Origin of the sequence: Salinicola sp. MH3R3-1, from assembly GCF_001937155.1 — a bacterium.
Lineage (GTDB): Bacteria > Pseudomonadota > Gammaproteobacteria > Pseudomonadales > Halomonadaceae > Salinicola > Salinicola halophyticus.
This window is the reverse complement of record NZ_MSDP01000016.1, coordinates 1-57,671: the sequence shown is the minus strand read 5'-3', so window position 1 is coordinate 57,671 and position 57,671 is coordinate 1. Positions and strand designations below refer to the sequence as shown.

Below are 57,671 nucleotides of genomic sequence, written 5' to 3'. Positions count from 1 at the left end.
GCCGGTCTCGGAAGGCGGGCGTCGGCTTACGTGCATGGTACCGTGCCCGGCGCCTGATGCGATCAGAAGGAAAGGCTGACGTGCAACGCTTCACACCCGGATTGACGAGGGGGGCGATGGTCACTGGCGAACGCACCCCGTCCCATGGGACCTGCGCAGCCAGACACGCGGATATCGATCCGCCAACGCAAGGAGACGACGCCTGATCTTGAGGCTCCGTGGATGGCGCCACCATTCCGCGACGCGCTCGAGCCGTAGTGTCGTCAGACGCCGCATGATCAAGCCGGCTTATTAGACCAGCGCCCCACCGCACCGAGGTCAGTCGCCATGCACGTCGATCACGATCTTGCCAAACGGCCTGCGGTCCAGATGATCCAGCGCCTGAGGCAGCTCGGCAAAGGTATAGCGCGCCTCGATGACCGGCTCGAGCCGGGCTTGATCCACCGCCCGCACGAAGCGCTCGAGCGCTCGCCGGCTACCGGTGCCAATACCGTGAATCGTGACGTCCTTGAGCATCAGCGGCATGGCTGGGGAGGCGATATCGAATCCGGCCAACGCCCCGATCTGGCATACGTGCCCACCCACGGCAGCCAGTTGGACGGAGACGCCGAGATTATCGCCACCAACCACGTCGAGCACATGATCCACGCCCTCGTCATCGGTCAGCGCGTATACCGCTTCCATCCAGTCATCGCGGGAACGATCCACCCAATGATCGGCTCCCAGCGCCAACGCCCGTTCACCTTTCTCCGGTTGGGTGGCAACGATCACCTCTGCCCCGCTCATCTTCGCGATGAGCAGACCGAATAGCGCCACGCCGCCGGTACCCGGAATCAGCACCCGATCGCCAGCCTTGACGCCGGCTCTCTCGACGAGCGCAAACCAGGCCGTCAGCCCGGCGCAGGGCAAGGTACTGGCCTGGGCATCATCCAGAGTGCGCGGCGCATGAACCAGCCAGGCGGCAGGCATGGTCACGTATTCGCTCAGAACGCCGGGGTAGAATCCGCCCAAAGTACGATAGGCCGGTGTTCGCGCATTACCCGGTCGACGCCCATCGATCCAGTCGGGCGTGAACACGGAGATGACCCGATCTCCCTCGGCAAACCCCTTCACTTGCTCCCCCCGTTCGACGATGGTGCCAGCCATGTCGGAACCGGGCGTGAAGGGGTAAGCCAGCGATAGTCCCCTGCCACTCTCGATCACCATCTTGTCGCGGTGGTTGAGCGAGACGGCCCCCACCCTGACCAGCACCTCATCCACCGCGGGGCGTGGCTTCTCACAGGTGGCCAGTGTCAGTCTTTCACGACCGATCGCGTCCATCTCCCAACGCCGTATCGCTCTCATCATGTTGGCTCTCCATCGAAGGGTGCCGACGGTCGTCGACAGCGTGGCGAGACTATCCCACGACGGCGAGCGCACTATAATACGCATCAATCGACACGCAGTGATGAATGAGAGACAGCAATATGAACGGAAACAGGATATGAACGGGAAGGAGATTGCCGAACTCATCGCGTTCATGGAGGTTGCCAGATCGCAGAGTTTCCGCCGTGCTGCGTCACGCTTAGGAATGTCACCCTCGGCGGTGAGTCACACCATTCGCTCACTGGAGACGCGGCTGGGGGTCAGAGTGTTGAGTCGCACCACCCGCAGCGTATCTCTCACCCAAGCGGGTGAACGTCTACTGCAACGTGTGGAGCCGGCGATTAGCGACATCCGCCAGGCCGTGCGTGAATCGGCGGCGTTTCAGGCCTCACCACAAGGCACGGTCAGGATCAATTTGCCGCGCATTGCAGCCCAGCTCGTACTAGTGCCACGACTTCACGCCTTTCTGGAGCGCTATCCTCGTATCAACGTGGACCTCGTCATCGACGACACGCTGACCGATATCGTCTCGCAAGGCTTCGATGCGGGCATTCGCTCGGGCGAGCGCTTGCAACAGGATATGGTCGCCAGACAATTGACGCCTGCACTGAACATGGCCGTGGTGGGTGCACCAAGCTACTTTGCTCGACGCTCGCCACCGGAAGTACCGGCCGATCTCCACAAGCACATCTGCATCAACTACCGTTGGAGCGACTCGAACGCCTTGTACGCCTGGACTTTTCAGGAGGGCGATAGACGTTTCGATCTACAGGTTCGCTACGCCTTGACCCTCAATGACACCAGCCTGATCGTCGCGGCAGTTCTGGAAGGCACCGGACTCGCCTATCTGCCACAGAATCATCTGCAAACCCATTTCGACAGCGGTGAGCTGGTGCGCGTCCTCCCCTCATGGACGCCGTCGATCCCAGGGTTCTACCTCTACTATCCACACCGCGAACACATGCCCAGCGCGTTGAGAGCCTTCGTCGATTTCATGACCGAGCCGCCAATCAAAGACTCTCACAGCTAAAATAACAAAAGCGCGAGCGTGCATTATGGCGGAAATACCGGTGGAAACGTGCCCTTCCAACTTCCCTTCTCAGAGAATGAATCCTGGAGAATTTCATGTCTGTGACAATCAGCTCGCTCGTTGATCGCCCGAACTTTATCGATGCTTGCGCGGCCTGGACCTACGGCCAGTGAGGTGTCGGTTCGACGCGCACACCCGTAAGCACTCTGGAGCGCTTCAGGCGATCGGCCCGGGATCAGGAAATCCCGCTCACGTTCGTGGCACACATCGCTGACCGGCCAATCGGCATGGCGAGCCTATTCGAAGACGACTGCGAGCTTCGACCTGATCTCAGGCCTTGGCTTGCCGCCGTCTTCGTTCATCCCGATCATCACGGCAACGGCGTCGCCGGTCTGTTGATCCAGGCGGTAGAACACGCGGCACAGCAATTAGGCGAACACACGATCTATTTGACGACGAAAGACAGCCAAAACCTCTACACCCGACACGGATGGCAGCACACTGGCATCGTTCAGTATCCGCACGACGATCTTTACCTCATGCACAAGCCGCTGATCTGACAATCGGGGCGATCATTCTTCGCCTAATGCTGGGCCACGAGCGATGATCGAAGGCATCGCATCGGCACGTTATCCGAGCAACAAATCCAAGTCGCCGTCGCCGAATAGAACCCCGCTATCGAGCCGCGAGCTCCTTCCGAACGATCTCCGCGCCAGCACTCAGAGCGCTGAGCTTGCCTTGGGCTACCCGTCGAGACAAGGGCGTCATGCCGCAGTTGGTGCAGGGATAGAGCTTGTCGGCATCGACGAACTTGAGCGCCTTGCGCAGCGTCTCGGCAACCTCCTCCGGCGTTTCGATGGTGTTGGTGGCCACGTCGATCGCCCCGACCATCACTTTCTTGCCGCGGATCAGTTCGATCAGCTCCATCGGCACGTGGGAGTTCTGGCACTCCAGCGAGACGATATCGATGTTCGACGCTTGCAGCTTGGGGAAGATTTCCTCGTACTGCCGCCACTCCGACCCCAACGTCTTTTTCCAGTCGGTGTTGGCTTTGATGCCGTAGCCGTAGCAGATATGCACGGCGGTTTCGCACTCGACCCCTTCGATGGCTTTTTCCAGGGCGGCGATGCCCCAGTCGTTCACCTCGTCGAAGAAGACGTTGAAGGCCGGCTCGTCGAACTGAATGATGTCCACGCCGGCGGCGGCCAGGTCGCGGGCTTCCTGGTTGAGGATCTTGGCGAACTCCCAGGCCAGCTTTTCGCGGCTCTTGTAATGGCCATCGTAGAGCGTATCGACCATGGTCATCGGGCCGGGCAGCGCCCACTTGATCGGCTGGTCAGTCTGCTGGCGCAGGAATTTGGCATCCTCCACGAAAACCGGCTTCTCGCGCGCCACCGGACCGACCACCGAAGGAACGCTGGCGTCATAGCGGTCGCGGATCTTGACGATCTCGCGCTTTTCGAAATCGACACCGCTCAAGTGCTCGATAAAGGTGGTGACAAAGTGCTGACGGGTCTGCTCGCCATCGCTGACGATGTCGATACCGGCCCGCTGCTGATCGTGCAGGGAGACACGAAGCGCATCCTGCTTGCCCTCGGCCAGCTCCTCGTCCTGCAGTTTCCACGGCGACCAGAGCGTCTCGGGCTGGGCCAGCCAGGCGGGCTTGGGCAGGCTACCGGCCGTCGACGTGGGCAACAAAGTCTTCATACAAAATGACCTTAATAACGGGTTGATCAAAGGATGTCGTTGTAACGGGTTGACCAAAAAGAGTCGTTGGAACGGGTCGATCAAAGGGAGTAGTTGGCCGACCACTGCTCGAGCACGTGGCGGTAGGGCTTGATGAAGTGCCGCTCGGTGAACTTGCCCTGCTCGACGGCCAACTGGCCGCGCTCTTCACGGTCGTAGACGATACGCGTCAGCGAGTAGTCCTGATGCTTCAGGCTGGGCTGGTAGATCTTGCCTGCCAACGAATTGGCGTTGTAGATCTCGGGGCGATAGATCTTCTGGAACGTTTCCATGGTGCTGATGGCGCTGATCAGTTCGAGATCGGTGTAATCGGCCAGCAGATCGCCGGAGAAATAGAACGCCAGCGGCGCGACGGCATGCGGCGGCATGAAGTAGCGCACCTGCAGGCCCATCTTGCCGAAGTAGAAATCCGTCAGCGAGGACTCGTCGTTTTCATATTCCACGCCCAGCACCGGGTGGCGATTGTCGGTCTGGCGATAGACCTTGCTGCTGGAGACGCTGAGACAGATGACCGGCGCCTTGCTAAAGGAAGCCCGGTAGGCGTCGGAGTCGACGAAGCGCTTGAACAGCTTGCCGTGCAGATCGCCAAACCCTTCCGGGATGCCGAATTCGGCTCGATCCTGGTTGTGCTCCGAGAGCCACACGCTGAAGTCGTAGTCGCGCACGTAGGAAGAAAAGTTGTTCCCCGCCATGCCCGGAATGCGCTTGCCGGTCTGCTTGTCGATGATCGTCGTCTTCAGCATCTCGATCGCGGGAAAGGTGTCGTCCTCGTCCTCGGCCCCCACGCTCAGCTCGCCGGTGATGATGTCGAGCTCGACGGCGTAGCGATCCGCCTTGGGGTTGTCCCAGTGCGCCAGGGCATTGAAACGGTTATCGATCATCGTCAGGGTATTGCACAGGTTTTCCTCGCGACGCTCCCCTCTTGCCAGGTTGGCGAAGTTGGTGGTCGTACGCGTGTTCTCGGCCGGACGGTAATGCTCGTCGAACCGCACGCTCTTGATATCGAATGTGAAATCGTGACTCATCGCGAACAGGCACCCTGGTAATAGAGAGCGCTGGCACCGTCAGAAGGCCCAGCGCCCATCAATGCAATATCTGGCGTATCGACCGACAGGCCCGTGGCGGCTGTCAGCGAAGCGGATGCGCTCTTTATGCCAGAGCCTGTGGATGCATGAAAAGCGATATGATTTCACCCGAACATGAGTCAGGCTCATGATGTGATTGGAAGCCAGGGTCGGCGTGCCGTCTATCGCTACTCGCGAACGTGATCGATCAGGGCGCGAAGCTTAGACGTGACGGCGCGGCGGCTCGGATAGTAGAGATAGAAGCCGGCGAAAGGCGGCAGCCACTCATCCAGGATCGTGATCAGTTCACCGCGCTCGATATAGGGTCGAAACGTCTCTTCCATCCCGAATGTGATGCCGCCGCCAGCAAGCGATGTCCGGATCATCAACAGCATGTCGTTGGTGGTCACCTGCGGCTCGACCGACACGTCGAATGCCCTGCCGTCGTCTTCGAACTCCCATCGATACGGCGCCGTTTCGGGTAGCGGACGCCAACCGATGCAGCGGTGATAGGTCAACTCCTGCGGGTACATCGGCCGACCGTGGCGAGCCAGATAGTTCGGCGAAGCGACGGCGACCTGACGCTGTTCCCCGGTCAGCGGGACGGCAACCATATCCTGCTCGATCACCTCCCCGAGTCTGATTCCCGCGTCGAACCCGCCCGCGACGATATCGAACTCCTCGTCGGTCACCGTCACATCCAGCGTGACGTGGGGATACTCCTCGACAAAATCAGCGATCAGCGGCCCCGACAGAAACCGCTCCGCAATCGACGTCGCCGTGACCTTCAGCATGCCGTGGGGCGATTCAGGCGAATCCAGCGTGGCCTCCAGCACGGCCGTGATTTCCGCCATCGGAGTGGAAACCGCCTGCAGTAACCGCTCGCCCTCTTGCGTCAGCCGAACACTACGCGTGGTCCGGTTGAAGAGCGGCCTCTCCAACGCGCTTTCGAGGCGCCGGACACCCTGGCTTACCGCGGAGCGCGTCACACCCAGCCGGTCGGCGGCAGCGCGGAAGTTTCCCGCTTCTGCCACAGCGATGAACATTGTCAGGAGACTGAGATTATTGTTCATTGGTAAACCTAGCTAACCGATGTGTCCAGCGTTCAGCATATTCTGTTCAACAGTCTCGCACCCTATCTTGTTGCTCACCGGAGCCGAACGAGAGTTCGCTCCAGAGTTCGGTTCAAAGCTCATTCCAGAGCTCATTACAGAACGCATTCCAGAGACAACAGGAGAGAAGACCATGAGCATCAAAGGCAAAATCGTCTTGATCACGGGTGCCAGCAGCGGAATCGGTGAGGGTATCGCCCGAGAACTGGCCGCCGCCGGGACCAACGTTCTACTGGGTGCGCGCCGCATCGACAAACTCGAGCAGATCGCGGCGGATATTAGCGAGAACGGCGGTACCGTGGAAGTGCGCGCACTGGACGTCACGGATCGACACGCCATGGCCGCGTTCGCCCAAACTGCGCTGGATCATTGGGGGCGTATCGACGTGCTGGTGAACAACGCCGGCATCATGCCGCTCTCGCCGCTTTCCGCTGGCAAGTTCGACGAATGGGAGCGCATGGTCGACGTCAACATCAAGGGCGTGCTGTGGGGAATCGGCGCCGTGCTGCCGGTAATGGAGCGTCAGGCTGAGGGGCAAATTATTAACATCGGTTCCATCGGCGCGCTACAAACCGTACCCACCGGCGCGGTCTACTGCGGCACCAAGTTCGCGATCCGCGCGATCTCAGATGGATTGCGCCAGGAGAGTTCGAATATTCGCGTGACCTGCGTCAATCCCGGCGTCGTCGCCAGCGACCTCGCTTCGACTATCACGCACGACGAGACAGCTGCCTTCATGGACGCGTACCGCGCCGTTGCCCTGCAGCCCAGTGACATCGCCCGTGCCGTACGCCAACTCATCGAAGCGCCGGCTAGCGTCGATACCACCGAGATCACGATTCGCCCGACGGCGTTGCCTAACTAGCTACTTTGATACGAGACGAAATTTTACAATTGTGATGATACGAAAGCTTACAGAAATATGCTCTGGCGAAGTGGCCGCTTATGCAGGCTTTCGCTCACACGTTTTGCAAAAAACGAACTTCTGGTAGAGGATCTTGTTCAGCGTTTTGCAAGATCCTTAGCAGCTCACTGTCTTGAGATTGCTCTTTTTCAATAATATTTTTTGCTAACTTAACGCAAGCTGAACGCACAAACGAAACACTAATAGACTCACGACTAGCTGAATCAAACTTACTATATTCTGCACTATCAAAGATAATCGGCAACGTTTCTATTAACAAATTCACATTCTCGCTGGATAAATATTGCTTTGCATACATTTCGTTAGCTGCAAAGAGCATAGCAGACAAACCTATCATCCTAATTGGCAGGATCGTATAGACAAATCGGGAGATTAAAGCATCAATAGTGGGAGAGCACTGCAAATCTCTCCAGACTAAAATAGCGTAAGAAGCATGTGCCAATGTATTGGCATCGTTCGACTGCAGCCCTTTTTTAATCAATTTTTCTACGGGCTCGACAAACGCTTGATTTGAAGCAGCAAAAAACGGAAACGCGCCTAATACTTCTGGCTCATTTAGGTCAAAATAAAATGCATTTAGTTTTTCAAAGCTTTCATCTGACAACTCACTGAGGGCCAGCGATGGAACAACGGAACGAGATAACGCCTCGCCTATCAACTTTACGACCTGATCCTGTCTGTGTCTCAAAATACCAAAAATATCATTTTTTTCTTCTCTCCGCCTCCAGGCAACTAATTTCTCAAAATATTTAACAGCTTGATAACTTGTTGGGTACTGCCGAGCACCTTCTCCTTTTGCTGCGTTAACCAGATCAGCCAAAAATTCTTCTCTAGTCAACATTCCTCCATCATCTTCAAACAAATGATGCCTAACAATGTTTTCCACATCAGAACATTCTGGCGCTGGAAGTTTGAGAAAAACATATTTGAGTAACCCTACATCCGGAAAAACACCTAGGGGGCATTCCCCCCATAACCTCTCTGCAATTTTATTTCTTTCGGCATTGGTGAGAAAATCTTTTTCTACCAAGGGAATAAGCCGAAGAAGTGCAGGCGCGCTTAAAGGAGAGCAATAGGATATGCAATCTATTATTTCGTCCACCCGACGATCAAGAGCAGAGTTTTTTACTCTTTTCCCTGGAAAATTCACAACAGGATTTGCCCATCTATCGCCTTCATCGATACTTATTTCGGATTGAAGCGGAAAGGATAGCGCGTCCAATAAAATTTCATGCTGTTCGTTTTCAGGCACGCTTTTGAGAGAAAATTTTGCAAGATTGTCAATTGGATCAAAAAGCCAAACATGATGAAAAGCATTTTTTTTCGCGAGAGATACAGACAAACAAAATATTGATTTTGCCTGATCTATAGACGCCCGAACAGACAAACGAGCCAAAACCTCAATAAAGACTCGAAGGCGATCAACATTGAAAACATTAGAGCCGTTACTTTTTTTTGCTTTTTCCCCGCTAAAAAAATCAATAGCTCGCGAGCACTGCTCTATTAAGAGTTGCACATCATATTCTGGAATACATGCCACCTTCATTCTAGAGAAGACTTTCTTTAACACATCAGAACTATCGCTATTAGCAGAGCGGATGGCTAAAGAGAAACGTTGAAAATTTTCAACTTCATCCAGCTCGGCCAACCTTGCCGCCTGCTCGGCGAAGAAATTAGCACCGCTCCATTTCAAAGGCATGCCAACAGCGCTAGAGATTTTATCTAACAGAACTAACGGATGGGTTTCATTATCGACCCTTGTCCCGTTAGTCTTATTCTTATACCGTCCAGGTTCAAACGATGGCTCTACCAATTGCATTTGCTGCTGTCTATCTAAATCTTTTGAAACACGCTCTCTAATCTCTTCAATGTGATCCCAAGGATCACACTTAGAATCCTGGTAGATAGATGGAAATGGTTTCAAGTCACTTTTAAATGAAGATATATCAATACCGCGCATGATCCAATGCGCCCAAGCTAACCTCGAAACAATATAGATAGAACTGTATTCATTCCTATAACTAAAAAGAAGCTCTTTATATGCCTCAGCCACGAGCGACTCACCTTCATCAAATCGCCCAAGCTCTGCAAATAGCGAAGCTTTTCTCAACTTCCATATAGGAGTGATAGCGGTAAGTTTCTCCGAGAGATTTTCTAGTGCCTGATAATCAAAACCATCTCTCGCCAAGATAGCATCATGATAAAAAAGCTCATTATTACTATGACTCCAATACTGCTCCCCCTTCATCAAAATAGCTCTAACATCAGCAAAATCGAAGTCGCTTTTAGAACTATCCAGCCAGCGGGTGTTCGCAAGCAAAATAGCTGCCAATTCTAATTGTTGCTTTTTCGTCAACCCGCATGCTAAATCTGGATCACATACAGCAAATAACTCATTAACTAACCACTGAGGAATAATCTCGTAAACTACACTATGCCTCCAAGCAATTTCATACAACAACCTTGACTTAACACCCTCGCTTAGGTGAGAAAAACTTCTCTTATTTATGGCAATCTTAAATATTTGATTTTTCACCTGAGATCGTTGCAATCGCGGACAAACTAACCAGTCGGGGTAGGATAGCCTCTCTTTTTCTAAAGCTAAAACATCAGCCTCGGTTATTCTAAAACTATCATCACCATCTTCATCCGATTTTTGTTTCTTTCTACCTCTTGCAGCTCTATCGTGCAATTCTTCAGGACACCATTCCCAAACCTTTTTAGGCTCTAGATTTTTTAAGCATTCAAAGAATATTTGTATTGCTTTTAGATGTCGGGCATCAGGTTCATCATAAGATGCAACCAAATTAGAAAAATCTATCGGAGCAACATTGATGGATTCCAAGTATTTCCGTTTCGCTGAACTCAGCTCTAAAGCTCCAACCAAATAAATACGCCTAGAGTGAATTGCCAGGTTATCTCTAACCCACCCTGCCCATTGTAGGAAATTAGGATCATCACCTGAAAATCCAATCAAACAAAGTTCGTTTTCAATAAAAACCTGACGTGAAAAATTTACAAACGCAGCATGCGCAACTGGATATTTCCGATAATCTTCTTCTGTAAAAACGAGATCGCTACTTACATCGATCGTACCATGTAACTTAACTATCCTTGGCGACCTAGCGCTAGACAAATCTTCTTGCCTAGACACAATACTGTAAATCGGTTGATGAATCCTAGCAGAAGCACGCTCCAGCAACGTATCCCAATTAGTAGTCAAGACTTCTGACCACGGCAACTCTAATAATTTATTATATAAATCGCCAGGCTGCCAGGCCGAATCGTTTATTTTTTTCTTTATTAAGTCATGAAGTGCTTGCTTGCCAAAATAGGCGCAATATTCTTCTGCTAAGCGCAGTGGGTCCGAGCTATTCGAGTCTAGCTCTTTGGAGAGAATAGTGGAAAAATTATTCCACAACGGCATTTTTTTTGTTCGATCACCTGTTGACGCTGCACTACGTCCGAAGCCGGCACCTACCATGACGGCAGCTCCATGATAAGTACCATCCTCTTGCCAAAGTGCAGAAGCTAACTTTTTCAATGCAGCATAATCAGGAAGAGAGGAGACATCGCTCATAACCAAACCCCGTAAAAACAAAAGATTATTTTATATTACTTAATTATTATCCAAAATTGCAAAGCAATTTACCTACGTGGCTTGTGGACTTTTAGCACGAATCAAAACTCCAAAAAAACCCGCTCAATAGCGGGTTTTTGCTTACAGCTTTGTAGGAAAAAGCTTACAGGTTAAAAACTCACTCCCACTCAATCGTCGCGGGCGGCTTGCTACTAACGTCATACGTCACGCGCGATACGCCACTGATCTCGTTAATGATGCGGTTGGAGACTGTCTCCAGCAGCTCATACGGCAGGTGCGCCCAGCGAGCGGTCATGAAGTCGATGGTTTCGACGGCGCGAATGGCGATGACCCATTCGTAGCGGCGGCCGTCACCGACGACGCCAACCGACTTCACCGGCAGGAACACGGCGAACGCCTGGCTGGTCTTGTGGTACCAGTCGAAGTTGTGCAGCTCTTCGATGAAGATGGCGTCAGCTTCGCGCAGGATGTCGGCATACTCTTTTTTGACTTCGCCGAGGATGCGCACGCCGAGGCCCGGCCCGGGGAATGGGTGACGATAGACCATGTCGTACGGCAGGCCGAGTTCGAGGCCGAGCTTGCGCACTTCGTCCTTGAACAGTTCGCGCAGCGGTTCGACCAGCTTGAGCTTCATGGTCTCGGGCAGGCCGCCGACGTTGTGGTGCGACTTGATCACGTGGGCCTTGCCGGTCTTGCTGGCGGCGGATTCGATCACGTCCGGGTAGATGGTGCCCTGGGCGAGAAATTCGACGCCGTCGATCTTGGCGGCTTCACGGTCGAATACGTCGATAAAGGTGTTGCCGATGATCTTGCGCTTGGCTTCGGGGTCGTTCTCCCCTCTCAGCTTGCCCAGGAACTCTTCTTCCGCATCGACGCGGATCACCTTGACGCCCATGTGCTGGCCGAAGGTTTCCATCACCTGGTCGCCTTCCTGCTTGCGCAGCAGGCCGTTGTCGACGAAGACGCAGGTGAGCTGCGTGCCGATCGCCTTGTGCAGCAGCGCCGCAACCACGGAAGAATCCACCCCGCCGGAAAGGCCGAGCAGCACGTGGCGGTCTCCGACCTGTTCGCGAACGCGATCGGTCAGGTCTTCGATGATCTGCGCCGGGGTCCAGAGCTTTTCCGCCTTGCAGATATCCAGCACGAAGCGCTCGAGAATCCGCTGGCCCTGTGTGGTGTGGGTGACTTCCGGGTGGAACTGCACGCCGTAGAAGCGCTTTTCCGGCCAGGTCATGGCGGCGATCGGGCAGCTCGGCGTGGAGGCGGTGATGGTGAATTCCTCCGGCGCGCGGGCGACCTTGTCACCGTGGCTCATCCACACGTCGAGCAGGGCATCGCCACGTTTGCCGACATGATCCTTGATACCGCCGAGCAGGTCGTCTTCCGAGGCGACGCTGATCTGGGCGTAGCCGAACTCGCGCTTGTTGGAGCCTTCAGTGGCGCCGCCCAGCTGTTCGGCCATGGTCTGCATGCCGTAGCAGATGCCGAAGACCGGCAGGCCCATCTCGAACACGCATGCCGGCGCCCGCGGCGAGCCCAGCTCGGAGACCGATTCCGGCCCACCGGAGAGGATGATGCCGTTGGGATTGTATTCGCGGATCTCTTCTTCGGTGATATCGAAGGCGCGGATCTCGGAGAACACGCCGATCTCGCGCACGCGGCGCGCGATCAGCTGCGTGTACTGGGAGCCGAAGTCGAGGATCAGAATCTTGTGCGAATGGATGTCGGTCATGAAGGGGCCACCGCCGTAATGGTTTCAATTGCCGAGACAAAAGCACGGCCGGAAAAGAATGAAGAGGAAAGAGCGAAGAGGAAAGATGCACTTCCCACTCCTCCCTTCCCCCTTCCGACTAACGAGTCAATCAACCAGCGCGGTAGTTCGGCGCTTCCTTGGTAATCTGTACGTCATGCACGTGGGATTCGGTGATCCCGGCGCCAGTGATCTTGACGAACTCCGGCTGAGTGCGCATCTCGTCGATGTTATGGCAACCGGTGTAGCCCATGGAGGCGCGCAGGCCGCCCATCATCTGGTGAACGATGGCGCTCATCTGTCCTTTATAAGGCACGCGGCCTTCGATCCCTTCTGGCACCAGCTTCTCGACGCCTTCGTCCTTGCTCTGGAAGTAGCGATCCGAGGAGCCCTGGGTCTGGGACATCGCGCCCATGGAGCCCATGCCGCGATAGGCCTTGTAGGTCCGGCCCTGGAACAGTTCGACTTCGCCCGGTGACTCTTCGGTCCCGGCGAGCATGCTGCCGAGCATCACGGTGCTGGCGCCGGCGACGATCGCCTTGGCGATATCCCCGGAGTAGCGCACGCCGCCATCGGCGATCAGCGGAATGTCGAACGGCTTGAGCGCTTCGGCGACGTTGGCGACGGCGGTGATCTGCAGCACACCAACGCCGGTGACGACGCGGGTGGTGCAGATGGAACCGGGGCCGATACCGACCTTGACCGCGTCAGCGCCGGCTTCAGCCAGTGCGACGGCGGCGTCGCCGGTGGCGATGTTGCCGCCGATCACCTGCAGGTCCGGATAGTGTTCCTTGACCCAGCGAACGCGGTCGATGACGCCCTTGGAGTGGCCGTGGGCGGTATCGACGACCAGCACGTCGACGCCGGCTTCGACCAGCGCGGCGATACGATCCGGGGTTTCCGGGCCGGTACCGACGGCGGCGCCAACCAGCAGGCGGCCATCGGCGTCTTTCGCGGCCATCGGGTAGGTGCGGGCTTTTTCGATGTCACGCACGGTGACCAGGCCGCGCAGGTGGAAGTCCTTGTCGACGACCAGGATCTTCTCGATGCGGTTTTCCTGCAGCTTGGTCTTGATCACGTCGAGCGAGGTGCCTTCCGGCACGGTGACCAGCTTTTCACGCGGGGTCATGATCGCTTCGACGCTGTCGCTATAATCCGGCTGGAAGCGCATGTCGCGCCCGGTGACGAGCCCGACCAGAGTCTCGCCCTCGACGACCGGGAAACCGGAATAGCCGTACTCCTTGGCCATCTCCAGCAGATCCTGCAGCTTGGCGTTGGGACCCACGGTGACCGGGTCCTTGACGATAACGCTCTCGTGCTTCTTGACCTTGCGGACCTCGGCGGCCTGCTGGGTGATCGACATGCTCTTGTGGATGATGCCGATACCGCCTTCCTGCGCCATGGCAATCGCCAGACGCGCTTCGGTCACGGTATCCATGGCGGAAGAGAGCAGCGGGATGTTCAGGGTCAGATTGCGAGTCAGGCGGGATTTGAGGTCGACGTCTCTGGGCAGGACATCCGAGTAGCGGGGTACGAGTAATACGTCGTCGAACGTAAGAGCTTCTTGCGCTATACGTAGCATGGTCGGAAACCCAATTGGCAGGTGGTGGGGAGCCTGTGACAGCCTGCGGCACCGCGAGTGTCCTTGGAGACGGTCCTTGCAGTGTGGACCGGCATGGACCGGGGCCGCGAAAAGTTAATCGCGCATTATAGTCGTTTGGCCGTTGCCTCTCAATGGCAAGCAGGGGTTCGGGGTTCGATCAGCGCTGTATTCGACCGGCACCGTTTCTGACCAGCACCGTTTCTCACCTGCACCAGGGCCGCCGGCTTCATGTTAGGCTTTCGACCATTCATAACCGTTTCCTTCCGGGTCAGCCCATGCCTGCGTTCACCTCACCGTCGCCACAGGCGATCTCCGTCAGCGACCTCAATCGCCAGGCCCGCCAGATGCTGGAGCGCGGCTTCGGCGACTGCTGGGTCGAGGGCGAGATTTCCGGGCTGGCGCGCCCCGCCTCCGGACATATCTATTTCACGCTGAAAGACGCCAAGGCCCAGCTCAAGTGCGCGTTCTTCCGCAATCGGGCGAGCCTGTCGCGCACGCCGTTGAAAGATGGCGACCGGATCAAGGTTCGCGGACGGGTGTCGATCTTCGAACCGCGCGGCGATTATCAATTGATCGTCGATGCCGTGCAGCCCAGCGGCGAAGGCGAGCTGATGGCGGCCTACGAACGCCTCAAGCGCAAGCTGGAGGCAGAGGGCATGTTCGCCAACGCCCGGCCACTGCCCTACCCGCCCCGCCATCTGGCACTGATCACCTCGAACACCGGCGCGGCGATTCGTGACGTGCTCGCGGTGCTGCAGGCGCGCTGGCCGATGATTCGCGTCAGCGTTTTTCCATCCGTGGTTCAGGGCCGGGAAGCGCCGCCGGCGCTGATCCGCGCGCTGGCCTTGATCAATCGTCAGGCACGTTATGAATCAGCACAACAGGATGCCGAGCGCCCGGCGATCGATCCGTTCGATGCGATTCTGATCACCCGTGGCGGCGGCAGCCTGGAAGACCTGTGGGCGTTCAACGACGAGCATCTGGTGCGGGCGATCTTCCACTCGAAGCTGCCGGTGATGGCGGCCATCGGCCATGAGGTCGACGTGACCCTGGCGGAATTCGCCGCCGACGTGCGCGCCCCGACGCCTTCCGCTGCCGCCGAGCGGCTGGTGCCGGATCGCCGCGATCTCGAAGCGACGCTGAATCAGCAGCGCCAGCGCCTGATCCGCGCCTGGCAAGGGCGCGTCAATGCCGAATCTCAGCGCCTCGATCATCTACGCGCCCGGCTGCGCCATCCCGGCGAACGCCTCGCCCAGCAGCGCCAACACCTGGCGGGGCTGGATCGCCGCTTGCAACTGGCGATGCACCAGCGCTTGCAGCGGGATCGGCAACGGCTCGACGCCGCCACCCGGCGCTTCACCTTGCACGACCCCAGCCGAACGCTGCGCCAGTCCCGCGGGCGCGTAGATCAGCTTCGCCAGCGGCTTGCGGCCGCCCAGCAGCGTCGCCTGCACCAGGAGCGCCAAAACCTGCAGGGGATCGCCCGTGAGCTCAACGCCGTCAGCCCGCTGGCCGTGCTGGGCCGCGGCTACTCGATCCTGCAGGACGACAGTGGCCAGGTCGTCCGCGCCGCCAGCCAGACCCAACCCGGTCAGACACTGACCGCCCGCCTCGGCGAGGGCCGCCTGAAGCTGGAAGTGAAGCGTCGCTTGAAGCGCTGAAGCAGGCCAGAATCGGAAAATTACCGCTCGGGAATAAACCGGCGTTTAACCGCCAAATTTCGCGAAAAATTACCGCTCGGTAATCTCTTGGCGTATGATTGTCTGAGTAACGCTATTATTACCGTCCGGTAATTTCGGGAGGCTACAATGGCTCGAACGGAAGAATCCCCTTCGCTACCCCAAACCGTTCGCTCGACCGAAGCAATCGGTGAGATCGTTCAACAATTGCGCCGGGAACAGAAGCTGCTCCAAGCCGACTTGGCGGGGTTAGCGGGTACGGGTAACCGGTTTGTCGTCGACCTGGAGAAAGGCAAGCCGACCCTTCAGATGCAGAAGGTGCTCGATGTCCTCGATCTGATGGGGCTGGAAGTGTCCATTCGACGCAAAGGTAGCGCCGAATGAGCATGCGATCGCTGGATCTCTACGCGGCAGAGTCGCAAGTCGGCACTCTCTTTGACGAGCAACCGCTACGGTTTTGCTATGCCCAGAGCTGGATCGACGACGGTGGCCTGTCATTGGCGCCAGGGTTGCCAGCCGAGGTCCCGATGCACGCGGGCACTGCCGTCGAGTCGTTCTTCGAAAATCTATTGCCGGAAGGTCGACTACGCGAATTTCTGGAGCAGCAAAGGCACGCTACCACGCTCTTCGGGCTGCTGGATGCCGTGGGTGGCGATACCGCCAGCGGCTTCTCTCTGCAGCCATCAGGGGTGCGACCGGAAGCAGCCCGATATCGGCAGATCACCTGGGACGAATTGGCTCGCAGCCTTGCCGATGGAGAGCCCACACTGAGCAGCTTCGAAGGGACAGACGCGCGTCTATCCCTAGCCGGCGCCCAAAATAAACGCCTGTTGATGGTAAAAGAGGGTATCCCCTATCTACCCGAGGGCTCGTCCCCTTCCAGTCATATCCTCAAGCCGGACATCCGCACGTTCGATAGCGTCTGGGCCTCGGCGCTAAACGAAACGTTTTGCCAGTTGCTAGCCAAAGAACTGGGGTTGGGGGCCGCCGAGGCTGCCTATCAACCGGAAACGCAGGCTTGTCTCGTCACCCGCTACGACCGGGTATGGGATGGCAGCCGAGACGAGCTGCGCCGCCTGCACCAGCTGGATTTCTGCCAGCTCGCCGGGGTCCGATCAACCGTTAAATATGAGAGCGACGGCGGTCCCGGCCTCGCGGGTTGTCGAGAGCTGCTGAAGCGAGCCGATGCGCCCTTGGCCGACCATCAGCGCTTCATTCGCTGGATCTTCTTTAATCTGTTGATCGGCAACCACGATAGTCACGCCAAGAATCTTTCCGTGCTCTTTACGGCCGAAGGCCCCCGTCTGGCACCGTTTTACGACCTGATGAGCACGAATCTCTATTCCGGTCTGGCCCGGCGGTTTGCATTCAGTCTCGGTGGCGAGAATCGACCGGGCCAGATTGGCCGCCAACAGCTGGACGCCTGCGCCGGAGAACTTCAGCTACAGCCGCGCTATTTTCGCCAACAAGGTCTTACGCTGGCAGATGCCATGCCCGATGCCGTCGAGCGAGTCAGCAACCGACTGGCACTTATCGCCCGCCAAGGCACCGAGCAGACACTGATCGAGCGTCTCGGTCGACACATCACCAGTCAGGCAAGACGTTCCAAAACGAGATGGGCGTCATAAACGCCGACGACACGACATCGGATGAATCAGTAGTGCCCAGAAAGCCACCGCCGGAAGTCTTCGACGGTGGCTCTCTTCATTCCCACTTCCCCAATCATTTGCTCGAGCGGAACGATCAGCCTGCCGGATCCGGCATCGCGTTCGGCTTGAAGGTGCCGGGGTCGAGGTCATGACGCGACAGCAGCTTGTAGAAGTCGGTGCGGTTACGCCCGGCGATACGCGCCGCCTGGGTGACGTTGCCTTCGGTGATCTTGAGCACCTTGATCAGGTAGCTGCGTTCGAAACCCGCACGCGCCTCGCTGAAGGAGGGCAGCGCGTTCTCCTCGGCGACCAGCGCCTGAGAGACCAGCGCTTCGGGAATCATCGGTGTGCTGGTCAGGGCGACGCACTGTTCGACCACGTTGACGAGCTGGCGTACGTTGCCCGGCCAGCCGCTGGAGGCCAGCAGATTGAGCGCTTCCGGCGAGAAACCTTTGACGAACGGTTTATGCCGCGCCGAGACCTGCGCCACCATGTGCTTGGCCAGCAGCGGGATATCCTCGGCCCGATCGCGCAGCGGCGGCAGCTTGAGGTTGACCACGTTGAGGCGGTAATAGAGATCCTCACGGAAATCGCCTTCGTGCATGGCACGATCGAGATCGCGATGGGTGGCGGAGATGATCCGCACGTCGATGGGGAACGACTTGGTGCTGCCCAGCGGGCGAACCTGGCGCTCCTGCAATACGCGCAGCAGCTTGACCTGCAGCGGCAGCGGCATATCGCCGATCTCGTCGAGGAACAGCGTGCCGCCGTCGGCGGCAAGGAACAGCCCGTCGTGCTGAGTGACCGCGCCGGTGAAGGCGCCGCGAGCGTGGCCGAACAGTTCGCTTTCCAGCAGCTGTTCCGGTAGTGCGCCGCAGTTGATGGCGACGAAGGGCTTGTCGGCGCGCGGGCTGGCCTGATGCATGGCGTTGGCCAGCAGCTCCTTGCCGCTACCGCTGGGGCCGGTCAGCAGCACGCTGACATCCGAGGCGGCGACCATGTAGGCCTGCTCGAGAATGCGCTCCATTTGCGGGCTGCGGGTGATGATCTTCGAACGCCAAGCTTCGCCGCCTTCGCCACGCGCGGTCGGCGTCTGCTTGAGCGCCTCGTCGATCGCCTCGAACAGCTCGTCGCGATCGACCGGCTTGGTCAGGAAGCTGAACACGCCCTGGCGCGTGGCACTGACGGCGTCCGGAATCGAGCCATGCGCGGTGAGAATGATCACCGGCATCCCCGGTAGGCGACGCTGCAGCTCGTGGAACAATGCCAGGCCGTCCATCTCGTCCATGCGCAGGTCGGATAGCACCAGGTCCGGCGCCGTCTCTTCGATGTGGGTCAGCGCTTCGCGGCCACTTTCCGCCGTCGTCACCCGGAACCCGCGGCTTTCCAGGCGCATGCCCAGCAGCTTGAGCAGGCTGGTATCGTCGTCGACCAGCAAGATGTGAGCGGTATGGCTGTTCCTGCCCGGCTCCATGGCTGGCGTTCGGATCGCCCGGGTTTTGGAAGCTGGTGAATCCTGAGTATTCAATGACATAGGCATCTCTCTGCCGCCGCTTCGCCCTGTCTGTCGGCAAGGGCGTGTCACACTCGCCGTGACGCGGTCGCGCGGTATCGACGTGGTCAATCGACTTCGAATCGCACGGTTGGCTTGGTTATTCGTGAGTATTGATGATCACGCGGCGTTACCGACTCCGAAGCACGTTTGCGGGCATTCGAAGATCGGTTGTGGACGTTTTAGCTATCAGTCGCGCGCGTTGATCGTCCGCTCGATATCGGTCAAGGCGTCGAGCTTGTCCGACATCTCCTTGAGCTGTTGTTTCAGCTTCTCGTTTTCGCGCTTCAGTGCCTGCGTATTGCTGTGACCACCCTGCCGACTCGCGTTCGTACTCGTGCTTCGCTGAGCGTACAGCTTGCGACGCTCTTCCAATTCGTTCAGCCACTGCTGCAGCAGCGGCTGGAGCCGGGTCGGCGCCGAGTCGATCGAGGCCTTGTAGAGGTCCGCGGCGCGTTGCCACTCACCGGGGCCATCCCAGGAGAGCACCAGTGCCCGGACGGCCTTCTGGTCCATGCGGTGCTGCCCGACCTTGTCCAGCGTCCGTTGGCGCCAGTCATCGTCCCCGCGTTGCGCCTGTAGACCGAAAGCCACCCAGGCGTCGACCAGGCAGACGTTGTCGGCGTAGCTCGGAATGTCGCCGCAACCGGCAGGGATGGATTCACGGGAGAGCGACTGGCAACCCGCCAGCGCCATCATTCCCAGCAATAACAGCGTGGTTTTCATCTGACTGACCATGTTTTCTTCCTTGCCTCACCGCTCCGAGCCGGCTCGCCCGGTGCGGCGTCATTATCATCGTGTGGCGCTCTATCCTGTTGCGAAACGCGCGCCGGGCGATTCGCCCATGGCAACGTGAGTCGAAAGCAGACCGGCAGTTCGGCATCTTCGACCAGCGCCAGTTGCCCATCCTGCAGTTTGGCGCAGTCGGCCGCGACCGAAAGGCCGATACCGGAGCCCTTCAACGGCCCCTTGCGCCGCGCGCTGCCTTGATAGAACGCTTCGAACAGGTGGTCGCGATCGGCCTCGGCTATGGGATCGCCGCTGTTGGCCACGTCCAGCATTAGCTCGTCACGTTGCTGCGCGGTGCGAATCATCAACTGGCCGCCATCGTTGCCATAGGCAATCGCGTTCGAGATCAGATTATCCAGAATTCTCGCCGTCCGCTCGCGGTCCGCCTGCCACATCACCGGATGATGCGGACTCGTGACCTGCATGCCCTTGTTGTCCAGCGCCAGCCGATGCTTGGATAGCACCTCCTGAATCACCGTTGCGATATCGAACTGGGTGACCTTCATCCGCCGGCTGTTCTGGAGCAGATTGTAATCCAGCAGCTGTTCGATCAGCGTCTGCAGCTCCTGGCCGTTTTCGTCGATCAACCTCACCACTTCGCTCTGGCGCTCGTTGAGCTCTCCGGCCACGCCGTCGCCGAGCAGGGCGGTCCCTTCGCGAACGCTGGCCAGCGGTGTCTTCAGTTCATGCGACATATGGCGCAGAAACTGCTGCTTCTGCGCTTCGAGTTCGGACAGGCGGCCCGACAGCCACGATAGCCGATCGCCGAGCTGGACCAGTTCCGCCGGACCCTGGATACGCGTCGGCACATCGCTATGGTCGCCGCTGCCCAGCCCGAAGATCCGCCGCTCGAGCTGGCGAATCGGCCGCGTGATCAGCCAGGTGAAGAACAGCATCAGGATCAGGCTGGCGGAGACGAGTGCGGCGGTCTGCATCCACAGACGTGTCTTGACTGAATTGGCCTGCTGGCGAATATCGGCGATCCGCGCGTCGATCAGCTCGTTGGTATCGTCACGCACCGCTTCGGACTCGGAGGCAAAACCGGAGAACCCTTCCAGGAAGCCACTCATATCCTTTACCGGCGCCGGGGGAAGGACGCGCAGGCGTTGAAAGCGTTTGGAGAGGGACTGGAAATCGGGATTGTTGCCCATCAGCGGCTCGTGTTGCTGTAACAGAGCGCCGAACTGATTGACCTTCTGGTCGTAGATGTCGCGCAGGCCCTCTTCCTCGATGACGGCATACTGGCGCGCGCTGCGCTCCATCTGCAGCGCCAGCGAACTCAGCATACGCGCTCGGCGCGTCTCCTCTACAGCCTGGCGCGCACTTTGATCGGCCAGCGTCGATAGCTGCGAAAGCGCCTGACCGGCCTGAAACATCAGTACCGCGATCGGCAACATCACGACGACGAAGGCCAGCAGTACCAGTTGAAGTAGCGAGCGAGGACGCCAACGTCGGGAGAGCTCGGTGGTCATGAAGATCGCTCTATGCAGGATGCCCATCGGGGTCATGGATCGTTCCGCAAGGATAACATTATTGTTGAACGCCTATTCGAGCCACGATGCGTCGATAGTCGATCGGGCCTGGAAGTGGCGTTGTCGAGAATCGGATTTCAAAACGCCCGACAAAAAAGCCTGACAAAAAAAGAGGGCCGGCAGAGCCGGCCCAAGGTACGCAGGGAACTGAAGGGTCGAAAACGACCTAGAAACACTGCCTGAATCAGCGATTTCGAGATCGCTCCCGTGGGCCAGAAGGCCCCGAAGCCAGTATCCGACTCAGCCATTCAGGGGCTATCGAGTACTGTGGCGGCGAACCGCCCGCTTCGTTTCTGAACCGGTCGCCTGGAATCCGGATACTCGATCCTGGAAATCCTGCGGCCGGTCACAATGGATCCCCTCTTGCGAGGGGGACGGCATCCTTGCCGGGGCATCCTTGCCCGAATGGTGTATCTCCCTGCCCGATGGGCCACACCCGTCTCATCGCAACCTAAGTCACACATCGCGTGGAGCAGACGCTGTCGAATCTTGCTGGCTCCGCACAGGGTAGTTAGGAGCCCTACAAGATTCGGCGAGATGACTTCCGGAGAGGCCATCTCGTCGCTCTCGCCAAAGACTATAGCGATCCGCGTGCCAATTCCTGAATAATTCATGATAATCAAATACTTGAAATCAATGGCGACGTGAGAAACAGGACGAAGGTAAGAGTTGGCGCCGTGAAGACGCGAAATGGCCCCAAAAACGTCTTCATAAACAGACGCTTTTGGGGCCAATAACAAAAAATTCATTAATATCAATTAGTTGAATAGTCTCAATTTGGAGACACCTGAGCCCGAATTGCGGCGGCCCAGATGTCTCCTTATAGCGACTTCAGCAACACCTTGGAGCGACGGGCCTGATTGTAGGTCCCGCGTTTGAGGTCGGGCAGCGCCTCCGGGGTTGTCAGGGAGAAGCCGCGCTCGACGAACCAGTGCGTGGTGTGTGTCGTCAGGGCAAACAGCTGCGTGAGCCCCTGCCGACGCGCGCGACGCTCGACTTCGGCCAGCAGCGTCTCCCCTCGCGCGCCACGGCGATAGTCGTCATGGACGGCGAGACACGCCAGCTCGCCCATTTTCGCTTCGGCGTAACCGTGCAGCGCCGCACAGCCGATCGCCATGCCATCGCGATCGATCACCACGTAATCCTCGATTTCGTGCTCGAGCCGCTCGCGAGTCCGAGCGACCAGCATGCCGCTGGACTCGAGCGGCGCGAGCAGAGCCAGCAGGCCGCCGACATCGTCCAGGACCGCCTGTCTCAAGAGCTCGTAGCGATTCTGGGTGATCATGGTGCCGACACCATCGCGAGTGAACAGCTCGCCCAGCAGTGCATCGTGATCGCGCCAGGAGAGCAGATGGGTACGTTCGACGCCATGCCGGGCCGCGCCGCAGGCGGCGCCCAGGTGCCGGAAAAGCTCGCTGCCCGGATCCGCCTGTTCGCGCAGGGTATCGGCCTCATCCGGCGTCAGCTGGCGCTGTAGTTGACCGCTGTCATCGTGTAGCCCCGCCGACTCGCCCAGCAGGATCAGCTTATCCGCCCTGAGCGAGACCGCCACGTGCTGGGCGATCTCCGAGGCGTCGAGATCGAATATCTCCCCGGTGCGGGAGTAGCCCAGCGGCGGCAGAATCACCAGATTACCGCCGGCGAGCAGGCTTTCGATGGCCTGACTACGCACGCGACGCACTTCGCCGCTGTGATCGAAATCCACCCCGCCGCGGACGCCCAACGGCTTGGCCGTTACCAGATTGCCGGAAACCGCCGTCAGTTCGACGCCATGCAGCGGCGTGTTGGGTAGCCCCAGCGACAGCTGCGCCTCGAGATCGAGCCGCTGAATGGCGGCAATGCGTTCGACATGATCCATGATCTGGCGATCGGCGACCCAGCGTCCGCCGACCCGCAGCGGGGTGATGCCTTCTGTCTCCAGCGCTGCGCCGACCTGCGGCCGGATGCCGTAGACCAGCACCACCCGGACACCGAGCGTGTGCAGCAGTGCCAGATCCTGCAGCAGTTGGCCTCGTCGCCACGACGCCATCGCCTCACCTTCGATCAGAATGACGAAAGTCTTGCCGCGGTGGGCATTGACGTAAGGCGATGAGTGACGAAACCAGTCGACGAAGGGGAAACGCGAGTCCAAGAGGTTGACGCTCCGGCTATGAGACAAAGACGTGAATGGGGTCCGCCTCAACTATACCAGAGCGTCTTCAAGCCGGTAGACCGCCACCGGCGGTTTCGGGCCGGCGTCGAATCCGGCGAATCTAGCCGAACATGCCCTTGAACATGAAGAAAAAGGCAATGGAGAGCAGCGCGCCCGCCGGTAGCGTGATCAGCCACGACAGCACGATCGAGCCGAGCACGCGCAGGTTGAGCGCGGCCATGCCGCGGGCCAGGCCCACGCCGAGCACGGCACCGACCAGCGTATGCGTGGTCGAAATCGGCAGGCCGGTGCCGGAAGCCAGCACGACGGTGGAAGCGGCGGAGAGCGTCGCGGCGAAACCGCGGCTCGGCGTCAGTTCGGTGATCCCGGTACCCACGGTGGCGATGACCTTGTGGCCGTAGGTGACGAGACCGACCACGATCCCGCCGCCGCCGAGTACCAAAACCCACCACGGCATCGCCGCCGCGCCGGAAACACCGCCACCGTTCTCGACCACGCTGATCACGGCCGCCAGCGGGCCGACCGCGTTGGCGACGTCGTTCGAGCCGTGGGCGAAGGCCATGGCGCAGGCGGTGAACATCATCAGCACGCCGAAGATGCGCTCCACGCTGGAAAAGTCGTAATTGCTGCGGGCCCGCCGATCACCGCGGTTGATCCGGTTCTCCAGCAGCAGGCCGAACATCATGATCACCACGCCGAACGCCACCGCCAGCAGCAGACTTTCACCGAAGCTCAGATGCAGGCCCACGTGGGACAACCCCTTGACCAGCGTCACCATCGAGACGATGAAGCCGACGAGGAAGATGTAGCCCGGCACATAGCGCTTGGCGGCCGCGAACGGATCGGGACTGTCGAAGATCAGTACCTGCACCGAGCGGAACAGCATGAACGCGAACACGCCCGCGATCAGCGGCGAGGTAATCCAGCTCAGCGCGATCGTGCCCACCGATCCCCAGTTGACCGACTGGACGCCCAGCCCCGCCACCGCAAAGCCGACGATGGCGCCGACGATCGAGTGCGTGGTGGAAACCGGCCAGCCCTTGAACGAGGCGATCATCAGCCAGGAACCGGCCGCCAGCAGCGACGCCAGCATGCCGTAGACCAGCATCTGCGGATCGTTCTCGAGCAGCGCGGGGTCGATGATACCCTTGCGGATCGTTTCGGTGACCTGTCCCCCGGCCAGCCAGGCGCCGAGAAACTCGAAGATCACCGCAATGATGATCGCCTGCTTGATGGTGATCGCCTTGGAGCCGACCGAGGTTCCCATGGCGTTGGCGACATCGTTGGCACCAACTCCCCATGCCATGAAAAAGCCGAAGACACAGGCGAGAATGATGAAGACATCACCGTGTTGCGCAATGATGGACATAGGCTCTGTTCGCTTGAGTGGCGTGACGAAGGCGTAGAATGGCGAAGACCCGCAATCAGCGGGCCGTCAGTATTTGCAGGCGGCTGCCCACGCGCTCGGCGCGGTCGGACAGTTCACCGATCCATTCGATGATTTTATAGAGGAAGATGACATCGACCGGCGGCAGCTCCGACTCGAGCTGAAACAGCCGGCGACGAATGTCGATCTGCTGGTCGTCGGCCTTGTGCTCGAGATCGTGGAGTTCCTTGATCAGTTCGTGCATGACGTCCGAGACATTGCGACCGAAGCCGGATTCGAGCAGATCCTCGAGCTCTTCGAGCGCCTTGCGCGCCTGGTCGACGGTCTCCACGGCGGTACGCAGGTAGTCGCGCATCGGCTCCGCCAGCGGCTCGGGAATGATCATGTTTCGGCCCAACATGATCCCGGTGATGTCGCGGGCCTTGTTGGCGATCTTGTCCTGAACGCTGATCAGCTCCAGCAGGTCGGAACGCGAGACCGGCAGGAACATGGTGTTGGGCAGGTTGAGACGCAGCTGCGTCTTGAGCTCGTCCGCCTCGTGCTCGAGCCGGGTTATCGTCTCGCGGTGTTTGCGCGCCTCGTCCCAGTCGCCACCCAGCGCGGCATCGAAAAACGGCAACAGCTGACCGGCACATTCACTGGTCTTGACGATATGAGCCAGTAGCGGCTGGAACGGCGACCGTCCGAACAGCGCGGAGAACGGGTTGGTACTCACCATAAAGCGTGGCCTGGATGCGTTGGAAGTGGCGGCGTCAGTATAATGATTGCGTCAGTATGCGTCATGAAAAATTCACATGAGCGCCCATTGTCTGTCTTCGATTCGAGACATCACCCTATGCCGCCATGACGCCAGAATCCATCATGGCAGAGGTAAGTCCTGTCGCGACAACTTCTGCCCGACATTCAAACCAGACAGCCACTGCCGGAGTATGCATGAGCGACGAAATCGAACTCAAACTGGCGCTGTCGCCCCAGGGCCCCACGCAACTCATGGGTCAACCGCTACTCAAGACGCTGGCATCGCAAACGGTCACGCTGGGAAATCAGTATTACGACACCGCCGAGGGAATCCTGCAGTCGCGTCGCGTCGCATTGCGGGTTCGCCGGCAAGGCGATCGGCGTTTGCAGACCTTGAAGAGCGCGGCCGAAAGCCAAGGGGGCCTGTCGAGCCGCGGCGAGTGGGAGTGGTCGATCGACAACGCCGCGTGCAATCCCGCCGGTCTCGACCTGAACGGACTTCGCGAACTCGACCACCCCGCCTTTTCCGGACTGGATCTGGAGACGCTACGCCCGGTCTTCACCACCGACTTCGAGCGCCGGCTATGGCGTTACCAGATCGACGGCAGCGATATCGAAATTGCGCTGGACCAAGGCTCCATTCACGCCGGCGATGCCCGCCTGCCGATCTGCGAGCTGGAACTCGAGCTCAAACACGGTCTTCCGGAGCAACTATGGACACTGGCGCAGCGCCTGTGCGGACCCTCGGCACCAGACGCCCCGACGCTACCGGCGCGTCCGGCCAACCACAGCAAGGCCAGCCGCGCCGGCTGCCTAGGCAGCGGTTGGCCCGCGCCAATCGTCATCGAGACGGTTTCGGTGGACGCCCTGATCGACGCCATCGACAACTGGCAGGACAGCCAGCACCCCGCCTGGCTCGCCAGCGCCCAAACCCGTTGCGATCGACTCGTTCACCAATGGAAAATGCGGCGGATTGCCCCGCACCGGGAGCATGACGAACGCATCGAGGCGGCCGAACGAATTCTGGCGGATCTGGGTCAGGGCGTCGTTCCCTGGCGCGGACAGGACTGGCTGGTTCTCAGACATAAAGGTGCTTGACGTTGCGCCACGGCGGCGCCAAGGCGGGATAGGATTCAAGCTGCCGGCAACGACGAGCCACTGGCGGCACGACCCGCCCCCCTGACGCGACAAGGCCTGGGGGGCGAGAAATCCGCGACCAGCCGATCCAGCGGTAACGGACGGGAATAGAGATAGCCCTGAATATCGGTGACACCCCAGTCACACAGGATGTTCAGGGTTTCGCGCTCTTCGACGCCTTCCACGACGATGCGGTAGTCGAGGCGTTGACACAGGGCGATCACCGCCGACAGCACATGACGCTTGCGCGGCAACGTGGTGACGTTCATGACCAGCTCGCGGTCGATCTTGACCGTGTCCATCGGCATCGAGGTCAACTGCGCCAGCGACGAGTAACCACTGCCGAAATCGTCCAGCGCCACGCTGATGCCGGCCCCCCGGATCCGGTCCAGGATACGGAACGCCCTGGCCGGGTCGCTGAGCACCGAAGTCTCGGTCACTTCGATCTGTAGCCGACGGGGGGACACGCCATGGCGCGAGAGTATCGCGATCATGGTGTCGAGCAGATGGGGGTCCATCAGTTGCCGGGTCGAAAGATTGACGCTCAGCGAGAAGCTGTCGCCGAAGCGCTCGCAGACGGCTCCGTCCTTGAGCATCGGCAGCGCCTGCTCCATCAGCATCTCCCACAGCGGGGCGATCAATCCCGAGCGTTCCGCGACCTCGATGAAGCTGACCGGTGCAACGATGCCTTCGTTCGGCTCGTGCAAGCGCATCAACGCTTCGAAGCAGCGAACCTCGCCGGTCGTGGCGTCGACGATCGGTTGCACGAAACAACGCACGCCGCGGGTCGCCAGCGCACCACGAATCAGCTGCTCCGCGTGACTCGTCTGACGCTCCCAATGGCGGAGCGGCTCACTGTAGTAGCGCCGGGAGCCGACACCCGACAGCCGCGCGTTGGCCAGCGCCAGACGCGATTGATGGCGCCATTCGTCGACACTCACCGGCTCGGCCGGGTTCAATGCCGCAATCCCGCTGACATGCGACAACCAGACCTGCTGACCGTCGATCTCCACCGGCTGTGCAAGCAGCGCCTCGAGAGGTTCCAGCGCGTCGTTCAACCGGTCTGCCGCATCGGTTTCGAAAATCATCGCGAAGGTGTGTTCCGGCAGCGCGATCAACGCCACCCTCGGGGGCAACTGGCGGCGCATTCGCTGTACCAGGCCTCGCAGCGCGGCGACGGCGATATCGACCGCGACACCATCGAACAGCGATGCCACGTTGAGCAGCTGAAACTTGACCAGTGCCATCGCCGCGAGCGGTATTCGCGCCAGTCGGCCCTGCAGCAGGAGATCGAGATAGGCGCCGTTGGGCAGGCGCGTCAACGGGTCGACGAGCCGCTGTTCCGTGGTATCGGTCTGGGTGCCGGCCATGCGGATGGCTACGCCATCGCCGTTGCGCTGGCACAGCCCTCGACACAGCACCATGCGCCAGGCATCCCGGGCATCGCGAATGCGGTACTCCACATTGACTGCTGACGTCAGCCCATCGAGATGCTGGTAGAGCGATCGTTGGACCTCGGCGCGGTCATCGTCGTGAATCCGCGATAGCCAATCATCGAGACCGCGCTGGCCGCCCTCATGTGGCAGTCCCAGCATGCTCGACCAGCGCTGGGACAGGGTGATGTTGCCGCTGTCGATATCCCATTCCCACACCCCGTCGTTGGTGGCGGTCAGCACCAGATTGAGTCGCTGGGTGCGTTCGTCGACGCGGATTTCGAGCTCGTCCCGAGATGCCTGAAGATCCCGGATCGTCCGCCGTACCGAATCGAGGACGAAATTATTGAGCTGGGCCAGTTTCTGCAGCGCGATCTCGTCACTATCGGTATGGACATGGAACTCGAAACCGCCGTCCACCGCCTGACACAGCTGATTGCTGATGGAGTCGACCTGCGCGATCAGACGACGTTCACGGTCATCCGTCACCGTCGAGGAGGCCTCTCTCATGCCACGCTCCCTGACAGTGACTCCGGCCCGGTCGCGAACGTCATTTCGAAGCGACAGCAGTCGTCACCACGATGCCGGCAACGGGTCTCCGCGAGCTCGCCGGACTGCGCGTACTCTTCGAGCACGCGCGCGAACAGCGCACGATAGAGCGAACAGAGCCCGTTGGCCGAGCGATACTCGACAATCAGAGCGCCCTCGCTTTGGTCGACGACCCGGAACTTGTCATTCACCCGGCTACGCAGGTCGGGATCACGAATACCGGCGCCGAGAGAGGCATGAATGGCCGGCTGTCGGCCGAGGAAAGCTTGCGCCGAATCGGCCATCGAGAAGAACATGGGGTAGTGTCGACGCGTCCAGTTGATGAACAGATCGGCATACAGGGTCATCAACGCCTCATGGTCGAGCTCGAGATAATCGCCGGCGGCCTCGAAGAACGCGAGCGTGTCGGCATCGTCGTAATCCGTATCGATACGCCGTCCCGGCGACGACACACCGGCTTGGGCCGCGATCCAATCCACGGCCGCTTCACCGTAGTGGCTCTCGACATGATCAATGAGAACGCGTTGAATCAACCCGATCATGGAAGGACTACCCTCGCGTCAGGTCACGCCCTTGCGTAACACTGTAAACTCGCAATGACTCGTTAAGCCCTGCCCCATCCCGGGCTGACGGTCGACCAACCTCGGCGAACCCGAAGTATTATTGGCATTATCGGCGCCCACGCCAGGAAATTGAACGTCATGTAAATGAATTATCGGACGCGTCTCATCGCGTAGCCGGCCACCAAGACAGGAACTCAATTGATGCAATCGGGCGGCTCATCGCTACGCAAACGGCTGTTTCAGATCATCTTCGAATCCGACACCCCGTTAGCCAAGGCTTTCGACATTACCCTGATCACTCTGATTCTGGTGAGTGTCGCGACGGTTTTCCTCGACAGCGTGCCAGGACTACACAAGCGATACGGCGAGATTTTCTATGTGGTGGAATGGGGCTTCACGCTGATCTTCACACTGGAGCTGGTCCTGAGGCTCTACTGTCTCGACCGGCCGCTGCGTTATCTGCGCAGTTTCTACGGCATTCTCGATCTGCTGGCGATCCTCCCCACCTGGCTCGCCCTCTTCATACCGGGCGCGCAATCGCTGCTGGTGGTGCGAGTCTTGCGGGTGCTGCGGGTCTTTCGTGTGCTTCGACTCATGGAGTTCGTCGGAGAAGGCCGCATGCTGGTGGAAGCGCTGCAGCGCAGCCAGCGCAAGATCCTGCTGTTTTTGACCACCATACTGCTGATCATCACGATCTTCGGCTCCGTCATCTATATGATCGAGCCGCCGGAGGCGGGTTTCACCAGCATGCCGCGGGCGATGTACTGGGCGGTCGTCACCCTGACCACAGTCGGCTACGGCGATATCGCCCCGGTGACGCCGCTAGGGCAATTTATCTCTGCTTTCATGATGGTGCTGGGCTACTCGATCATCGCCGTCCCCACCGGGGTCTTCTCCGCCGAGGTGATCCGTTCGATCCAGCGCGAGCGCTATTCCGAGGAAGCCTGCCCCGGCTGCGGCCGTGAAGGTCATGAGCAAGATGCCAAATACTGTCGCTTCTGCGGCTCCTGGCTCGATGAAGAGACGCAGGACCCGAATGCCCCCGACGACGATGAGACGTCAGCGGATGAGGAAGAGGACAGCGACAAGCGGCGGGACTAACGGCGGGGTCAGTGGCAGCGACCGCGCGACGTTCGATCATCGGTGCAGAATGCAGGCTCTCGGGAACGGTGTCGCATTTGATCGAGAAGGGGCAAGTCTCTAGGTTAGGACGCTTCGGGCCACTGCCGGCCACGACCACAAAAGGAGGAGGTTCCATGAAAAGCACAACGAAAAACCTGCTGCCCTGGATGCTGACAGGCGCCATGACGCTGGGCATCGCATCGACGGCCCAAGCCGCCGAATCCGACGATGACGCCTGCGCCCCCGAGGCCTATGCAATGGCACTTCGCTATCAACAGCAATCGGCCGAAATCGATGCGCTGCAACGGCAAGGCTACGCTCTGGCAACGGCGAAACTGCAGCAGAAGATCGCGGCCCACCCCGATGCGGATAATCTGGCCATCATGACGGACCTGGACGAAACGGTGATCGACAACTCGGCACTGCTCGTTCGCGACATGCAGGCCTGCCATGACTTCACCGGCTGGGATACTTGGAAAGTATGGGAGCGCGAGGGACACCCGCGACTGATTCCTGGCGCGCGCGCTTTTCTGAATTACGCCGATTCCCAAGGGGTGACGATTTTTTACGTCTCCGACCGCTACGAGGAGAACAAAGCGAAAACGCTCGAGACGCTGCAGTCACTGCGCCTGCCCCAGATCAACGAGGCTCAGGTTCGGCTACTGGGCCCCTCCAAGGGCGACAGACGTGCCGCAATCCAGCGCGATCACGAACTTATCCTGCAATTGGGCGACTCGCTGGCTGACTTCTCCAGCGACTTTCATCATGCCAATCTGGACGAGCAGCACAGGCTGGTCAGCGAGGGTGACGCACACTTTGGCGACGACTGGATCATGTTCCCCAACGCCAGCTACGGCAGTTGGAGCGATGCCGAACTCGAAGCATGGTCGGCGCCGCTGAAGACGCACTAATCCTCGGATGCGGGGCATCACCAGCCCCACCCTACCTCGTCATCAAGGCTCGACCGGCGCCCGGTCGAGCCGTCCATTCAATGGATGACTCAGCGAAGAGCCGAGGAATCGCCCCGCCCTTCGCGGACGATTACCGGCGGGATCTCGCGCAAATCAACCACGGTGGTCGGTTCGAGCTGACAGGCGCCGCCGTCGATGATCGCATCCAGGTGCGCGCCGAAGCGGTCGCGGATCTCTTCCGCATCGGTCATCGGCCAGGTCTCCCCCACCGGAATCAGCGTCACGCTCATTAGCGGTTCACCCAGGGCGTCGAGCAGCGCGTGCGTGATGTTGTGATCCGGCACCCGAACGCCGATCGAACGGCGTTTGGGATGCAACAGCAGCCGGGGCACTTCGCTGGTGGCAGTCAGAATAAAAGTATAAGCGCCGGGCGTATGCGACTTGAGCAGCCGAAACACGCTGTTGTCGACCTTGGCGTAGGTGCCAATCTCCGACAGATCGGAGCACACCAGGGTGAAATTGTGGCGGTCGTCGAGCTCGCGCAGCCACTTGATCTTCTCGATCGCCTTCTTCTCGCCGAGCCGGCAACCCAGGGCGTAGCCTGAATCCGTCGGATAGGCGATGACACCACCCTGATTCAGGATGCCGATGGCCTGATCGATCAGCCGCTTCTGCGGATTCTGCGAATGAATCTGGAAAAACTGGGTCATCTCACGCTCTCCTCGAATCGCTTCTGAAACCTGCTCTGAAGCCTCTGTAGAAACCTCTGCCGCACCGCCTGACGGCGACGACCGGTGACACGTGATGGCTAACGGTGAGAGTACCAGACCTGACGCTATTCGCCGTTGGCAAAGCGGCGCATGGCGGGATGGCACCACACCGGCTTGACGTGGGAGCGTGGCGGCGGACTGATGGTTCCCGGCGACAGCGGCCCGCCGGGATAGTGGAAATCGCTGCCGATCGACCCGTAGAGGCCATGGAAGTCGAGCTGCCGGGCCAGATCGTGAGTCGTATCCGGGTTCTGGTACCCGCTCACCAGTTCCGCCGCCTCGCCGCCGGCCTCGATGAACGCCGAGAACAGCAGATCGCGCTTGCGTCGGGTCATGCCGTAACGCAACGGGTGGGCGACGACGGCGATACCGCCAGCGTCGCGAATCCAGCCCACCACCGTAGCCAGCTCCGGCCAGTGCATCTTGACGTCGCCACGCTTGCCGGTGCCGAGATAGCGCTTGAATGCCGCCTTGCGATCCGGCACCAGACCGGCCGTGACCAGGGCAGCGGCGAAATCCGGCCGCCCCAGTGGGCGCTCACTACCCGCCTCGAGCCTTGCCTTGGCCAGTCCGTCTTCCAACCCGATCTTCTCGAGGCGGTGGGCGATCTCACGGGAGCGCTTGTCGCGCGCCCGACTCAGGATTTCCAGCCCCGACTCGAACGCTGGCGACACGCCCTGGGGCAATAGCCCTACGATATGGAGGCCGATCCCGCGCCATTGACAGGAAAGCTCGGCGGCAGCGATCAGGCTGACCCCATGATGCTCACACTGCCGCCGTGCCTCCTCGACACCTTCGATCGTGTCGTGGTCGGTGAGTGCGACGTGAGTCAGACCGCGCGCGTGACAGAGATTCGCCAGTTCGGAAGGAGATAGCTTGCCGTCGGAGGCGGTGGAGTGCAGGTGCAGATCGACACCGCGAATGCCGTCGAGCGTATCCGCCAGCTTCATCGGGTGGATTTCGAGATCATCGGTGGGAAAAACGCTCATGGGCATGACGCCAGCCAGCGTCTTTGTCAGAATAGATCGACTATGGTGACGGGCGCGACGGGCCGGGTCAAACGTCTGCGTCGTCACCACTCGCCGGAGGCCTTGCCCGTATGAAACTGCTGTTCGATTTCCTGCCCATCGCGATCTTCTTCGTCGTCTATCATCTGAGCGGCGATATCATCACAGCGACGATGGTGCTGATTCCCGCCACCCTTGCGCAGCTGGGCATCGTCTGGTGGCGCCAGCGACGGATCGAGAAGATGCTGCTGATCACCTCGATCATCGTGATCGTTTCGGCCGGCGCCACCATCGCCTTCCACAATCCGGCCTTCATTCAGTGGAAGCCAACCGTCATCAACGCCCTGTTCGGTGTCGCCTTTCTGCTGTCGCCGCTGTTCGGCGGCCAGACCTTGACCCAGCGGATGATGGGCAAGGCGGTAACGCTCCCCGCGGCGACGTGGCACCGCCTCAATCTGGCCTGGGTGCTATTCTTCTTCGCCATGGCCGCACTCAACGTCTACGTCTTCAGCTACTACGACGAGGCGACCTGGGTCGACTTCAAGCTCTTCGGCATGCTGGGCCTGACGCTGCTGTTCGTGATCGGGCAAGCCGTGTTTCTGGCACGCCATCTTTCATCATCCCAATCAGAGGAAGGCTCCTGATGCTCTACGCCATCATCAGCGACGACGTCGAAGACAGTCTGCAAAAGCGACTCTCGGTTCGCCCGGAACACGTCAAGCGGCTGGAAAACTTGAAAGACGAGGGGCGTCTGATCCTGGCCGGCCCGCATCCGGCCATCGACAGCGACAATCCGGGTGACGCCGGCTTCAGCGGCAGCTTGATCGTGGCGGAGTTCGATTCGCTCGAGGCCGCCCAGCGCTGGGCCGATGCCGACCCCTACGTCGCGGCCGGCGTCTATTCCCAGGTGCGGGTCAAACCGTTCAAACGCGTGCTGCCCTGACCTGGCGATTCCCGTCATCGCCTAGGCCCACCTTGCCTGAGTTTATCCACAGCCGCTCACGCGACGGTTTTGCACACTTGCTGTGGATAACACTGTTGAGATCCGGCGGAAGGCTTCCCCGGTAGCCGATAAGCCGTCGTCTGGCGAAAAGCGATCAAATTTCATACAACGCCTCGGCGGTCCGGCAGGTCAGGGCCGTTCGACGGCACCCAGGCCTTGAAACCATGAGCGGCAAGTCGGTCACTTCCCATCGCCAGGTCAATCCTCATCGCCAGGCCATTCGCCACGCCGAGCTCGACTGGCGAGCCGACGATGGCGACCTCGTGGCGCCGTTCTCGACCGCTTACGATGACGTGTATTTCTCGCGTCAGGACGGCCAGGCAGAATCCCGCTTCGTCTTCCTCGACAACAACGATCTGCCGCGACGGTTCGCCGACTGGCGCCATCGGCGGGCGTTCACGATCGGCGAAACCGGCTTCGGCACCGGCCTCAACATGCTGTGCGCCTGGGCCTGCTTCGACGAGCACGCGCCCGCCGAGGCCAGGCTGCATCTGGTCTCGACCGAGATGCATCCGCTCACCCGTGAAGCGCTGGAGCGCGCCTGGCGCCTCTGGCCGCCGCTTGCGCGTCAGGCGGCGCGACTGATCGATCAGTGGCCGCCGGCCGTGGCCGGTGTCCATCGGCTGCAGCTGGATGATCGCGTCACCCTGGATCTGCACTTCGGCGACGCGGCGGACTGCCTGTCGCGCCTGGACGGCCAGGTCGATGCCTGGTTCCTCGACGGTTTCGCACCCTCGAAGAACCCCGAGATGTGGCGGCCCGAACTGTTCGAGGCCATGGCCGCTGCCAGCCGGCCGGGGGCCACCTTCGCGACGTTCACCTGCGCGGGTTTCGTGCGACGTGGCCTGGCGGCGGCCGGCTTTCGCTGGCGCAAGGTGCCGGGTTTCGGCCGCAAGCGCGAAATGCTCCGCGGTGAACGCGATGAGACGCCGCACCCCGGCCCTCGGGCCGCCACGCCGTGGTTCCAGCCGCCGCCAGTCGGTTTCGCCAGTGCCGCCAGCCATATCGCCGTCATCGGCGGAGGAATCGCAGGGACCAGTGTGGCCGCGGCACTGGCCCGCCGCGGTAGCCAGGTCACTCTGATCGACCGGGCGGGTATCGCCAGCGGGGCATCGGGCAATCCCCAGGCGGCGCTCTACGTCAAACTGGCGATCGAACCCAATCTCCAGAGCCGGTTCTATCTCGCCGCATTGCTCTATACGCAGCGCTGGCTGGCGCGGCTCGACCCGGAATGCCGCTGGTGGTCCGACTGCGGGCTGCTGCAGATGGCCGGAGACGATCCGCGTCGGCAGCGGTTTCTGGCCAACTACGACCTGCCACCTTCCGTCGTCGCTGCCAGCGATGCGTCAGAGGCCACGAGACTGGCCGGCACCGAGGTCAATCAGAGCGCGCTGTATTATCCTCAGGCGGGCTGGGTGGATCCGATCGCGCTATGTCGTCAGCTGGCGGCGACGCCCGGCGTCACTCCCCGTCAGGCCGAACTCCATGCCCTGCGAGAAACCGAAGGCGGTTGGCGACTGCAGCTCGACCATGAAACGCTGGATGTCGATCAGGTCGTGTTCGCCACTGGCCACGCCAGCCGCGACTGGCTCGACGGGCTGCCGCTGCAATCCGTCCGTGGTCAAATCTCCACGCTCTCGTTGCCGCCGCACGCTGACATCGATATCGATATCGATATCGATAATGCCTCGACGCTGACGCGCGTGCTCTGCGCCGAGGGCTACGTGATGCCGGCGCGAGAGGGAAAGCTCACCTTCGGCGCGACCTTCTCCCCCAATGACGACGACATCGAGCTGCGCCAGTCGGATCACCAACGCAATCTCGAGGAGCTGGCGCGAACGGCGCCGGCGCTGGCCGAGCAGTTGGCCGGACTGCCTCCGGATGACTGCGGCGGGCGTGCCAGCATTCGCGCCGCCAGCCCGGACAAGACCCCCTACGCTGGACCGCTGCCGGATACCGGACGCTGGCGCGCCGACTACGCCGCGCTGGGCAAGGATGCCAAGCGCCGCTTCGACGCCCCCGGCAAGCACTATCCGGGACTATGGGTGAGCACGGCCCATGGCTCTCGCGGCATGGTCAGCGCGCCGCTGTGTGCCGAGCTGATCGCCTCGCGGATTCACGACGAGCCGATGCCGCTGGAACGCGAGCTCGTCGATCATCTCCATCCCGGCCGGCGGATCATCGCCGATCTGATCCGCGGCCGCTGACGCAGCACGCTTCTTCAAGACACGATTCGTCACGCACTCAGGATGGCGGCAACGCGTCTTATCAACGCTAGCTGGGGGTACCGGGTTCGCCCAGCCGGGCCAGTGCGTCGTCGTCGAGGCAGCGATAGGTGAATGAAGGGCGGCCGATCTGACCGTAATGGAAGGATTCCTCGAGCACGCCGCGATCGACGAGATGCTTGAGATACTTGCGCACCGACACCCGTGACATGCCGGTGTTCTCGCTCATCGCTTCGGTGGTGAACGGCGAAGTGCCCTGATCGGCGGCCGCTTTCGCTACCTGGGACAGTGAGTTCGAGGTCAGCCCCTTGGGCAGATCGCCGGGACGCGCCGGCTGGCCTGGGGTCGTCTCCCGGAACAGCGCGTCCAGATCGCGCTGATGCGCCCGCGCGGGCAATCGGGAAAGACGCTGGTGTGTGTCCAGGCAGCGCGCCAGGGCCTCCTTGAAGCGCTCGAACTCGAATGGCTTGACCAGATAGTCGCTGACACCCAGATGCTTGGCTTCGCGCACCGTCTCCATCTCCGAAGCCGCCGTGATCAGCACGATCTGGATATCGCGAGCCTGCCGACGCAGATCGCGGACCAGCGACAGCCCGTTGTGCTCGCGCAGGTAGACGTCGAGCAGCAACAGATCCACCGGTTCCTGCGCCAGTATCTCTCTCGCCGCCGGCAGGTCTTCGCACTGCGCGACCAGACTGACACCGTCGAGGCGATTGAGAAACTCGACGTTGAGACGCATCACCATCGGATCATCTTCCACAACCAGCACGCGCATGGACTACGTCACTCCATCGGTTACCTGCGTTACGACCATCCCATAGGGTACTGTCACCTCGACCAGGGTGCCACGCTCCAGCGTGGAATAGAGCGCCAGCGCGCCCCCCAGCGATTCGATATGGGTCTTGACCATGGCCAGCCCGTAGCCGCGCCCCTCGCCCTTGGAGGAGACGCCCTGCTCGATGGCACGCTGCCGCTGGTCCTCGTTCATGCCGCCGCCGTTGTCCGACACGTGCAGCGACAGCGCCCCGCCATCGACACCCAGCGTCAGGCTCACCTGCGGCGATTCGCGGCCGGCAACCGCTTCGAAGGCGTTCTCCACCAGATTGCCGATGATGGAGACCAGCAGATGCAGGATTTCGCTATCCTCGGGTGCCGGGATCTCGCTTTCCAGTTCGATCTCGAAGGCGACGCGGCGCTCCCGGGCTTCACTGCCCTTGGCCAGCAGAAATCCCGCCAGGACGGGATCCCTGACTCCCGCGATCCGCGCCGCAGCCGGGGCGATCAGGGTGTCGTCGAGCTCGCGCAGGTAGCGCTCCAACCGCCCCAGATCGCGCAGTTGCACTAGCCCCAGGATGACGTGCAGTCGATTCTTGAACTCATGGGTCGAAGCGCGCAGCGCCTGGGCGTAGCGACTGACGCCGGTCAGCTCTTCGGCGAGCCGGTTGACTTCACTGCGATCGCGCAGCGTGACCACGCTGCCACCCGCGCCGCGTTCACCGCGGATCGGCACGCGGTTGACGATCAGTGCCCGCCCGTTCAGCGTTAGCCGCCGATCGAGCGTCGGCATGGCGCTATCGAAAAGCTCCTTCAGTGTCGATGCCGGAATGCCTGAACCGTCATCGGCTCCCAGCGGATTCAGCAACTGACACGCCGCCGGATTGACCAGGGTGATCTCTCCGGCGCCATTGATCGCCAATACCCCTTCGTGCAGTGATGCCAGCATCGCCTGGCGCTCGCGAACCCACTGGGATATCTGATGCGGTTCGAACCCCAGCAGGATCCGCTTGATATAGCGCGCCAGACACCAGGCGCTCGCGGCGCCCACCAGCATCAGCAGCACGATGCCGAGCAGCAGGCTCTGGCGGCGCTCGGCCAGCAGCAGGCCGACACGGGTCAGCGTGACGCCGGTCGAGACGGCGCCGATGACCGTACCGTTGTCGTTCATCACCGGCGAGAAGCCACGGATACTGACGCCCAACGTACCCTCGGAGCGAGAAACGTAGGATTCGCCCGCCAGGGCGGGATCTTCGTCGCCGCCGCGAAAATACCGCCCGACCTCATCGGGATCGGGATGGGTCAGACGCAGATGGTCGAGATCCATCACGGTGATGAAGTCCACACCCAGACGTTCGCGCAGCCGCTCGATTTCTTGGCGCAGCGGCGAACTGGCGTCGTGAACGATCGGCCGGGCTGAAAGCGCCACCCTGACGTCTTCCCGGTCGGCCAGCACCGCCGCCAGCCCCATCACCCGCTCACCCTGGGCCTCCTCGAGATTGGCGCGCAGCTGATAATTGAACAGCAGCAGCGCTACACCCAGCGTCAGCACGATCATGCTGGCGACCAGAATCGATATCTGAGCACTGAGGCGCAGCCGCTTCATGCAACACTCCCCCGGCGTGATCGATAACCATCCTTGTCAGTGGATATCGCCTCTCGTAAGCCTGACCCGGACTCCATCTGTGACTCCCCTTTCCCCATTACCACGTCCAGTACCCTTTACTACGCCCTGTACCCTTTACCACGTCCAGTACCCTTTACTACGTGCCACGCGCCACTGTCGCCATACGCCACGTGCCGCTATTGCATGACATAGACAGGCCGATCAACGCTAGACGGACACCGTGCGGGCGCGCGGCGTCGGTGGCCGCTGAATCACTGCGAATTTAGACCAAGGTGGTATACCCCGGCGTCTGCGGGTATGCGGGCTGGCCCTGCATTTCTTTCAATAGTTTATAAAGGCTTTAATAATTTCATAAAACTTGGTCGACACCACCAGGCCTCTATCCTCGGCTGCGTACCGCCCACTGGGCGAACATACCGCTTACGCCCTTTGGGCGAAAATCCTTGGGGAGCCAACCATGACTTCAACCGTGACGCCAACCGCGTCGGCCGATGCCGGCCGCCGAGAAAGCTGGCTAACGACGCCGATCTTCGGCATTCCTCTACCGCTTTTTGCCATCGCCACCGCGGTGCTGATCCTTTCCATCGCGACGGACACGATCCCGGCCGGCATGATCGGCGCCCTGCTGGTCATGATGATCTTCGGCGAACTCCTGGGCTTTATCGGCGATCGGCTGCCGATCGTCAAAAGCTATCTGGGTGGCGGCGCCATTCTCGCCATCTTCGGCGCCGCGGCACTGGTCTACGTGCAGTGGCTGCCGACCGGTGTCGTCGATAACGTGACCCAGTTCATGAAGGGCGGCGGCTTCCTCAATTTCTATATCGCCGCGCTGATCACCGGCAGCATTCTGGGCATGGATTCCAGGGTACTGGTCAAGGTGGGCTCGCGTTACGCGCTGCCTTTGATCTGCGCCGTGCTGTTCGCGGCACTGTTCGCCATCGCCGTTGGCTGGGTGATGGGCTTCTCGCCGCAGGACGCGGTAGTCGTCATCGCGTTGCCGATCATGGGCGGCGGCATGGGCGCCGGCGCGGTCCCCATGAGCCAGATCTACGAGCAGCTGCTGGGCCAGCCGGCCAGCTACTATATCTCGATTCTGGTGCCGGCACTGGCACTGGGTAACGTCTTCGCGATCATCATCGCCGGGCTGCTCAACGGCCTGGCCAATCGCATGCCGAGCCTGACCGGCAACGGTCAGATGATGCCGGGCGTCGAGATCGAAGAGCGCGAGAGCAAGCCGGACCTTTCCAAGCTGGGCATCGGCGTCATCGCCGCGCTCACCTTCTTCGTCGCCGGTGAGATTCTGGGTAGCGTGATTCCGCTGCACCCGTATGCGTTGATGATCATTCTGGTTGCCGTGCTCAAGATCACCAACATCGTGCCGGAATCGGTCAATGAAGCCGCAGCGCAGTGGTTCCAGTTCGTCGCCAAGAACTGGACCTTCGCCCTGCTGTTCGGCATCGGCATCGCCTACACCGATCTCGGCCAAGTGATCGATGCGATCTCCATCACCTACGTGCTGATCGTCCTCGCCGTCGTCGCCGGAGCCGCTTTCGGTGCCGGCCTCGTCGGCAGACTGGTCGGCTTCTATCCGATCGAGTCGGCGATCACCGCCGGGCTGTGCATGGCCAACATGGGCGGCACGGGCGACGTGGCGGTACTGTCCGCCGCCAAGCGCATGCAGCTGATGCCGTTCGCGCAGATCTCGTCACGCCTGGGTGGCGCAATGATTCTGCTGATTTCCAGCATCGTGGTACCGCTGTTCTTCACCTGATCCGGCAGCAACGGCCAGTTCAGACGAATGGCCATGTAAAACGGCGCCCCGTTCTCGAACGGGGCGCCGTTTTCGTCTCTTCAGCTGGCCTGGCGAACGCGCGTTCTCAGCCCTCTTCCTCGTCATCGGCGATGTCACGGCCGAATCCGCGCCATTGGGCCAGCGTCATCACCTCGGTACTCTCGGTCTGCAGATCGTGGACGATCAACAGCTCCCCACGCTCCAGCTGGCGTTTGAGATCGCGCACCCAATCGTGCATGTCCGTCGCCACATCGGTGGTGTCGTAGCCTTGCCGGGTGACGAACGTCTCGAGCAGCGCGTCCAGCGTTTCCGCGGGCAACATGCGGGGCGGAATTTCGATAAAACGTCCGCTCATGCTCCTGTCTCCCATTCGTTAAGGCGCTCGACGAACGTCGCTTCGTCGATCACTTCGACTCCCAGCTCCTCGGCCTTGGCCAGCTTGCTGCCGGCGCCAGGCCCGGCGACGACGGTGGCGGTCTTCTTGGAGACGCTGCCGGCGACCTTGGCGCCCAATGCCTGCAGACGCTCCTTGCCCTCGTCGCGGGTCATGCCTTCCAGGCTGCCGGTCAATACCCAGGTCTGCCCGTCCAGCGGCTGGGGGCGCTCGGCAATTTCGACCTCTTCCCAGGTGACGCCCACCGCCAGCAGATCGTCCAGCGTCTCCTGGTTGTGCACCTGTTGAAAGAACGTATGAATATGGTGGGCGACCACGGGGCCGACATCGTCCACCGCCGTCAACGCCTCCAATGGCGCATCACGCAGCGCCTGCAACGCGCCGAAGTGGCGCGCCAGACTGGCCGCGGTCGCTTCGCCCACTTCACGGATCCCGATCGCATAGATGAAGCGCGCCAGCGTGGTTCGCTTGGCCGCCTCGAGCGACTGGACGAGATTGTTGGCGGATTTCTCCGCCAGTCGCGGCAGTTCGGCGAGCCGCTCGGCTCTCAGCCGAAACAGGTCCGCCGGGCTCTTGACCCATTCCCGTTCGACCAGCAGGTCGATCAGCTTCTCGCCAAGGCCGTCGATATCCAGGGCACGGCGGCTGGCGAAATGTTTCAACGCCTCCTTGCGCTGTGCCGGGCAGTAAAGGCCACCGGAACAGCGCGCGGCGACCTCGCCTTCGAGCCGCTCGATCTGCGAACCGCAGACCGGGCATTCGGTGGGCATTTCAATGGCGCGAGTCTCTTTCGGGCGCTGCGACTCGACCACGCCCACGATCTGGGGAATGACGTCACCGGCGCGCCGCACGATCACGGTATCGCCGATACGTACCCCGAGCCGCTCGACCTCGTCCATGTTGTGCAGCGTGGCATTGGACACCGTCACCCCGGCCACCTGCACCGGTTCCAGCTTGGCCACCGGCGTCAGGGTGCCGACGCGGCCGACCTGAAACGTCACGTCGTTGAGCGTCGTGGTCTGCTCCTGGGCCGGATATTTATAGGCGATGGCCCAACGCGGCGCGCGGGAGACGAAGCCCAGCTCACGCTGGTCGCGCAGACTGTCGACCTTGAGTACCGCCCCGTCGATATCGTAATCGAGCCCTTCGCGGCGCTCGCCCAACGTATGGCAGAACTCGACCACGCCGCTGGCCCCTTCAACCACGTCGAGCAGCGGGCTGGTGCGAAAACCCAGCTCGCGCAGCCGCTTCAGATAATCCGAATGCGACTGCGCATCATCGTCGCCCTCGAGCCGGGCGACCTGATAGGCGCAGAATTCCAGTGGCCGCTTGGCGGCGATCGACGAATCCAGCTGGCGCAAACTACCGGCAGCGGCATTGCGTGGATTGGCGAAAACCTTGTCGCCATTCTCGCGGGCGCGCTCGTTCATCGCCTCGAAACCCGAGTGGCGCATGTAGACTTCGCCGCGCACCTCGATCAGCGACGGTACCGACTTGCCGCGAAGCTTGAGCGGGATGGAGTGGAGCGTGCGCAGATTCATCGTGACGTCTTCGCCGGTACGACCATCGCCGCGGGTCGCCCCTTGCATCAACTGCCCGTTTTCGTAAACCAGCGATACCGCCAGCCCGTCGAGCTTGGGTTCGCAGCAGAACTTGAGCGTCTCACCGTCACTTTCGAGTTTGTCGGCGACCCGTTTGACGAACGCCGCGAGTTCCTCCTCGCTGAAGGCGTTGTCGAGCGACAGCATGGGCACGGCATGCGTTACTTCGTGGAAGCGATCCGCCGGGCGCGCGCCGACACGCTGGGTCGGCGAATCCGGCGTTATCAGCTCGGGATGCTCGGTCTCGAGCGATTGCAGCTCGCGCAGCAGATTGTCGTACTCGACATCCAGGATCTGCGGCTGATCCTCGACATAATAGTGGTAGTTGGCATCGTCCAACTGCTGGCGCAGGGCATCGGCCCTCTTGCGGACCGCTTGGGGGATCTGGCTCATGACGCTCGGTTCGATCGCTGCACAAAGTGTGCCCGCATTGTAGCGGAAGCCGGTCTCGGCTGCGCTAATGCAGAAGAATGCTGCGGATGAAAACGACGACAGGGCCCGTAGGCCCCGTCGTTCGCTGTCGCTATGCTCGGATCTGCTGCTCGGTCGGATCAGTTGGCCTGATAACGACGCAGCCGATGGCGACGCTCGAACTCCTGCACACGCTGACGTGCGAACTCGATGGTCTGGGCGGTCATCACGCTGTGATTCTCGTCCTTGAGCTCGCCGCCGAGATTGCGCACCAGCACCATCGCGGTTTCCAGCATTGCCTCGAAGGCGACTGACGTATCGTTGGCACCGGGGAGCGGCATCAGGAAGGTGACGCCCGGCGTCACGATTTCCTGCATGTTATCGAGATCGAATACACCAGGCTTGAGCACATTGACCATCGAGAACTGCAGCTCGCTGTCATCGGATTCGGTCTCGTAGCGATGGAAAATACCCATCTCGCTGAACCGCAATCCACACGCCAGCATCAGATTGAGCAGGTCGGCACCGTCGAAGCCGTCCTCGGTCCGCGCCAGCACGCTGATGACAATGATTTCCTCGGCATGAGCCAGCGTCTCACGGGCACGCGCGGCGCTGACATGATGCCGCTTGGCCCGCTCGACCGCCGGATGCTGGGTCACCACATCGTTACGCGAGGCCTCGCCGATATCCTCCGCCGACGCGGCGACCGGGGTCGGCTCGTCAACGGCAACGGCAGGCTCGCGATGCGAGTGCGTCGCCAGATCCGTTGACAGAGGGGGCTCGGGCTCTGCCACCGGCTCGCGCTGCTCCGATGTCCACTCGCCATCCCGCGGCACCAGCGTGGTGATCTGCAGACGATTCGGCGCGTCGGCGGCCTCGGCGTCTTGCGGTGTCAGACGCGGTTCCTGATGCGCCCGGTCATGATGCTCATCATGAAGACGGGATTCTTCAACGTCGCGTCTGGCGTCGTCGCGCTTGTGGCTAAGCCGCTGAGCCGACTCACTGACTCGCTTGGCACCGGCCCGAACGGCATTCCTGACCCGCTGCTGCATATCGGTCTTGTGCTGCATGTCAGCGAACGAGGACCGATTGCCGCGATCGAGAATGCTGCGTTGCAACTCCTCGGGCGGAATGCGCTCCTGTCGTTTGGGCTCGGAAGGCCTGACCGGCTCCGCCTCCTGGCGCTCGAACGTCGCCGGACGTAAGACACGTGCCCCTCCATTGGGCAATTCCCAGTTGACCTCGGCCTCACGGGCCGCCTGTTCCGGATCCACTTCGGACCCGTCGTCGGTTTCGCGCTCTCCGATCGCCTGATCCAGGCGCGGAACCCGACGTTGGCGCTGGAGGCGACGGAAGCCATCGATCACGATGGTCGCCACCAAAACCAGCCCCAGGATGATCAGCCACTCTCTTAGTTCCATGGGTCGTCTTGCCTGTTCGCGGTGCCACTATGCTGGAAGAGGACAACATGCTTGTCGCATGTTGGCACTAGCATAGCGTGATTTGTCAAAAATGGGCTACTTTTTTTCTTTGTCAAGTGAAGTTTCGCCCATCAGCAATCACCCTTCAATTCCATCCCATCTTTCCTATCCTATTACGTCGTTAGCCGGTTTGGCTATTTTCCACGACATCATGACGCCTCCACCATCGATGCCGCCTCATCGACACCCACTGATACCAGACGCGAGACGCCCGGCTCCTGCATGGTCACGCCCATCAATCGCTCGGCAGCTTCCATTGCAATTTTATTATGCGTGATGAAGATGAACTGCACGCTGTCGGACATTTCCTTGACCAATTTCGCGTAGCGCCCCACGTTCGCATCATCGAGTGGCGCATCGACTTCGTCGAGCATGCAAAAAGGGGCCGGATTGAGCTGGAAGATGGCAAACACCAACGACAGTGCCGTCAGCGCTTTTTCGCCCCCGGAAAGCAAATGAATGGTGCTGTTTTTCTTGCCCGGGGGACGTGCCATGATTGCCACGCCCGTCTCCAGCAAATCTTCCCCCGTGAGCGTCAACCATGCGGCCCCGCCGCCGAAGACTCGGGGAAAAAGTGCCATCAGACCCTGGTTCACTTGCTCGAAAGTCTGCTTGAAACGGGCCCGCGTCTCCTGATCGATCCGCTTGATCGCCCGCTCCAGTGTATCGATCGCCTCGCTCAGTTCGGCATGCTGGGCTTCGAGGTAGTCGCGCCGTTCGGCCTGCTGCTCGTACTCTTCGATCGCCGCGAGGTTGATGGCACCGAGCCGTCGGATGCGCTCACCGGCCGCTTCCAGGCGAGTCTGCCAGGCGGACTCCGTGGCATCGGGATCGAGATTTTCCTCCAGGGCGGGGGCATCCTGCTGCTGTTCCGCCAACGTTTCACGCTGGGCGTCCGCCTTGAGGGTCAGCGCCTGCACCTGCATTCGCGCCTCCTGTAGGCGCTGGCGCCACTCCTCCAGTTGACGCTCGTGCTGCTGGCGGTCGGTCTCCGTCTGACGCAGTGTCTCGCCGATCTGGTTGGCGCGATCCCGGCAGCGGTCGAGCGCGGCCTCCTGCTGCGATCGCATCTCGAGCAACTGCTCCAGACGTTCGCGCTGGTCACCATCGGGTTCGCGCAAGGTGCCCATCTGTTCCCGCATCAGTTCGACACGTTCGTCGAGTCGCGACAGCTGTTCCCGACTGCGCTCGGCCTGCTGTCGAAGCTCGCCCCCCTGTGCTTCAAGACGTTGGCGCTCGAGGGCCAGCTGCTGCTGCGCCTGGCGCGTCTGCTGCTGCTGCTGACGAAGCTCTCCCAGTCGGGTCTGGCTCTGCTCACGCGCCCTTTGCAGCGTGTCACGCTCGACGCTGTTGGCTTCGATCCGATCGAGCGCCTGCTGCCAGCGTTCGCGCGTACTTTCCAGCTCCAGGGTCTGTGTTGCGTGTCGATCCTGCCCCTGGGCTTGCTCGGCGTCGAACTCTCGAAGCCGCGAGCCAACGTGCTCGAGCCGGCTTGCCAGGGTCGCCAGCCGCGTCGATTGCGCCTGGCGCTGCTCGGCGAGTTCGCGCTCTTCCTGCTGCAGCGTTTCCAGCGCCGCGTCGCTGGCGTCGCCCTGAGACTGCCAATGGGCGATCTGCGCCTGATGCTCGGCGAGGGTATCGTCGAGCGAGGCCAGCTCCTCGACCAGTGCGTCACGGCGTTGGCGCTGAAGCAGGACGCTATCCGCGTTGGCATCGTCTCTGCCCAGCCGTCTGGCCCAGCCGCGGCCCAGCCACAGCCCCTCTTGGGTAATCACGCTATGGCCGACGGGAAGATCGGCCACCCTCTGCCAGGCTGTCGCCGAATCGTCGACGCAGTAGATCGTCGACAACAGCGTCGCCAGCGCGCCGGCACCGTTGACCCTGACGCCCAGGGAGTGCGCGGGCGCCGGATCCGGCGCGTGATCCGATACCACCGGTAGCTCGCCACTGGACAGCGACTCCAGAGGCGCACGAGCACTCTCCGGAGTCGCCAGCCGCGCCCGGAGCCACGGCGCCAGTACCCAGGCCACCGTGCGCTCCCAGCCGGCTTCCACTTCCAGCCGCTCGGCGACTCGCGGTGCGTCAGCCAGCGGATGATCGGCGAGGTGCTCGGCGAGACTGGCATCGTCGTCATTCAGTGCCGCCTTGATCAGCGCCTCGAGCGAGGCGATCTCCCCCTGGCAGCGATGCTGGCGCTCGCGTTCGCTATCCCGGGCGGCCTGTATCTCCGCCTGACGTTCCCGAGCCTGCTCCCGCGATTGCCGGCGCTCGTCGCGGCGAATTTCCAGTGTCTGGCGGCGTTCGTCCAGCACCGCCAGCGTCTCCTCGACCGTGTCCCGCTCCATTTCGAGATCGCCGATATCCGGCAGTTCCGCTCGCTGCTGCTGGCGCCGTTCGAGCTCGTGGGTCAGCTGCTCGAGCTGGCGTTCAAGGCGCTGGATCGATTCCTGCTCGCGCTCGGCCTGGTGACGGGCTTCTCGATCCCGCTCGCTGAAGGCCTCCCACTGCTGCTGACGTTCATGAGCCGAGGCCTCGGCATCCTCGAGCTGGGCCTCCAGGGTCAGTAGCGCCTCGTCTGCCATTTCGGCATCGGGCAGCAGCGTCTCGAGCCGGGTCTCGAGCTCCGCACGGCGCGTCTCGTCCTGTTCGACCAGCTGCCCCAGCGCATCGCGCTCCTGCCGGGCGCTGTCGAGATCGCCGGAGAGCTGGCGTTCACGCTGCCTGGCATGTTCGAGTGATTGCTCGAGCCGCGCGATGTCGGCGCCGGTCTGATAGAAAGCGGCCTGATGGGTGTCCAGCTCTGCAGCGACGACGTCGTGCGTCTCCCGGCCTTCCGCCAGCCGGGATTCGCACTGGCGCTGGCCCAGAATCTCACGCTCCACCTGGGTTTCGTAGTCGCGCACGCGCGTTTCTTCCTCGCGCTGCTGACTTCGTAAGGCGCGTTCGCGCAGCAGCGCCAGCTCACCACGCAGGCGATGCTCTTCCGCTTTCAAGGTGCGATAACGCCTTGCGGCTTCGGCCTGACGCTTGAGCCGTTCGAGCTGCTTGTCGAGCTCCTCGCGGATATCGTCGAGACGCTCCAGATTCTCCTGGGTACGCCGCAGACGGTTTTCGGTTTCCCGCCGACGCTCCTTATACTTGGAGATGCCCGCCGCCTCTTCCAGCGTGTTACGTAGATCCTCCGGACGCGCCTCGACCAGCCGGGAAATCATGCCCTGACCGATGATCGCGTAGGAGCGCGGCCCGAGGCCGGTGCCCAGAAAAATGTCGGCGATATCGCGACGGCGACATTTCTGGCCATTGAGGAAATAGCTGGACTGCGCCTCGCGAGTGACCAGGCGCTTGACCGCGATCTCGTTGTAGCCGGCGTAGGCGCCGCCGAGGTCCCCCTCGCGATTGTCGAAAACCAGTTCGATGGAGGCCTGCCCGATGGGTGATCGGCCGGTGGAGCCGTTGAAGATGACATCGGTCATCGACTCGCCGCGCAGCGTCTTGGCGGAGGACTCGCCCATGACCCAGCGCACCGCATCGATGATGTTGGATTTACCACAGCCGTTGGGTCCGACGATGGCGGTCATGTTGCCGTCGAACGGTACCGTGACCGGATCGACGAACGACTTGAAACCAGCCAGTTTGATGGACTTGAGGCGCATGCGGTCAGTGAAGCTCCTGGATCCGATAGGCGTCGGCGCCGCCAACGACGGCGGCCTCGACGCAGGATTCGGCAGAGCCTAAGGCACCACGTGGTCGATATCCAGTGCCAGGGTCGCGGAATAGCCAACCGCAATATCGGTGTGGAGCAAGGTATCGACTTGTCGCCGGCGCTTGCCTTGCTATGATGGCGCCACCACCTCGGGAGAAGACGATGACAAACGCCGCACCGAGCTATCTACAGCGCCAGCCGAATCTGCCGCTGATCGACGGCAACTGGGAACCCATCGACGCGACCGACATGGTCGAGATCCCGTTGCTTGGCCAGGTCGCAGCCGGCCTGCCGATGGAAGCCTGCCTCGACAATGCCACCGTTCACGTTCCGGCGAAGCTGGTCCGACGCAATACCTACGCCCTGCGCGTCCGTGGCGACTCGATGATCGACAGCAATATCTTCGACGGCGACGTGATCATCATCGAACGCTATGAATCGGCGGAAAACGGCGAGACCGCCGTGGTGCTGATCAACAACCACGAAGTGACGCTGAAGAAGCTGTTCATCGAGAAGTCCGGCGTTCGTCTGCAGCCTGCCAACGACACCATGCCGCCGATTTTTCTGAAAAATGAAGACGTTCAGGTGCTCGGTCTGGTCATGGGCGTGATGCGCAATCCGCCACAAGCCGCCTGATGCGCTACCCGATTCCCGATCTGGCGCCGCAGGCGCGACATACCAACAGTGTCGAGATCGAGAAGAGTCGGTTCCTCTGCTGGATCGCTCATGCGCCCGATAACGCGGCCTTCGAGGCGCTGCTGGCCGAGGCGCGCACGGTGCACCCCGATGCCAGCCATCACTGTTCCGCGTTCATCGCCGGTCCGCCCGGGGAGCAGGTCGCGATCGGTTTTTCGGATGACGGTGAGCCGGGCGGCACGGCGGGTCGACCGATGTTCCAGGCGCTGGAGGGCAGCGGCATGGGCCAGATCGGCGCTGTGGTAACGCGCTACTTCGGCGGCACCAAACTGGGCACCGGCGGGCTGGTGCGCGCCTATACCCAGGCGGTGCTCAAGGCGCTGGAGACGCTCCCCCGGCGCGAATTCACCGAACGGCGTGTCGTGGCGATCCAGGTCGATTTCAGCAACGAGGCCGAAGCCCGTCACTGGCTGGCGGAACGTGACATTCCCATCACCGATGCCGAGTACGATAGCCACGGTCCACGGCTGACACTGGCCTGGCCGGCAGACGACAGCGTTTCGCTGGCTCTGCTCGAACAGCGACTCAAGGGCGCGCTCGTCCGTCTCTGATCACGCCACCGGTATCGCTGGCTCCCTTCCCCCCCGGTTCCGCCTTCATCTTCTGCCTACCCGGCTTTCAAGACACGCCCCCTGCGCCACCTCGTAGGAGAGCCGAATGTGCTCTTCGAGCAGTGCCCGCGCGGCCGCGATGTCGCGCGCCAACGCCAGCTCGACCAGCCGGCCGTGCTGCTCGTTGAGGATCGTGCGTACTGCGTCGTTGGCGGGTGCCATGCGTCGATAGCGGTCGAACTGGTCATGCAGCTGTTCGATGAAGCGCAGCAACCACGCCGACTCACAGGGTTCGAGCAGATGACGATGGAACTGCAGATGCATCTGTTCCCAGTGATCGAGCTGCCCCGGCGCTTCATCGGCTCGCTTGAGCCGGTGGAAAGCCGCCAGCAGCCCCGCCTCCCACTCGGCGCCCCCGTTTTCTAGCGCCTGTTCCAACGCTTGGCCTTCGAAGCGGCTGCGCAGGTCGGCGATATCATCGAGTTCCGCTCGCTCCAGCGCGGGAACACGGAAACCACGCTGATTTTCCTGTTCCAGCAGGCCGTAGGCCGCCAGCCGATTGAGAGCCTCGCGCAGCGGGCTCAACCCAACCTGGTAGTGCTGCTTGAGCGTGGTGATGGCCAATTTCTGACCGGCGGTAAAACGACCGTTGATCAGGTCGCGCTTCAAGGCCACGTACAACTGGCTGGTGGCCGTATTCGCGGAGGAGACTTCGGCTCCCATAATGTCTGACCTTCTAATCCAGTGGCGGAGATTCGCAATAGCGGAGATTCGTGTGCCGACCCGACGTGGTTTGCCCAGCCAGCGCTTGACCTGCGCCCAAGATCGACGTAATAGTAAAAAATCGATTTTCCACAATATAAACGATTCACATAGATTTACTGTAAGACTTTCCTACGGCAAGACCGCCTCGACGCACGACCTACGGCATCCCACGAACCGGCCAAGAATAAATCGAGAACCGCTCATGACCCTCGCTTTCGATCACAACAATCCTTTTCCCTCTCGCCGTAGCGCTACCTATGCCAGTCGCGGCATGGTCGCCGCCTCGCAGCCGCAGGCCAGCCAGGCCGGTCGCGACGTGCTGGCGCAAGGTGGCAACGCCATCGATGCCGCGATCGCGACGGCGGCCGTCCTCACCGTGGTCGAACCCAGCGGCAACGGCATCGGTGGCGATGCCTTCGCCCTGGTATGGCTGGCCGAGGGCAACGACGGCGGCGGCAAACTTCACGGTCTCAATGCCAGTGGCCACGCGCCGAAGCGGCTGACACCGGAAGCGGTCAAGGCCGCGGGCCATGACGAGATGCCTCTGCACGGCTGGACACCGGTCACCGTGCCCGGCATTCCGGCCGCCTGGGCCGAACTTTCGAAACAGTACGGCAAGCTCGATTTCGCCACTCTGCTGGCGCCGGCGATCCGTATCGCCCGGGAAGGATTTCCGGTTTCCCCGGTGATCAGTCAGCTGTGGCAGCGTGCGGAGATCGAATTCCGCGCCAAGGCCGACGACCCGGCCGTCGCGCCTTGGCTCGACGCCTTTGCGCCCAACGGGCATGCGCCCCATCCCGGCGAACTTCATCGCAACGAGGCTCAGGCGCGTACCCTCGAAGCACTGGCCGAAAGCCGCTGCGACAGCTTCTACCGCGGCGAGCTGGCGAATAAGATCGATGCCTTCTCGCAGGCGACGGGCGGCTACCTGCGTGCCGACGACCTGGCGGACTATCGGCCCGAATGGGTCGAGCCGATCTCGGTCAACTATCGCGGCTATGACGTATGGGAAATCCCGCCCAACGGTCAGGGCATGGTCGCGCTGATGGCGCTACGCATGATGGAAGGGTTCGACGTCACTGTACGCGACGACCCGCAACTGCTGCATCGCCAGCTGGAAGCGATGAAGCTGGCCTATACCGATGGCCACCATCACATCACTCAGGCGGAGCACATGCGCACCAGCGTCGCCTCGCTGTTGAGCGACGAGTATGCAGCGACCCGCCGCCGCCTGATCGGCGAGCGCGCCATCGACCCCGAGCCCGGTCAGCCGCAGGCGGGTGGTACGGTTTACCTCGCCACCGCTGACAGCGACGGCAACATGGTCTCCTACATCCAGAGCAACTATCACGGCTTCGGTTCCGGCGTGGTGGTGCCGGATACCGGCATCTCGCTGCAGAATCGCGGTCACGGCTTCAGTCTCGATGCGGACCACGTCAACGTGCTGGCCCCCGACAAGCGCACCTTCCACACCATCATTCCCGGTTTCCTGACCCGTGGCGACAAGGCCATCGGCCCGTTCGGCGTGATGGGCGGTTTCATGCAACCCCAGGGCCACATGCAGGTGGCGATGAACCTGATCGACTTCGGCCTCAACCCGCAGGCGGCGCTCGACGCCCCGCGCTGGCAATGGATGGGTGGACGCAAGATCGGCATCGAGCCGGGCTATCCGATGCACGTGATTCGCGACATGGCGGAGCGCGGCCATCAGATCGTCATGGCCGTGGACAGTACCGCCTACGGTCGTGGCCAGATCATTCTTCGCGATCCGCAAAGCGGCGCGTATTGCGGTGGCACCGAGCCGCGCACCGACTCCAGCATCGCGGTGCTCTGACCCATGGCTTCGTCCTCACTGGCCGTTCAGGGCCAATTGTTCATGGCGTTTTTGCGCATCGGCCTGCTCGGATTCGGCGGCGGCCCGTCGATGATCCCCCTGGTGCGCGCCGAGGCGGTCACCCGCTATCAGTGGATGAACGATGACGATTTCGGCGACATCCTTGCCATCGGCAATACCCTGCCCGGCCCTATCGCGACCAAGATGGCCGGCACCATCGGCTACCGGGTCGGCGGCGTAGCGGGCTGCATTAATGCGGTGCTGGCGGTCATCGTGCCGTGCATCGTAGCGATGGTAGTGCTGTTGGGATTGTTCACCCGCTACCGCGATCAACGCTGGATTCAGGGCATGAGCGAAGGTGTCGTGCCGGTGGTGATGGTGATGATGGCGCAGCTCACCTGGGACTTCTTCCAGAAATCCCGCGCCGCGCTGGGCTGGATCGCGACTCTGATCATGGGCGCGGTCGCCGGCGGCCTGATTTACGGGCTGGGCATCCATCCGGGCCTGGTGATCGCGGCAATCCTGGTCGCCGCACTGCTGCGCCCCGAGCGGCGCAAACGCAGCGGGGAGGTCAAGTCATGATCTACTGGGATCTGTTCCTGGCGTTCTTCGTCCCCAACATCATCGGTTACGGCGGCGGACCGGCCATCATTCCGCTGGTCGAGAACGAGGTGGTCGGCCGCTACGGCTGGATGACCTCCCAGCAGTTCGCCGAGACCCTGGCGCTGGGCAACACCCTGCCCAGCCCCATCGCCACCAAGATGGCCGGCTACATCGGCTACGACGTCGCCGGCATCGGCGGCGGTCTGGTGGCGACGTTTGCCACCGTCGCTCCCTCGCTGATTCTGATGCTGGTCGCGCTGGGGGCGCTGTACCGCTACCGGGACTCGATCAAGGTCAAGTCGATGAGCCAGTGGGTCAGACCGGTGATCATGGTGCTGATGGGCTATCTCACCTGGTCGTTTTTCAGCGAAGGCGTCAGTGGTGCCGGCTGGATCCATACCCTGATCATCGGCGCGATAGCCTGCGTGATGCTATGGCGACTCAAGCTCCACCCGGTGTGGGCCGTCCTTCTAGGGCTGGTCTATGGCGGATTTCTGCTCGGATAAGCGGTGGGGAGACCGCCCGAGCCGAAGAAAGCAGCACCTCGAAAAAGCAGCAACCCGAAAAAAGATAACGATTCGAAGCAAGACGACACGACGTCAAACCAACAAATCAATAAGGACAACTCATGTTCTACGACGTACTCCGCCATGCCGCCCACGGAAAACTGGGCCGAATGCTCGCCTCCAGCGGCGCGATCGCCTCCTTGACCCTGGGGCTGGGAGCTGCCGGCCTGGCGCTCAGCCAGAGCGCGCAAGCCGACGACTATCCCGATCACGCCATCGAGTTCATCGTGCCGTGGTCGCCGGGCGGCGGCAGCGACGCGCTGATGCGTATCATCTCCAACTCGGCCGAGAAACACATTGGCCAGCCGATGCCGGTAATGAACATGCCCGGCGTCAGCGGGACTATCGGCCTCAAGGAGCTCGCCCAGAAGGATCCCGACGGCTACACCGTGGGCCAGATTCATGAAGGCCTGATGGCTTCCAATGCCACCGGCCTGACCCAGCTAAACTGGGACGACTTCCAGCCGATCGCCTCGTTGGCCTCCTCCCCGCAGTTCCTGGTGGTCAACGCCGACAGCGACTGGAAAACCTTCGAGGATTTTGCCGAATACGCCAAGGCGCATCCGGGCGAGATTCGTGTCGGTGCCACGCTCGGCGGCATTCCCCATGTCCACGCGGCAATGATCGAGGACGCCATCGGAGCCCAGTTCCGGTATGTCGGCTACGAAGGGACCGGCGCTCGCATCCGCGGCCTGGTCGGCGGCCACATCGATGCCTCCATCGGCGATATCTCGTCGAGCCTGGAGTTCGTCAAGAACGGGGATCTGCGCTTCCTCGCCGTGGGCAGCAAGGAGCGCCTCGAGCAGACGCCCGACGTGCCGACCTTCAAGGAACTCGGCTACGACAGTCTCAACCTGAGCATCAACCGCGGCATCGTCGCCCCCAAGGGGATCGATCCCGCCAAGGTCGAGACGCTGGCCAAGGGTTTCGAAGCCATGTCCAAAGATCCCGAGTTCATCAAACGAGTCAACAACGCCGGTGCCGAGGTCGACTTCATGGGCCCCCAGACCTATGCCGACTATCTCGCTGACATCGATGCCACGATCAAGCGCCTCTCCGGCAAGTTGGCGCGATGAACGACGCTACCCAGACGGTCTCCCGCCCCGAGCGGGAGACCAGCAGCGAGCGCGGCAAGGCGCTCGCCAACGTCATTTTCAATGCCGGGCTGGCCGCGCTGTTCGTCGGCCTGTTCATTCAGGCCGGCGATTTGCCGTCGTCGATGTGGGAACCGCTGGGTGCCGGATCGTTTCCGAGGCTGATCCTGGGCGCGCTGGTGATCTTCAATCTGGCGATCATGGTGCAGTCGATGGCGGCGTTACGTGGCACCGACCGCGCCGCCAGTGTCGGTGCGCGACGGTGGTTCCTCCAGCGTCGTCTGGCTTTCGCCACGCTGGCGGCCTTCGCCATCTATGCGCTGAGCATGCCGTGGATCGGGTTTGCCATGGCGTCGCTGCTGTTCCTGCTCGCCGTCCAGTTCATTCTGGGCGCCCGACGCGGCCGTCGGCTGCTGATTGCCGCGATCATCGCCGCCATCTTCGGCCTCGGTCTCTACGCTCTGTTCAGCCATGTGTTTCTGATTTCGCTGCCCTCGGGGCGCCTTTGGTAGCCCGACGCTAAAAGCGCGAGATCGATAGCCCCGCTCAAACAAGATCAACGGGACGAGAGAATTCCCCATGCCGATGACCGATGCGCTGCTCAGCAGCGTCGAACAACTGTTTTCGCTGGCGACGCTCGTCAGCATGATGATTGGGGTCGTGGCAGGCGTCGTGGCTGCCGCCATCCCCGGCTTCACGATCACCATGGCGATCGTGCTGACGCTGCCGGTGACCTTTACCATGCCGCCACTGCAAGGCGTGGCGACGATGCTCGCCGTCTATGTCGGCGGCGGCTCCGGCGGGCTGATCAGCGCCGCCCTGCTCGGCATTCCCGGTACCCCTTCCGCGGTGGCGACCACCTTCGACGCCTATCCCATGGCGCGCAAGGGTGAACCGGGACGGGCGCTGGCGCTGGGTATCTGGGCTTCGTTCTTCGGCGCCCTGGTCAGCGCGGTGGTGCTGATCGTCGCCGCGCCGCCGCTGGCGATGATCGCGGTCAAGCTCGGCCCCTGGGAGTATTTTTCGCTGATCCTGTTCGCCGTCACCGTGGTGGCAAGCCTGGTCGGCAAGTCGATCCTCAAGGGCTTAATGATGAGCCTGCTGGGGCTTTTCATTGCAACGGTAGGTCAGGACCCGATGATGGGCGTACCCCGCTTCACCTTCGGTGTCGACGTGCTGGCAGCCGGCATCCCGTTTCTGGTGGTATTGATCGGCATCTTTGCGGTCAGCCAGCTGGCCAGCGAGGTCGAGAATCCGACGGAGCTCCAGCAGGGGAAACCGCTGGTGAGCGGCGAGATACAGTTCCGTCCGTTCGCGGTGATGCGTGAAGTGCTGAGCCGCCCAGGCAATCTGCTGCGTTCGTCGATGATCGGCGTGGTCATCGGTGCCGTGCCCGGCGCCGGTGGCAGCATCGCCAACCTGATCGCTTACGACCAGGCCAAACGCGCCTCGAAGACCCCGGAACGCTTCGGGACCGGTATTGCCGACGGCGTGGTCGCATCGGAATCGGGCAATTCGGCGACCGCCGGCGGCGGGCTGATCCCGATGATCGCGCTCGGCATTCCCGGAAGTGCGGTCGACGCGGTGCTGATGGCGGCGTTGATGGTCCAGGGCATCAGCGTCGGGCCGCGCCTGATCATGGACAACGCCGACCTGGCTTACGGCATGTTTCTGGCGATGTTCCTGGCCGCGGTCATGGTGCTGGCCTTCTGCCTGGTCAGCATGCGCTGGTTTCTGCGGATTACCGAGATTCCCAAATCGATCATCGTACCGGTGGTCCTGGTCTGCTGTGCGGTCGGCGCACTGGCGCTCAACAACCGGGTCACCGATCTCTATCTGCTGATCGGCGTCGGCCTGGTGGGCTATCTGCTGGCCAAGCTCGACTACCCGCTGGCGCCGCTGGTACTCGGCGTGATTCTGGGGCCCATCGCCGAGACCAATCTGCGCCGGGCGTTGATGGCCGACGAAGACTGGACGCTTTTTCTGACGCGGCCGATCTCGGCCGGGCTGCTGATCCTGGCCGTGCTGTCGGTCGCGTTCACCGTTCGACGCATTCTCCGCCAACGAGCTGCCGCGCAAGCCTGATTCTAGCGAGCGGTCGACCCACGCGGGCGCCGCTCATCTTTTCATTCGCCCCCGACGAGAGGTGTGCTAGCGTGGCCGCCGATCATCCGGAGGTCGTATGGCACAGCCCTTTTCCAATCCCGATACGTGCAATCTCGATACGTGCACTCCCGATACGTGCAACCCTGTCGCGTCCTTCTCTCGAACGACTTCGGTGGTACCGGGCCGACTCGGTCTGACGCCGATGGAAGGCGTCATCGATGCCGATACTCGAGCGCTGCTGAGCGAGGATGGCGCGCTGGACTGGTGTGTCACCGAGTTCGTGCGGGTCGTCGATGCGAAATTGCCCCCGAGAGTGTTCCTGCGCCACTGTCCGGAGTTGGCGACGGCAGGCAGCTCGGGGCCGGTCACGCCGTCGTCCACGCCCGTCACGTTGCAGCTGCTTGGCTCCGACCCAGAGGCACTGGCGGCCAACGCCGAGCAGGCGATCGCCCTGGGCGCGACGCGCCTCGATCTCAACTTCGGCTGCCCGGCCAAGACCGTCAATCGCCACGACGGCGGTGCCTCGCTACTGCGAACGCCGGCACGCGTGCACGCCGTTGTCGCGGCCGTCGCCGAGGTGGGTCAGCGTTTCGGCGTCACGGTCAACGCCAAGCTGCGGCTGGGCTTCGATGACAAGCGGCTGGCACTGGCCTGTGCGCAGGCCGCCGAAGCTGGCGGCGCCGACGAGCTGGTCGTTCACGCCCGAACGCGGCGCGAAGGCTACCGCCCTCCCGCCCACTGGGAATGGATTGCTCATATTCGCACCGCCGTGAGCGTACCGGTGGTCGCCAATGGGGATATCTGGTCGCTGGAGGATTACTGGAAGGCGCGCAGTCTCTCGGGCTGCCGCGACGTCATGCTCGGCCGCGGCATGCTGGCCGATCCTTGGCTGGCAAGGCGCATTCGTCATTGGCAGGTGTCGGGCGGCGAGCGCCTGTTGGCCACACCGTGGTCGGCACGCAGCGACATGCTGTGCCGTTACGCCGACGCCAAGCGCCGTGCGGGCATGGCGGAGAAAGTGATCGTATCGCTGCTGAAGCAGTGGCTGAACCACATGCGAGGACGCGATGCAGAGGCGGCTACGCGCTTCATGGCGCTGCGCCGGGAAACCGCCCTGACGCCCTTCCTGGCGGGCTTACACGCTTCCGAGCCGGGCGTCTCGCCTCGCGACGTCTCGACAGCCGTCTAGGCGGTCGTCACTTTCTCATCGGTGAGGGCCAGACAAACAAAAGCCAGACAAACAAAAACCCCCGCATCAGAGATGCGGGGGTTTTTGACT

At 61.3% G+C, this 57,671-nt stretch carries 46 protein-coding genes; 22 read left to right on the top strand and 24 right to left on the bottom strand.

Annotation, left to right across the window (positions count from 1 at the left end):
- Positions 1-318: 318 nt before the first annotated feature.
- Positions 319-1,347, bottom strand: a complete 1,029-nt coding sequence (locus BTW08_RS10425; RefSeq protein ID WP_246837701.1) for an NAD(P)-dependent alcohol dehydrogenase — start codon at positions 1,345-1,347, stop codon at positions 319-321.
- Between the two features lie 136 nt (positions 1,348-1,483).
- On the opposite strand from BTW08_RS10425, the gene BTW08_RS10420 reads away from it, so the two are divergent.
- The gene (locus BTW08_RS10420; protein ID WP_075562465.1) at positions 1,484-2,395 is read left to right on the top strand and encodes a LysR family transcriptional regulator; all 912 of its coding nucleotides are present in this window, start codon (positions 1,484-1,486) and stop codon (positions 2,393-2,395) included.
- A gap of 206 nt (positions 2,396-2,601) precedes the next feature.
- A complete protein-coding gene (locus tag BTW08_RS10415) occupies positions 2,602-2,955 on the top strand; it encodes a GNAT family N-acetyltransferase (RefSeq protein ID WP_083627812.1) in 354 nt (117 codons plus the stop codon).
- Between the two features lie 115 nt (positions 2,956-3,070).
- On the opposite strand, the gene BTW08_RS10410 is transcribed toward BTW08_RS10415, so the two are convergent.
- The 3 genes from BTW08_RS10410 to BTW08_RS10400 all read right to left on the bottom strand — a co-directional run bounded on the left by BTW08_RS10410 (position 3,071) and on the right by BTW08_RS10400 (position 6,278).
- A complete protein-coding gene (locus BTW08_RS10410; protein ID WP_075562464.1) occupies positions 3,071-4,102 on the bottom strand; it encodes a methionine synthase in 1,032 nt (343 codons plus the stop codon).
- A gap of 80 nt (positions 4,103-4,182) precedes the next feature.
- Positions 4,183-5,166, bottom strand: coding sequence for a DUF1852 domain-containing protein (locus BTW08_RS10405; RefSeq protein WP_075562463.1), 984 nt, complete (start codon positions 5,164-5,166; stop codon positions 4,183-4,185).
- A 227-nt stretch (positions 5,167-5,393) separates the two neighbouring features.
- The gene (locus tag BTW08_RS10400; RefSeq protein WP_075562462.1) at positions 5,394-6,278 is read right to left on the bottom strand and encodes a LysR family transcriptional regulator; all 885 of its coding nucleotides are present in this window, start codon (positions 6,276-6,278) and stop codon (positions 5,394-5,396) included.
- A gap of 172 nt (positions 6,279-6,450) precedes the next feature.
- On the opposite strand from BTW08_RS10400, the gene BTW08_RS10395 reads away from it, so the two are divergent.
- Positions 6,451-7,182, top strand: coding sequence for an SDR family oxidoreductase (locus BTW08_RS10395; protein WP_075562461.1), 732 nt, complete (start codon positions 6,451-6,453; stop codon positions 7,180-7,182).
- 94 nt (positions 7,183-7,276) lie between these two features.
- On the opposite strand, the gene BTW08_RS10390 is transcribed toward BTW08_RS10395, so the two are convergent.
- The 3 genes from BTW08_RS10390 to guaB all read right to left on the bottom strand — a co-directional run bounded on the left by BTW08_RS10390 (position 7,277) and on the right by guaB (position 14,175).
- Positions 7,277-10,822: an SIR2 family protein gene (locus BTW08_RS10390; protein WP_075562460.1), complete on the bottom strand. Its 3,546-nt coding sequence runs from the start codon at positions 10,820-10,822 to the stop codon at positions 7,277-7,279.
- 178 nt (positions 10,823-11,000) lie between these two features.
- On the bottom strand, positions 11,001-12,575 hold the full coding sequence (gene guaA, locus BTW08_RS10385) for a glutamine-hydrolyzing GMP synthase (RefSeq protein ID WP_075562459.1): 1,575 nt from the start codon (positions 12,573-12,575) through the stop codon (positions 11,001-11,003).
- A gap of 130 nt (positions 12,576-12,705) precedes the next feature.
- Positions 12,706-14,175 carry an IMP dehydrogenase gene (guaB, locus tag BTW08_RS10380; RefSeq protein ID WP_075562458.1) on the bottom strand — a complete coding sequence of 490 codons (1,470 nt, stop codon included), beginning with the start codon at positions 14,173-14,175 and terminating at the stop codon, positions 12,706-12,708.
- Between the two features lie 296 nt (positions 14,176-14,471).
- On the opposite strand from guaB, the gene xseA reads away from it, so the two are divergent.
- The 3 genes from xseA (at position 14,472) to BTW08_RS10365 (ending at position 17,503) form a co-directional block, all read left to right on the top strand.
- On the top strand, positions 14,472-15,857 hold the full coding sequence (gene xseA, locus BTW08_RS10375) for an exodeoxyribonuclease VII large subunit (RefSeq protein ID WP_075562457.1): 1,386 nt from the start codon (positions 14,472-14,474) through the stop codon (positions 15,855-15,857).
- Positions 15,858-16,004: 147 nt separating this feature from the next.
- Positions 16,005-16,259, top strand: coding sequence for a type II toxin-antitoxin system Y4mF family antitoxin (locus tag BTW08_RS10370; protein ID WP_075562456.1), 255 nt, complete (start codon positions 16,005-16,007; stop codon positions 16,257-16,259).
- On the top strand, positions 16,256-17,503 hold the full coding sequence (locus BTW08_RS10365; protein WP_075562455.1) for a type II toxin-antitoxin system HipA family toxin: 1,248 nt from the start codon (positions 16,256-16,258) through the stop codon (positions 17,501-17,503). Before BTW08_RS10370 ends, BTW08_RS10365 begins: the two co-directional genes overlap by 4 nt.
- A gap of 115 nt (positions 17,504-17,618) precedes the next feature.
- Here the strand turns inward: BTW08_RS10365 and glrR are convergent, their stop codons facing one another.
- From glrR to BTW08_RS10335, 6 genes are all read right to left on the bottom strand, one after another.
- On the bottom strand, positions 17,619-18,998 hold the full coding sequence (gene glrR, locus BTW08_RS10360; protein ID WP_075562454.1) for a two-component system response regulator GlrR: 1,380 nt from the start codon (positions 18,996-18,998) through the stop codon (positions 17,619-17,621).
- 267 nt (positions 18,999-19,265) lie between these two features.
- Positions 19,266-19,814: a hypothetical protein gene (locus BTW08_RS10355; RefSeq protein WP_246837699.1), complete on the bottom strand. Its 549-nt coding sequence runs from the start codon at positions 19,812-19,814 to the stop codon at positions 19,266-19,268.
- On the bottom strand, positions 19,799-21,373 hold the full coding sequence (locus BTW08_RS10350) for a HAMP domain-containing sensor histidine kinase (protein ID WP_246837698.1): 1,575 nt from the start codon (positions 21,371-21,373) through the stop codon (positions 19,799-19,801). The genes BTW08_RS10355 and BTW08_RS10350 overlap by 16 nt, the downstream gene beginning before the upstream one ends.
- Before the next feature lie 844 nt (positions 21,374-22,217).
- Complete coding sequence (argA, locus tag BTW08_RS10345; protein ID WP_075562452.1) at positions 22,218-23,528, bottom strand: amino-acid N-acetyltransferase; 1,311 nt, start codon at positions 23,526-23,528, stop codon at positions 22,218-22,220.
- Between the two features lie 121 nt (positions 23,529-23,649).
- Positions 23,650-24,918 (bottom strand): inorganic phosphate transporter, encoded by a 1,269-nt coding sequence (locus BTW08_RS10340; protein ID WP_075562451.1) that lies wholly within the window; start codon positions 24,916-24,918, stop codon positions 23,650-23,652.
- A 55-nt stretch (positions 24,919-24,973) separates the two neighbouring features.
- Complete coding sequence (locus BTW08_RS10335; RefSeq protein ID WP_075562450.1) at positions 24,974-25,654, bottom strand: TIGR00153 family protein; 681 nt, start codon at positions 25,652-25,654, stop codon at positions 24,974-24,976.
- Positions 25,655-25,869: 215 nt separating this feature from the next.
- Between BTW08_RS10335 and BTW08_RS10330 the strand changes: the two genes are divergently transcribed.
- On the top strand, positions 25,870-26,772 hold the full coding sequence (locus BTW08_RS10330; protein ID WP_075562449.1) for a CYTH domain-containing protein: 903 nt from the start codon (positions 25,870-25,872) through the stop codon (positions 26,770-26,772).
- A 35-nt stretch (positions 26,773-26,807) separates the two neighbouring features.
- Here BTW08_RS10330 and BTW08_RS10325 read toward each other — a convergent pair whose 3' ends face one another.
- Positions 26,808-28,754, bottom strand: coding sequence for an EAL domain-containing protein (locus tag BTW08_RS10325; protein ID WP_075562448.1), 1,947 nt, complete (start codon positions 28,752-28,754; stop codon positions 26,808-26,810).
- Positions 28,751-29,335 (bottom strand): heme NO-binding domain-containing protein, encoded by a 585-nt coding sequence (locus BTW08_RS10320; protein WP_075562447.1) that lies wholly within the window; start codon positions 29,333-29,335, stop codon positions 28,751-28,753. The genes BTW08_RS10325 and BTW08_RS10320 overlap by 4 nt, the downstream gene beginning before the upstream one ends.
- Before the next feature lie 222 nt (positions 29,336-29,557).
- On the opposite strand from BTW08_RS10320, the gene BTW08_RS10315 reads away from it, so the two are divergent.
- Together BTW08_RS10315 and BTW08_RS10310 are read left to right on the top strand one after the other, a co-directional pair.
- A complete protein-coding gene (locus tag BTW08_RS10315) occupies positions 29,558-30,457 on the top strand; it encodes an ion transporter (RefSeq protein WP_075562446.1) in 900 nt (299 codons plus the stop codon).
- 155 nt (positions 30,458-30,612) lie between these two features.
- Entirely contained in the window at positions 30,613-31,389 is a 777-nt protein-coding gene (locus BTW08_RS10310) for an HAD family acid phosphatase (protein WP_083627810.1), read from the top strand.
- Positions 31,390-31,478: 89 nt separating this feature from the next.
- Here the strand turns inward: BTW08_RS10310 and BTW08_RS10305 are convergent, their stop codons facing one another.
- Entirely contained in the window at positions 31,479-32,099 is a 621-nt protein-coding gene (locus BTW08_RS10305; protein WP_075562445.1) for an L-threonylcarbamoyladenylate synthase, read from the bottom strand.
- A gap of 125 nt (positions 32,100-32,224) precedes the next feature.
- Positions 32,225-33,148 carry a PHP domain-containing protein gene (locus BTW08_RS10300; RefSeq protein ID WP_342588588.1) on the bottom strand — a complete coding sequence of 308 codons (924 nt, stop codon included), beginning with the start codon at positions 33,146-33,148 and terminating at the stop codon, positions 32,225-32,227.
- A gap of 110 nt (positions 33,149-33,258) precedes the next feature.
- Between BTW08_RS10300 and BTW08_RS10295 the strand changes: the two genes are divergently transcribed.
- The 3 genes from BTW08_RS10295 to mnmC all read left to right on the top strand — a co-directional run bounded on the left by BTW08_RS10295 (position 33,259) and on the right by mnmC (position 36,376).
- Positions 33,259-33,810: a septation protein A gene (locus tag BTW08_RS10295; RefSeq protein ID WP_075562444.1), complete on the top strand. Its 552-nt coding sequence runs from the start codon at positions 33,259-33,261 to the stop codon at positions 33,808-33,810.
- Entirely contained in the window at positions 33,810-34,109 is a 300-nt protein-coding gene (locus BTW08_RS10290; protein WP_075562443.1) for a YciI family protein, read from the top strand. The genes BTW08_RS10295 and BTW08_RS10290 overlap by 1 nt, the downstream gene beginning before the upstream one ends.
- Positions 34,110-34,333: 224 nt before the next feature.
- Positions 34,334-36,376 carry a bifunctional tRNA (5-methylaminomethyl-2-thiouridine)(34)-methyltransferase MnmD/FAD-dependent 5-carboxymethylaminomethyl-2-thiouridine(34) oxidoreductase MnmC gene (mnmC, locus tag BTW08_RS10285; protein ID WP_083627809.1) on the top strand — a complete coding sequence of 681 codons (2,043 nt, stop codon included), beginning with the start codon at positions 34,334-34,336 and terminating at the stop codon, positions 36,374-36,376.
- 67 nt (positions 36,377-36,443) lie between these two features.
- Here mnmC and BTW08_RS10280 read toward each other — a convergent pair whose 3' ends face one another.
- Entirely contained in the window at positions 36,444-37,169 is a 726-nt protein-coding gene (locus tag BTW08_RS10280; protein WP_075562442.1) for a response regulator, read from the bottom strand.
- A 3-nt stretch (positions 37,170-37,172) separates the two neighbouring features.
- Positions 37,173-38,774: an ATP-binding protein gene (locus BTW08_RS10275; RefSeq protein WP_075562441.1), complete on the bottom strand. Its 1,602-nt coding sequence runs from the start codon at positions 38,772-38,774 to the stop codon at positions 37,173-37,175.
- A 478-nt stretch (positions 38,775-39,252) separates the two neighbouring features.
- On the opposite strand from BTW08_RS10275, the gene BTW08_RS10270 reads away from it, so the two are divergent.
- Positions 39,253-40,566 carry a 2-hydroxycarboxylate transporter family protein gene (locus BTW08_RS10270; RefSeq protein ID WP_083627808.1) on the top strand — a complete coding sequence of 438 codons (1,314 nt, stop codon included), beginning with the start codon at positions 39,253-39,255 and terminating at the stop codon, positions 40,564-40,566.
- Positions 40,567-40,672: 106 nt separating this feature from the next.
- On the opposite strand, the gene BTW08_RS10265 is transcribed toward BTW08_RS10270, so the two are convergent.
- From BTW08_RS10265 to smc, 4 genes are all read right to left on the bottom strand, one after another.
- Positions 40,673-40,942 carry a YheU family protein gene (locus tag BTW08_RS10265; RefSeq protein WP_075562440.1) on the bottom strand — a complete coding sequence of 90 codons (270 nt, stop codon included), beginning with the start codon at positions 40,940-40,942 and terminating at the stop codon, positions 40,673-40,675.
- Positions 40,939-42,975, bottom strand: a complete 2,037-nt coding sequence (ligA, locus tag BTW08_RS10260) for an NAD-dependent DNA ligase LigA (RefSeq protein ID WP_075562439.1) — start codon at positions 42,973-42,975, stop codon at positions 40,939-40,941. The genes BTW08_RS10265 and ligA overlap by 4 nt, the downstream gene beginning before the upstream one ends.
- 158 nt (positions 42,976-43,133) lie before the next feature.
- On the bottom strand, positions 43,134-44,414 hold the full coding sequence (zipA, locus tag BTW08_RS10255; protein WP_075562438.1) for a cell division protein ZipA: 1,281 nt from the start codon (positions 44,412-44,414) through the stop codon (positions 43,134-43,136).
- A gap of 209 nt (positions 44,415-44,623) precedes the next feature.
- Positions 44,624-48,127, bottom strand: a complete 3,504-nt coding sequence (smc, locus tag BTW08_RS10250) for a chromosome segregation protein SMC (RefSeq protein WP_075562437.1) — start codon at positions 48,125-48,127, stop codon at positions 44,624-44,626.
- A 212-nt stretch (positions 48,128-48,339) separates the two neighbouring features.
- Here smc and BTW08_RS10245 point away from each other — a divergent pair, with 212 nt between their 5' ends.
- Positions 48,340-48,813 (top strand): LexA family transcriptional regulator, encoded by a 474-nt coding sequence (locus BTW08_RS10245; protein WP_075562436.1) that lies wholly within the window; start codon positions 48,340-48,342, stop codon positions 48,811-48,813.
- Positions 48,813-49,424, top strand: coding sequence for a YigZ family protein (locus BTW08_RS10240; protein ID WP_075562435.1), 612 nt, complete (start codon positions 48,813-48,815; stop codon positions 49,422-49,424). The genes BTW08_RS10245 and BTW08_RS10240 overlap by 1 nt, the downstream gene beginning before the upstream one ends.
- A 45-nt stretch (positions 49,425-49,469) precedes the next feature.
- On the opposite strand, the gene BTW08_RS10235 is transcribed toward BTW08_RS10240, so the two are convergent.
- A complete protein-coding gene (locus BTW08_RS10235; RefSeq protein ID WP_075562434.1) occupies positions 49,470-50,147 on the bottom strand; it encodes an FCD domain-containing protein in 678 nt (225 codons plus the stop codon).
- Positions 50,148-50,391: 244 nt separating this feature from the next.
- Between BTW08_RS10235 and BTW08_RS10230 the strand changes: the two genes are divergently transcribed.
- The 7 genes from BTW08_RS10230 to BTW08_RS10200 all read left to right on the top strand — a co-directional run bounded on the left by BTW08_RS10230 (position 50,392) and on the right by BTW08_RS10200 (position 57,581).
- Complete coding sequence (locus BTW08_RS10230) at positions 50,392-52,023, top strand: gamma-glutamyltransferase family protein (protein WP_075562433.1); 1,632 nt, start codon at positions 50,392-50,394, stop codon at positions 52,021-52,023.
- 3 nt (positions 52,024-52,026) lie between these two features.
- On the top strand, positions 52,027-52,605 hold the full coding sequence (locus BTW08_RS10225; protein ID WP_075562432.1) for a chromate transporter: 579 nt from the start codon (positions 52,027-52,029) through the stop codon (positions 52,603-52,605).
- The gene (locus BTW08_RS10220) at positions 52,602-53,132 is read left to right on the top strand and encodes a chromate transporter (RefSeq protein WP_075562431.1); all 531 of its coding nucleotides are present in this window, start codon (positions 52,602-52,604) and stop codon (positions 53,130-53,132) included. Before BTW08_RS10225 ends, BTW08_RS10220 begins: the two co-directional genes overlap by 4 nt.
- A 122-nt stretch (positions 53,133-53,254) precedes the next feature.
- Positions 53,255-54,268 (top strand): tripartite tricarboxylate transporter substrate binding protein, encoded by a 1,014-nt coding sequence (locus BTW08_RS10215; RefSeq protein WP_210403234.1) that lies wholly within the window; start codon positions 53,255-53,257, stop codon positions 54,266-54,268.
- Positions 54,265-54,798: a tripartite tricarboxylate transporter TctB family protein gene (locus BTW08_RS10210; RefSeq protein WP_075562430.1), complete on the top strand. Its 534-nt coding sequence runs from the start codon at positions 54,265-54,267 to the stop codon at positions 54,796-54,798. Before BTW08_RS10215 ends, BTW08_RS10210 begins: the two co-directional genes overlap by 4 nt.
- A 67-nt stretch (positions 54,799-54,865) precedes the next feature.
- Complete coding sequence (locus BTW08_RS10205; RefSeq protein ID WP_246837697.1) at positions 54,866-56,371, top strand: tripartite tricarboxylate transporter permease; 1,506 nt, start codon at positions 54,866-54,868, stop codon at positions 56,369-56,371.
- 223 nt (positions 56,372-56,594) lie between these two features.
- Positions 56,595-57,581: a tRNA-dihydrouridine synthase family protein gene (locus BTW08_RS10200; RefSeq protein ID WP_075562513.1), complete on the top strand. Its 987-nt coding sequence runs from the start codon at positions 56,595-56,597 to the stop codon at positions 57,579-57,581.
- Positions 57,582-57,671: the final 90 nt, after the last annotated feature.

Excerpts from the sequence above, each read along its gene's own strand:
- BTW08_RS10275 (WP_075562441.1), bottom strand. The coding sequence starts at position 38,774 with ATGAAGCGGCTGCGCCTCAGTGCTCAGATATCGATTCTGGTCGCCAGC.
- ligA (WP_075562439.1), bottom strand. The coding sequence starts at position 42,975 with ATGAGCCAGATCCCCCAAGCGGTCCGCAAGAGGGCCGATGCCCTGCGC.
- BTW08_RS10215 (WP_210403234.1), top strand. The coding sequence starts at position 53,255 with ATGTTCTACGACGTACTCCGCCATGCCGCCCACGGAAAACTGGGCCGA.
- BTW08_RS10220 (WP_075562431.1), top strand. The coding sequence starts at position 52,602 with ATGATCTACTGGGATCTGTTCCTGGCGTTCTTCGTCCCCAACATCATC.
- BTW08_RS10355 (WP_246837699.1), bottom strand. The coding sequence starts at position 19,814 with ATGGTCAGTCAGATGAAAACCACGCTGTTATTGCTGGGAATGATGGCG.
- BTW08_RS10335 (WP_075562450.1), bottom strand. The coding sequence starts at position 25,654 with ATGGTGAGTACCAACCCGTTCTCCGCGCTGTTCGGACGGTCGCCGTTC.
- BTW08_RS10230 (WP_075562433.1), top strand. The coding sequence starts at position 50,392 with ATGACCCTCGCTTTCGATCACAACAATCCTTTTCCCTCTCGCCGTAGC.
- BTW08_RS10295 (WP_075562444.1), top strand. The coding sequence starts at position 33,259 with ATGAAACTGCTGTTCGATTTCCTGCCCATCGCGATCTTCTTCGTCGTC.
- BTW08_RS10390 (WP_075562460.1), bottom strand. The coding sequence starts at position 10,822 with ATGAGCGATGTCTCCTCTCTTCCTGATTATGCTGCATTGAAAAAGTTA.
- BTW08_RS10400 (WP_075562462.1), bottom strand. The coding sequence starts at position 6,278 with ATGAACAATAATCTCAGTCTCCTGACAATGTTCATCGCTGTGGCAGAA.
- BTW08_RS10330 (WP_075562449.1), top strand. The coding sequence starts at position 25,870 with ATGAGCGACGAAATCGAACTCAAACTGGCGCTGTCGCCCCAGGGCCCC.
- BTW08_RS10350 (WP_246837698.1), bottom strand. The coding sequence starts at position 21,373 with ATGACCCCGATGGGCATCCTGCATAGAGCGATCTTCATGACCACCGAG.
- BTW08_RS10325 (WP_075562448.1), bottom strand. The coding sequence starts at position 28,754 with ATGAGAGAGGCCTCCTCGACGGTGACGGATGACCGTGAACGTCGTCTG.
- BTW08_RS10290 (WP_075562443.1), top strand. The coding sequence starts at position 33,810 with ATGCTCTACGCCATCATCAGCGACGACGTCGAAGACAGTCTGCAAAAG.
- BTW08_RS10280 (WP_075562442.1), bottom strand. The coding sequence starts at position 37,169 with ATGCGCGTGCTGGTTGTGGAAGATGATCCGATGGTGATGCGTCTCAAC.
- BTW08_RS10310 (WP_083627810.1), top strand. The coding sequence starts at position 30,613 with ATGAAAAGCACAACGAAAAACCTGCTGCCCTGGATGCTGACAGGCGCC.
- guaA (WP_075562459.1), bottom strand. The coding sequence starts at position 12,575 with ATGACCGACATCCATTCGCACAAGATTCTGATCCTCGACTTCGGCTCC.
- BTW08_RS10270 (WP_083627808.1), top strand. The coding sequence starts at position 39,253 with ATGACTTCAACCGTGACGCCAACCGCGTCGGCCGATGCCGGCCGCCGA.
- BTW08_RS10300 (WP_342588588.1), bottom strand. The coding sequence starts at position 33,148 with ATGAGCGTTTTTCCCACCGATGATCTCGAAATCCACCCGATGAAGCTG.
- mnmC (WP_083627809.1), top strand. The coding sequence starts at position 34,334 with ATGAGCGGCAAGTCGGTCACTTCCCATCGCCAGGTCAATCCTCATCGC.
- BTW08_RS10225 (WP_075562432.1), top strand. The coding sequence starts at position 52,027 with ATGGCTTCGTCCTCACTGGCCGTTCAGGGCCAATTGTTCATGGCGTTT.
- BTW08_RS10200 (WP_075562513.1), top strand. The coding sequence starts at position 56,595 with ATGGAAGGCGTCATCGATGCCGATACTCGAGCGCTGCTGAGCGAGGAT.
- smc (WP_075562437.1), bottom strand. The coding sequence starts at position 48,127 with ATGCGCCTCAAGTCCATCAAACTGGCTGGTTTCAAGTCGTTCGTCGAT.
- BTW08_RS10420 (WP_075562465.1), top strand. The coding sequence starts at position 1,484 with ATGAACGGGAAGGAGATTGCCGAACTCATCGCGTTCATGGAGGTTGCC.
- BTW08_RS10365 (WP_075562455.1), top strand. The coding sequence starts at position 16,256 with ATGAGCATGCGATCGCTGGATCTCTACGCGGCAGAGTCGCAAGTCGGC.
- BTW08_RS10305 (WP_075562445.1), bottom strand. The coding sequence starts at position 32,099 with ATGACCCAGTTTTTCCAGATTCATTCGCAGAATCCGCAGAAGCGGCTG.
- xseA (WP_075562457.1), top strand. The coding sequence starts at position 14,472 with ATGCCTGCGTTCACCTCACCGTCGCCACAGGCGATCTCCGTCAGCGAC.
- BTW08_RS10245 (WP_075562436.1), top strand. The coding sequence starts at position 48,340 with ATGACAAACGCCGCACCGAGCTATCTACAGCGCCAGCCGAATCTGCCG.
- BTW08_RS10210 (WP_075562430.1), top strand. The coding sequence starts at position 54,265 with ATGAACGACGCTACCCAGACGGTCTCCCGCCCCGAGCGGGAGACCAGC.
- BTW08_RS10235 (WP_075562434.1), bottom strand. The coding sequence starts at position 50,147 with ATGGGAGCCGAAGTCTCCTCCGCGAATACGGCCACCAGCCAGTTGTAC.
- BTW08_RS10265 (WP_075562440.1), bottom strand. The coding sequence starts at position 40,942 with ATGAGCGGACGTTTTATCGAAATTCCGCCCCGCATGTTGCCCGCGGAA.
- BTW08_RS10410 (WP_075562464.1), bottom strand. The coding sequence starts at position 4,102 with ATGAAGACTTTGTTGCCCACGTCGACGGCCGGTAGCCTGCCCAAGCCC.
- BTW08_RS10370 (WP_075562456.1), top strand. The coding sequence starts at position 16,005 with ATGGCTCGAACGGAAGAATCCCCTTCGCTACCCCAAACCGTTCGCTCG.
- BTW08_RS10405 (WP_075562463.1), bottom strand. The coding sequence starts at position 5,166 with ATGAGTCACGATTTCACATTCGATATCAAGAGCGTGCGGTTCGACGAG.
- BTW08_RS10395 (WP_075562461.1), top strand. The coding sequence starts at position 6,451 with ATGAGCATCAAAGGCAAAATCGTCTTGATCACGGGTGCCAGCAGCGGA.
- BTW08_RS10425 (WP_246837701.1), bottom strand. The coding sequence starts at position 1,347 with ATGATGAGAGCGATACGGCGTTGGGAGATGGACGCGATCGGTCGTGAA.
- BTW08_RS10315 (WP_075562446.1), top strand. The coding sequence starts at position 29,558 with ATGCAATCGGGCGGCTCATCGCTACGCAAACGGCTGTTTCAGATCATC.
- BTW08_RS10320 (WP_075562447.1), bottom strand. The coding sequence starts at position 29,335 with ATGATCGGGTTGATTCAACGCGTTCTCATTGATCATGTCGAGAGCCAC.
- glrR (WP_075562454.1), bottom strand. The coding sequence starts at position 18,998 with ATGGAGCCGGGCAGGAACAGCCATACCGCTCACATCTTGCTGGTCGAC.
- guaB (WP_075562458.1), bottom strand. The coding sequence starts at position 14,175 with ATGCTACGTATAGCGCAAGAAGCTCTTACGTTCGACGACGTATTACTC.
- zipA (WP_075562438.1), bottom strand. The coding sequence starts at position 44,414 with ATGGAACTAAGAGAGTGGCTGATCATCCTGGGGCTGGTTTTGGTGGCG.
- BTW08_RS10205 (WP_246837697.1), top strand. The coding sequence starts at position 54,866 with ATGCCGATGACCGATGCGCTGCTCAGCAGCGTCGAACAACTGTTTTCG.
- BTW08_RS10240 (WP_075562435.1), top strand. The coding sequence starts at position 48,813 with ATGCGCTACCCGATTCCCGATCTGGCGCCGCAGGCGCGACATACCAAC.
- BTW08_RS10340 (WP_075562451.1), bottom strand. The coding sequence starts at position 24,918 with ATGTCCATCATTGCGCAACACGGTGATGTCTTCATCATTCTCGCCTGT.